The organism is Thalassospira sp. B30-1 (assembly GCF_015767575.1).
GTDB classification, from domain to species: domain Bacteria; phylum Pseudomonadota; class Alphaproteobacteria; order Rhodospirillales; family Thalassospiraceae; genus Thalassospira; species Thalassospira xiamenensis.
Map to the genome: position 1 here is coordinate 3,325,172 of NZ_CP065232.1, position 57,671 is coordinate 3,382,842.

51 protein-coding genes (2 of these 51 running past the window's edge) are annotated in these 57,671 nt (G+C 54.8%); 26 read left to right on the forward strand and 25 right to left on the reverse strand.

Annotated features, from left to right (window positions below; translation table 11 throughout):
• From hemA to IT971_RS15730, 7 genes are all read right to left on the reverse strand, one after another.
• A protein-coding gene (hemA, locus tag IT971_RS15700) for a glutamyl-tRNA reductase (RefSeq protein WP_063092374.1) crosses the window boundary here: on the reverse strand, positions 1 to 832 show its 5' portion. It extends 518 nt beyond the left edge of the window; only the first 832 of its 1,350 coding nucleotides appear in the window; its start codon is at positions 830 to 832; its stop codon lies off the left edge, out of view.
• 7 nt (positions 833 to 839) lie between these two features.
• Positions 840 to 2,081 (reverse strand): histidine--tRNA ligase, encoded by a 1,242-nt coding sequence (hisS, locus tag IT971_RS15705; RefSeq protein WP_063092373.1) that lies wholly within the window; start codon positions 2,079 to 2,081, stop codon positions 840 to 842.
• Positions 2,082 to 2,208: 127 nt separating this feature from the next.
• Positions 2,209 to 3,333 (reverse strand): flavodoxin-dependent (E)-4-hydroxy-3-methylbut-2-enyl-diphosphate synthase, encoded by a 1,125-nt coding sequence (ispG, locus tag IT971_RS15710; RefSeq protein ID WP_063092372.1) that lies wholly within the window; start codon positions 3,331 to 3,333, stop codon positions 2,209 to 2,211.
• Positions 3,334 to 3,515: 182 nt separating this feature from the next.
• Positions 3,516 to 4,643: a RodZ domain-containing protein gene (locus IT971_RS15715; protein WP_063092371.1), complete on the reverse strand. Its 1,128-nt coding sequence runs from the start codon at positions 4,641 to 4,643 to the stop codon at positions 3,516 to 3,518.
• 167 nt (positions 4,644 to 4,810) lie between these two features.
• Positions 4,811 to 7,093, reverse strand: a complete 2,283-nt coding sequence (gene ptsP / locus IT971_RS15720; protein ID WP_007091121.1) for a phosphoenolpyruvate--protein phosphotransferase — start codon at positions 7,091 to 7,093, stop codon at positions 4,811 to 4,813.
• A 5-nt stretch (positions 7,094 to 7,098) separates the two neighbouring features.
• Complete coding sequence (locus tag IT971_RS15725) at positions 7,099 to 8,127, reverse strand: nitronate monooxygenase family protein (protein ID WP_037991039.1); 1,029 nt, start codon at positions 8,125 to 8,127, stop codon at positions 7,099 to 7,101.
• Between the two features lie 154 nt (positions 8,128 to 8,281).
• On the reverse strand, positions 8,282 to 9,502 hold the full coding sequence (locus IT971_RS15730) for an aspartate kinase (RefSeq protein WP_063092370.1): 1,221 nt from the start codon (positions 9,500 to 9,502) through the stop codon (positions 8,282 to 8,284).
• A 430-nt stretch (positions 9,503 to 9,932) separates the two neighbouring features.
• Here IT971_RS15730 and ubiG point away from each other — a divergent pair, with 430 nt between their 5' ends.
• Positions 9,933 to 10,697 (forward strand): bifunctional 2-polyprenyl-6-hydroxyphenol methylase/3-demethylubiquinol 3-O-methyltransferase UbiG, encoded by a 765-nt coding sequence (ubiG, locus tag IT971_RS15735; RefSeq protein ID WP_063092369.1) that lies wholly within the window; start codon positions 9,933 to 9,935, stop codon positions 10,695 to 10,697.
• A gap of 68 nt (positions 10,698 to 10,765) precedes the next feature.
• Here ubiG and IT971_RS15740 read toward each other — a convergent pair whose 3' ends face one another.
• Positions 10,766 to 11,200, reverse strand: coding sequence for a DUF1178 family protein (locus IT971_RS15740; protein WP_037991038.1), 435 nt, complete (start codon positions 11,198 to 11,200; stop codon positions 10,766 to 10,768).
• 121 nt (positions 11,201 to 11,321) lie between these two features.
• On the opposite strand from IT971_RS15740, the gene IT971_RS15745 reads away from it, so the two are divergent.
• The 6 genes from IT971_RS15745 to IT971_RS15770 all read left to right on the forward strand — a co-directional run bounded on the left by IT971_RS15745 (position 11,322) and on the right by IT971_RS15770 (position 18,262).
• Positions 11,322 to 11,843, forward strand: a complete 522-nt coding sequence (locus IT971_RS15745) for a bifunctional 2-polyprenyl-6-hydroxyphenol methylase/3-demethylubiquinol 3-O-methyltransferase UbiG (RefSeq protein ID WP_223305194.1) — start codon at positions 11,322 to 11,324, stop codon at positions 11,841 to 11,843.
• Positions 11,844 to 11,976: 133 nt separating this feature from the next.
• Positions 11,977 to 13,890, forward strand: coding sequence for a PhoX family phosphatase (locus tag IT971_RS15750; RefSeq protein WP_063094876.1), 1,914 nt, complete (start codon positions 11,977 to 11,979; stop codon positions 13,888 to 13,890).
• Positions 13,891 to 14,216: 326 nt separating this feature from the next.
• A complete protein-coding gene (locus IT971_RS15755; protein WP_063094874.1) occupies positions 14,217 to 15,707 on the forward strand; it encodes an alkaline phosphatase in 1,491 nt (496 codons plus the stop codon).
• Positions 15,708 to 15,772: 65 nt separating this feature from the next.
• Positions 15,773 to 16,213 (forward strand): hypothetical protein, encoded by a 441-nt coding sequence (locus IT971_RS15760; RefSeq protein WP_063094872.1) that lies wholly within the window; start codon positions 15,773 to 15,775, stop codon positions 16,211 to 16,213.
• The gene (locus IT971_RS15765; RefSeq protein WP_063094870.1) at positions 16,191 to 16,928 is read left to right on the forward strand and encodes an ABC transporter ATP-binding protein; all 738 of its coding nucleotides are present in this window, start codon (positions 16,191 to 16,193) and stop codon (positions 16,926 to 16,928) included. Before IT971_RS15760 ends, IT971_RS15765 begins: the two co-directional genes overlap by 23 nt.
• Positions 16,925 to 18,262, forward strand: a complete 1,338-nt coding sequence (locus IT971_RS15770; RefSeq protein WP_063094868.1) for an FtsX-like permease family protein — start codon at positions 16,925 to 16,927, stop codon at positions 18,260 to 18,262. Before IT971_RS15765 ends, IT971_RS15770 begins: the two co-directional genes overlap by 4 nt.
• 53 nt (positions 18,263 to 18,315) lie before the next feature.
• On the opposite strand, the gene IT971_RS15775 is transcribed toward IT971_RS15770, so the two are convergent.
• Entirely contained in the window at positions 18,316 to 18,855 is a 540-nt protein-coding gene (locus IT971_RS15775; protein ID WP_223305196.1) for a YHS domain-containing (seleno)protein, read from the reverse strand.
• 206 nt (positions 18,856 to 19,061) lie between these two features.
• Between IT971_RS15775 and IT971_RS15780 the strand changes: the two genes are divergently transcribed.
• On the forward strand, positions 19,062 to 19,445 hold the full coding sequence (locus tag IT971_RS15780) for a VOC family protein (RefSeq protein WP_063094864.1): 384 nt from the start codon (positions 19,062 to 19,064) through the stop codon (positions 19,443 to 19,445).
• A gap of 22 nt (positions 19,446 to 19,467) precedes the next feature.
• Here the strand turns inward: IT971_RS15780 and IT971_RS15785 are convergent, their stop codons facing one another.
• Complete coding sequence (locus tag IT971_RS15785) at positions 19,468 to 20,292, reverse strand: carbon-nitrogen hydrolase family protein (protein ID WP_063094862.1); 825 nt, start codon at positions 20,290 to 20,292, stop codon at positions 19,468 to 19,470.
• Between the two features lie 198 nt (positions 20,293 to 20,490).
• On the opposite strand from IT971_RS15785, the gene IT971_RS15790 reads away from it, so the two are divergent.
• The 3 genes from IT971_RS15790 to IT971_RS15800 all read left to right on the forward strand — a co-directional run bounded on the left by IT971_RS15790 (position 20,491) and on the right by IT971_RS15800 (position 23,414).
• Positions 20,491 to 21,162: a GntR family transcriptional regulator gene (locus tag IT971_RS15790; protein ID WP_063094860.1), complete on the forward strand. Its 672-nt coding sequence runs from the start codon at positions 20,491 to 20,493 to the stop codon at positions 21,160 to 21,162.
• Between the two features lie 80 nt (positions 21,163 to 21,242).
• The gene (locus IT971_RS15795) at positions 21,243 to 22,052 is read left to right on the forward strand and encodes a phytanoyl-CoA dioxygenase family protein (protein ID WP_063094858.1); all 810 of its coding nucleotides are present in this window, start codon (positions 21,243 to 21,245) and stop codon (positions 22,050 to 22,052) included.
• A 24-nt stretch (positions 22,053 to 22,076) separates the two neighbouring features.
• A complete protein-coding gene (locus IT971_RS15800; protein ID WP_063094856.1) occupies positions 22,077 to 23,414 on the forward strand; it encodes an NAD(P)H-dependent oxidoreductase in 1,338 nt (445 codons plus the stop codon).
• Between the two features lie 81 nt (positions 23,415 to 23,495).
• Here IT971_RS15800 and grxC read toward each other — a convergent pair whose 3' ends face one another.
• The 3 genes from grxC to IT971_RS15815 form a co-directional block, all read right to left on the reverse strand.
• Positions 23,496 to 23,801, reverse strand: coding sequence for a glutaredoxin 3 (gene grxC, locus IT971_RS15805; RefSeq protein WP_369813952.1), 306 nt, complete (start codon positions 23,799 to 23,801; stop codon positions 23,496 to 23,498).
• Between the two features lie 78 nt (positions 23,802 to 23,879).
• A complete protein-coding gene (locus IT971_RS15810; protein ID WP_065702107.1) occupies positions 23,880 to 24,671 on the reverse strand; it encodes a ComF family protein in 792 nt (263 codons plus the stop codon).
• A 55-nt stretch (positions 24,672 to 24,726) separates the two neighbouring features.
• Complete coding sequence (locus IT971_RS15815) at positions 24,727 to 25,623, reverse strand: LysR family transcriptional regulator (RefSeq protein WP_063094854.1); 897 nt, start codon at positions 25,621 to 25,623, stop codon at positions 24,727 to 24,729.
• A gap of 141 nt (positions 25,624 to 25,764) precedes the next feature.
• Here IT971_RS15815 and IT971_RS15820 point away from each other — a divergent pair, with 141 nt between their 5' ends.
• From IT971_RS15820 to IT971_RS15850, 7 genes are all read left to right on the forward strand, one after another.
• Positions 25,765 to 26,382 (forward strand): glutathione S-transferase family protein, encoded by a 618-nt coding sequence (locus tag IT971_RS15820; RefSeq protein WP_063094852.1) that lies wholly within the window; start codon positions 25,765 to 25,767, stop codon positions 26,380 to 26,382.
• 110 nt (positions 26,383 to 26,492) lie between these two features.
• Positions 26,493 to 28,619, forward strand: coding sequence for a pyridoxamine 5'-phosphate oxidase family protein (locus IT971_RS15825; RefSeq protein ID WP_063094850.1), 2,127 nt, complete (start codon positions 26,493 to 26,495; stop codon positions 28,617 to 28,619).
• Positions 28,620 to 28,703: 84 nt separating this feature from the next.
• A complete protein-coding gene (locus IT971_RS15830; RefSeq protein WP_063094848.1) occupies positions 28,704 to 29,621 on the forward strand; it encodes a methyltransferase domain-containing protein in 918 nt (305 codons plus the stop codon).
• A 51-nt stretch (positions 29,622 to 29,672) separates the two neighbouring features.
• Positions 29,673 to 30,401, forward strand: coding sequence for a DNA/RNA nuclease SfsA (gene sfsA / locus IT971_RS15835; RefSeq protein WP_063094846.1), 729 nt, complete (start codon positions 29,673 to 29,675; stop codon positions 30,399 to 30,401).
• Between the two features lie 97 nt (positions 30,402 to 30,498).
• Entirely contained in the window at positions 30,499 to 31,305 is an 807-nt protein-coding gene (gene map, locus IT971_RS15840) for a type I methionyl aminopeptidase (RefSeq protein ID WP_007091145.1), read from the forward strand.
• A 28-nt stretch (positions 31,306 to 31,333) separates the two neighbouring features.
• Positions 31,334 to 32,167 (forward strand): DNA repair protein RadC, encoded by an 834-nt coding sequence (radC, locus tag IT971_RS15845; RefSeq protein ID WP_063094878.1) that lies wholly within the window; start codon positions 31,334 to 31,336, stop codon positions 32,165 to 32,167.
• A gap of 23 nt (positions 32,168 to 32,190) precedes the next feature.
• Positions 32,191 to 32,583: a VOC family protein gene (locus IT971_RS15850; protein ID WP_063094844.1), complete on the forward strand. Its 393-nt coding sequence runs from the start codon at positions 32,191 to 32,193 to the stop codon at positions 32,581 to 32,583.
• Between the two features lie 261 nt (positions 32,584 to 32,844).
• Here IT971_RS15850 and IT971_RS15855 read toward each other — a convergent pair whose 3' ends face one another.
• The 5 genes from IT971_RS15855 to IT971_RS15875 all read right to left on the reverse strand — a co-directional run bounded on the left by IT971_RS15855 (position 32,845) and on the right by IT971_RS15875 (position 37,839).
• Positions 32,845 to 33,699 carry a MipA/OmpV family protein gene (locus tag IT971_RS15855; RefSeq protein ID WP_063094842.1) on the reverse strand — a complete coding sequence of 285 codons (855 nt, stop codon included), beginning with the start codon at positions 33,697 to 33,699 and terminating at the stop codon, positions 32,845 to 32,847.
• 129 nt (positions 33,700 to 33,828) lie between these two features.
• Complete coding sequence (locus IT971_RS15860; protein WP_065702108.1) at positions 33,829 to 35,022, reverse strand: helix-turn-helix domain-containing protein; 1,194 nt, start codon at positions 35,020 to 35,022, stop codon at positions 33,829 to 33,831.
• A gap of 72 nt (positions 35,023 to 35,094) precedes the next feature.
• A complete protein-coding gene (locus tag IT971_RS15865) occupies positions 35,095 to 36,315 on the reverse strand; it encodes a helix-turn-helix domain-containing protein (RefSeq protein WP_065702109.1) in 1,221 nt (406 codons plus the stop codon).
• Between the two features lie 83 nt (positions 36,316 to 36,398).
• The gene (locus tag IT971_RS15870; protein WP_063094915.1) at positions 36,399 to 37,622 is read right to left on the reverse strand and encodes a helix-turn-helix domain-containing protein; all 1,224 of its coding nucleotides are present in this window, start codon (positions 37,620 to 37,622) and stop codon (positions 36,399 to 36,401) included.
• 28 nt (positions 37,623 to 37,650) lie between these two features.
• Positions 37,651 to 37,839 carry a helix-turn-helix domain-containing protein gene (locus tag IT971_RS15875; RefSeq protein ID WP_338061528.1) on the reverse strand — a complete coding sequence of 63 codons (189 nt, stop codon included), beginning with the start codon at positions 37,837 to 37,839 and terminating at the stop codon, positions 37,651 to 37,653.
• Between the two features lie 631 nt (positions 37,840 to 38,470).
• Here IT971_RS15875 and IT971_RS15880 point away from each other — a divergent pair.
• The 5 genes from IT971_RS15880 to IT971_RS15900 all read left to right on the forward strand — a co-directional run bounded on the left by IT971_RS15880 (position 38,471) and on the right by IT971_RS15900 (position 43,992).
• Complete coding sequence (locus IT971_RS15880) at positions 38,471 to 40,105, forward strand: peptide ABC transporter substrate-binding protein (RefSeq protein WP_063094911.1); 1,635 nt, start codon at positions 38,471 to 38,473, stop codon at positions 40,103 to 40,105.
• 78 nt (positions 40,106 to 40,183) lie between these two features.
• Positions 40,184 to 41,110, forward strand: a complete 927-nt coding sequence (gene oppB / locus IT971_RS15885) for an oligopeptide ABC transporter permease OppB (protein ID WP_037989890.1) — start codon at positions 40,184 to 40,186, stop codon at positions 41,108 to 41,110.
• Positions 41,107 to 42,015: an ABC transporter permease subunit gene (locus IT971_RS15890; RefSeq protein ID WP_110252834.1), complete on the forward strand. Its 909-nt coding sequence runs from the start codon at positions 41,107 to 41,109 to the stop codon at positions 42,013 to 42,015. Before oppB ends, IT971_RS15890 begins: the two co-directional genes overlap by 4 nt.
• Positions 42,016 to 42,019: 4 nt before the next feature.
• Positions 42,020 to 42,991: an ABC transporter ATP-binding protein gene (locus IT971_RS15895; protein WP_037989888.1), complete on the forward strand. Its 972-nt coding sequence runs from the start codon at positions 42,020 to 42,022 to the stop codon at positions 42,989 to 42,991.
• Positions 42,988 to 43,992 (forward strand): ABC transporter ATP-binding protein, encoded by a 1,005-nt coding sequence (locus IT971_RS15900; RefSeq protein WP_063094908.1) that lies wholly within the window; start codon positions 42,988 to 42,990, stop codon positions 43,990 to 43,992. The genes IT971_RS15895 and IT971_RS15900 overlap by 4 nt, the downstream gene beginning before the upstream one ends.
• A 74-nt stretch (positions 43,993 to 44,066) precedes the next feature.
• On the opposite strand, the gene IT971_RS15905 is transcribed toward IT971_RS15900, so the two are convergent.
• The 6 genes from IT971_RS15905 to ada form a co-directional block, all read right to left on the reverse strand.
• Positions 44,067 to 45,620, reverse strand: a complete 1,554-nt coding sequence (locus IT971_RS15905) for a trypsin-like peptidase domain-containing protein (RefSeq protein ID WP_063094906.1) — start codon at positions 45,618 to 45,620, stop codon at positions 44,067 to 44,069.
• Between the two features lie 62 nt (positions 45,621 to 45,682).
• Positions 45,683 to 48,568 (reverse strand): TonB-dependent receptor, encoded by a 2,886-nt coding sequence (locus IT971_RS15910; protein ID WP_139190040.1) that lies wholly within the window; start codon positions 48,566 to 48,568, stop codon positions 45,683 to 45,685.
• Between the two features lie 168 nt (positions 48,569 to 48,736).
• A complete protein-coding gene (locus IT971_RS15915; RefSeq protein WP_063094902.1) occupies positions 48,737 to 49,804 on the reverse strand; it encodes a FecR domain-containing protein in 1,068 nt (355 codons plus the stop codon).
• Between the two features lie 10 nt (positions 49,805 to 49,814).
• On the reverse strand, positions 49,815 to 50,348 hold the full coding sequence (locus IT971_RS15920) for an RNA polymerase sigma factor (RefSeq protein WP_082822641.1): 534 nt from the start codon (positions 50,346 to 50,348) through the stop codon (positions 49,815 to 49,817).
• A 127-nt stretch (positions 50,349 to 50,475) separates the two neighbouring features.
• Positions 50,476 to 51,189, reverse strand: a complete 714-nt coding sequence (locus IT971_RS15925) for a 2OG-Fe(II) oxygenase (RefSeq protein WP_063094900.1) — start codon at positions 51,187 to 51,189, stop codon at positions 50,476 to 50,478.
• Entirely contained in the window at positions 51,186 to 52,274 is a 1,089-nt protein-coding gene (gene ada / locus IT971_RS15930; RefSeq protein WP_063094898.1) for a bifunctional DNA-binding transcriptional regulator/O6-methylguanine-DNA methyltransferase Ada, read from the reverse strand. The genes IT971_RS15925 and ada overlap by 4 nt, the downstream gene beginning before the upstream one ends.
• Before the next feature lie 235 nt (positions 52,275 to 52,509).
• Between ada and IT971_RS15935 the strand changes: the two genes are divergently transcribed.
• Positions 52,510 to 53,280 carry an SDR family oxidoreductase gene (locus IT971_RS15935; protein WP_063094896.1) on the forward strand — a complete coding sequence of 257 codons (771 nt, stop codon included), beginning with the start codon at positions 52,510 to 52,512 and terminating at the stop codon, positions 53,278 to 53,280.
• A gap of 37 nt (positions 53,281 to 53,317) precedes the next feature.
• Here IT971_RS15935 and IT971_RS15940 read toward each other — a convergent pair whose 3' ends face one another.
• Positions 53,318 to 55,048 (reverse strand): HD domain-containing phosphohydrolase, encoded by a 1,731-nt coding sequence (locus IT971_RS15940; protein WP_306460234.1) that lies wholly within the window; start codon positions 55,046 to 55,048, stop codon positions 53,318 to 53,320.
• 330 nt (positions 55,049 to 55,378) lie between these two features.
• On the opposite strand from IT971_RS15940, the gene purB reads away from it, so the two are divergent.
• Positions 55,379 to 56,689, forward strand: a complete 1,311-nt coding sequence (gene purB, locus IT971_RS15945; protein WP_063094892.1) for an adenylosuccinate lyase — start codon at positions 55,379 to 55,381, stop codon at positions 56,687 to 56,689.
• 104 nt (positions 56,690 to 56,793) lie between these two features.
• On the forward strand, positions 56,794 to 57,671 hold the 5' portion of the coding sequence (locus IT971_RS15950; protein WP_065701882.1) for an IS1182 family transposase. 490 nt of this gene lie beyond the right edge of the window; the window shows 878 of its 1,368 coding nt (coding positions 1-878); it begins with the start codon at positions 56,794 to 56,796; its stop codon lies beyond the right edge, outside the window.

Genomic DNA, 57,671 nt, shown 5'->3' on the forward strand with positions numbered 1-57,671 from the left:
CAAGGGCGCGCGTTTTGTCAATAATATAGCGGCGTGATCCACCCGCGGTCAGAACCATGTCCGCCTCGGCCAACAAGCGATCCAGATCATCAAGTTCCGACCAGTGGCAATCAAGACGGCGCGCCACAAGACGTGCCCGTGCCGCCAGTCTATCGGTCACAAGAACCCGACCCATACCTCGTTCGGCAAGGGATGCGGCAATCAGTTCGCCCATGTCCCCCGCACCCGCCAAAAGCAATGTGCAGTTGGCAATATCACCATGCAGGTCACGCGCAACAGACTGTGCCGCCGCGGCAATCGAAACCGCCCCCTGCCCGATCCCCGTCCGGCTGCGCACCTTTTTGGAAATGGCATAGGCCGTCTGATAAACCAGTTCCAGTTCGCGTCCGACAAGCTGATGCTGCCGTGCGATCCGGTGGGCATCCTTGACCTGTCCGAAGACTTCCGGTTCGCCAATCACCAGACTGTCTAGCGACGCGGCAACCGCAAACACATGGCGCAACGCATCGCGCCCGGAACGGATATAAAGCTCGCTTGCCAGCTTGTCGCGATCAATATCCGCCCAAAGCGCCAAAAGATCGATCAATCGTTCCCGGCCGCGTTCGGCTTCGGACGCAAGCAAATGGATTTCAGTGCGGTTGCAGGTCGAAACTACGATAGCCTGACCCAAACGGGCCTGCAAAATCGCCGACAGGAACTGCGGCAGGCGGGCTTCGTCGATGAACAGACGGTCACGCGTATCCTCGCTGGAGCGCCGATGATTGGTCCCGATCACCATCAGGCGATCCAGTGGCCAGTCTCCGGCTTCTTCACGCGCGAATGCGTCTGTCACCCTGCACTTACCTTTTGCCGATTACGCCTGCAAGCTGATCAAGTGCGATTTCCTGCTGCTCGCCACTGTCAAGGTCGCGCAACTGTGCAATCCCCTTGGCCAACTCGTCATCGCCAAGAATAACCGCAAGATGCGCATTGGCCTTGTCCGCACGCTTCATGCGCTTTTTCATGTTACCGGCATAGCCAAGCTCGACCGCGATCCCCGCCTCACGCAAAGTCTGCGCCAGCGTGCGGCATCGTGCCTCGGCAGCATCCCCCATCGGGATCAGCGCAACCGGGCGTGGTGCTGCCGGGGCTTCACCGACCATCAATGCCAGACGTTCAACACCTGCAGCCCAGCCAACGCCAGCCGTCTGCGGGCCACCCATGGTCGAAATCAGGCCATCGTAACGGCCACCGGCCATCACGGTTCCCTGTGCACCAAGGGTGTTGGTCGTGAACTCGAAACAGGTATGACAATAGTAATCCAGACCACGCACCAGACGCGGGTTCAACTCATACCCGATCCCGATATCACCAAGTCCACCAGTCAGCGACTTGAAGAATTCCTGACTGTGTTCATTCAGATATTCGGCAAATAGCGGTGCATTGGCCACAAGTTCCCTGTCGCCTTTATCCTTGGAATCAAGGATACGCAGCGGGTTCTTTTCAAGACGCGCCCGGCTATCTTCCGACAGCCTGTCGAAATGTCCCTTGAAATAATCGACCAGAACGTCGCGATATGCCGCCCTACTTTCCGGATCACCAAGGGTGTTAAGCTCAAGCGTTATGCTTTCCCAAAGACCAAGGCTTTTAAGGATATGCGCGCCGTATGCGATCATTTCGATATCGCCCGCGACCTGCTCGACGCCCAGAAGCTCCGCACCGATCTGGTGGAACTGACGCTGGCGGCCTTTCTGCGGGCGTTCATAACGGAACATCGGCCCATAGTAGGAAACCTTGACCGGCGACATCTGCTGCATCCCGTTCGAGATGTAGGCGCGCGCGATGCCGGCCGTCCCTTCGGGGCGTAGCGTGATCTGTTCACCTCCGCGATCCTCGAACGTATACATTTCCTTTGTCACGACATCGGACGTATCGCCAAGGGTCCGTGCAAAGACATCGGTAAATTCGAAGATCGGCGTGGTCATGCGGTGGTAACCATACAACTCGCCAATGTCGCGCGCGACCTGCGCGATATGATCCTGCAGACGGTTCTGTTCAGGCAGAAGGTCATGCGTGCCACGGACGGGTTGAAGCGATGCCACTTTGGGGTCTCCGATCTAACTTGAATTCCAGATATTTGCGCCAAAATGATCGGCTCAAATTCATGTGAACATGAAAATAGCTTTCCACCCGGACGGCGGAAAGCCAAAATTCGTCAATTCTGCTACGCTATTCTGCCGCGGCCAGCTTTGCCGCTTCTTCGGCTTCGATCTTGGCGGCGCGTTCCTCGACCAGTTCGACGATATGGTCGACCATTTTTTCGGTGCTGATATTGTGATCCGGGCGACCGGAAATATACATCTTGTGGTTTCCACCACCGCCACCGGTAAGCCCGATATCGGTTTCACGTGCCTCGCCCGGGCCATTGACGATACAGCCAATGATCGACAGCGAAATCGGCGTCGAAATGTGCGCCAGACGTTTTTCAAGCTCCGCCACGGTATCGACAACGTTAAAGCCCTGACGTGCACAGGACGGGCAGGAAATGATCTGCACACCGCGGGTCCGAAGGCCCAGAGATTTCAGAATGTCATAACCAACGTGGATTTCCTCGACCGGGTCTGCCGAAAGCGACACACGCAACGTATCGCCGATACCGGCCCACAGCAGGTTGCCCATGCCAATCGCCGATTTAACGGTACCACCGCGAAGGCCACCAGCCTCGGTAATCCCCAGATGCAAAGGATAATCGCATGCCTCGGCCAAACCGTAATAGGCGGCAACCGCAAGGAATACATCCGATGCCTTGACCGAAATCTTGAACTCGTAGAAATCCTGATCTTCAAGGATTTTGGCGTGGTTCAACGCACTTTCGACCATCGCCTCCGGGCAGGGCTCGCCATAACGTTCCAGCAATTCCTTTTCAAGCGATCCGGCATTGACCCCGATACGCATCGAACAGCCGTGATCCTTTGCCGCCTTCACGACTTCACGTACACGATCGGTCGATCCGATATTGCCCGGGTTGATCCGCAGGCACGCTGCACCGGCTTCGGCGGCTTCGATGGCACGTTTGTAATGGAAATGTATATCGGCGACGATCGGGACATGCACCTGCTTGATGATGTCCTTAAGCACCGCGGTCGACTCCCGATCCGGGCAGGAAACGCGAACAATATCGGCACCTGCTTCTTCAAGGCGCAGGATCTGATCCACGGTCGCAGCAACATCGGTGGTCAGGGTATTGGTCATCGACTGCACCGAAATCGGCGCGTCTCCACCAACTTCCACATTACCAACGCGGATCTTGCGGCTTTTGCGGCGTTCAATATCTCGATAAGGGCGGACGCTCATTTCCGGTTCCAAGCAAATCTGTGTCTCTAGGCCGACTATATAGCTTATCAAGTGCCAATTAGAAACCGTTGCCTTACGGTTTTTCCGTCAGATTTTGCAAAGCTGTCATAAAAAAAGCGGCCTGATATGGCCGCTTTCTTCAAAATCTTTGGGGCCCTCATGATAACGAGAGGGCATCGGCACTACTGTGCCGGTGCCACACCGGCCCCTTCAAGGGCCTCAACATCAAGAGAGAAGTCCGAAATCACCGCACCATATTCACCGACCGGCAAGGCTTCCTTGCCATCAATGCTGTAGGTAAGTGCCCCGGCATTACCGACTTCAAGCATCAGCCCGTTTTTATTGGGCACGCGATAGGTATCCCCCGCACTCAGCATCCGGGTCAGCAGGATGTTGCCATCACCTTCGCGAATGCGAACCCAGCTGGTTTCGACCGCCTCAATGGTAACACGGCTGTCAAGATTGACCGCACCAAACACACGCCCGCCACCAACTTCGTCAACAGCCGGTGCTGCCGGAACAGAAGCTGTTTCCGCCGCTGGTGCAACTGGTGCCGATGACGGCGACTGTGCGGTTGATTGTTCCGGTGCTTGCGCTGCCGGGGCAGGCGCTTCAGCAACTTCGTTCTGTGCCGCAGGTGTTTCTGCCGGTACCGTATCAGCCACTTGCGGGGCTTCTGCGGTTTCCGCCACCGGTTCCTGTTCTGTCACGACAGATGCAGGTGCATTTGAATCATCCGCTGGCGCTTCCGCCGTTTCGGCAGGTTGCTCTGCCGATGCGGATGGCTCGACTTCTGCCGCACGGGCATCCGCCGCATTTTCAAGATTGCGTTCCGGAACGGCCTGCTCACCACCCGACGTATAACTTGCAAGACGTTCAGGCAGCGGATCAACGAGATCAGCAATCGTTTTGCCCTGGCTCGACAAGTAATACCAGCCACCATAGGCACCGATACCAAGCAATGCCGCAATCAGAAGAACCGCTCCACCGGGAACGCGACTTTCCTGAACAGGTTTTGGGAAACTAAGCTCGCTTCGGGCTGCGGGCGCATTGCTTTCCACGCGGAAACGCCGCACGATTTCTGCCCCGTCAAGTCCGAGATGTTCGGCATAGGCTTTAACAAAGCCCAAACCATACGGGCCACCGGGCAACACCGAATAATCGCTGTTCTCGATCGCCTCGATATAAATCTTGCGGATACGCAATAACTGACAAACGTCTTCCACGCTCTGACCAAGGCCGTTCCTGGTATGGCGCAAAAGGCGTCCTACCTCGGTCTGGTCAGCGGAATTACCGGTATCTGCTTCCATCTTAATGTCATTTGACGGCCCATTTCCAGGCAAAGGCCTGAAACGCAAGCGCCCCCCGGATTGCTCGTCCAAATGATCTTCCTTTCGCTTTCCGATCGCCAACTCCGCACCCCCACGTTACGATCTAGCAATAAAAATAGCAGAATCCCCACCAAAAGCGATTGTTTTTAAAGTTTTACACCGTGATCTATTGCGAAAGCCTTAAGACGTGATCGCAATGACTTGGTCGAACTTCCCATCACCGACAGGACATATCCTTCAACGCTTCTCACATTCAGGCTCCGGACCATTTCCTTTACAGGACCGATAGAAGCCGGTGCCATGGACAAGCGGCGAATACCCAATCCGATCAGGGCCATCGCTTCAAGTGGTCGCCCGGCCATCTCGCCGCAGATGGTCAGACGCACATTCCGTTCGTCACACAATGTGACAAGCTGCCGCATAAATGCAAACACACTTGGCGAAAGTGTATCATATCGCCCTTCCAACCGCGGGTTTCCGCGATCAGCAGCGAACATGAACTGCAGCAGGTCGTTGGTTCCAACCGACAAAAAGTCGACACGCTCCAGAAGCGCCGGTGCTTGCCATATCAGCGCCGGAACCTCCAGCATCGCCCCAACCTCGACCCGGTTCGGTACATAGCCGCGTTCTGCTTCGCGTTTCAACTGCTGATCCAGAAGCGCCCTTGCCTGGTCGAACTCTGCGACTTCGGCAATCATCGGGAACATGACATACAGATCCCGCTCATGGGCGGCCCGGATCAACGCGCGCAATTGATGAACAAGCACTGCAGGCCGATCCAGCGTAATGCGGATCGAGCGCCAGCCCATCGCCGGGTTCTCTTCTGTCATATCCTCCCAATAGGGCAACAATTTGTCACCCCCGACATCAAGCGTCCGAAACACGACCGGACGACCTTCCGCCTGTTCAAATATCCGGGTGTACAGCCGGGTCTGATCGCCAATATCTGGCATGGCCGATCTGACCATAAATGGAATTTCCGTCCGATAAAGCCCGATCCCGTCCGCGCCGCTTTCAATCACATGGGGTACATCGATCAAAAGCCCCGCATTGACGTTCAGCGAAATATCAATCTCGTCGCATGTCCGGGACGGCATATCGCGCATCTGCGCATAAAGCGCCTTGCGCTCGGCCCGCGCACGAAGCGCACCGTCAATAACCGAACGGACATCTTCACTTGGCCGGACGAACAATTGTGCATTGTCGGCATCGACAATCAGCGGATCACCGGTTTCGACCTTGTCGAGAACCCCTTTAACCCCGCCCAGCACCGGAATATCCAGCGCACGCGCAACAATTGCCACATGTGACGTATGCGACCCTTCTTCAAGGGCAAGGCCGCGCAGGCGGGTATGATCATAATCCAGAAGTTCCGCCGGGCCGATATTTCGCGCCACCAGAATGATATCGTCGGGCAACTCGCCAAAGGCCGGGGACTGATACTGCCCCGAAAGATGCTGCAGCAGACGGTTCGCCAGATCTTCAAGATCATGCAAACGTTCGCGCAGATACGGATCGCTGACCTGGGCCATGCGCGCACGGGTATCATCATGAACCTTCTGAACCGCTGCTTCCGCCGTAAGGCCGGTATGGACCGCCTCGGTAATGCGGTTAAGCCACCCGGTATCCTGCGCAATCATTTTATAGGCTTCAAGAATATCGCCCGGATCATCATCGCCGCCACTGCTATCCATTCCCGCAACAGCTTCAAGCATTTTGTCGAGATGGTCCTGAAGCCCGCGCATGGCGTCTCGAAGCCGGGTCAGTTCCTCGTCCGGATCATCGGACACCATCCGGTCGATGACAATGCGCGGCTCATGAAGAACCGCAACGCCCTTGCCAATCCCCGGTGCCAGACGCGCCCCGCCAAGCCGCAAAGGCAAAAGCGCAATCCCGTCGGTCGGAATCAGTTCATCGCGGCTGACCAGCTCGCCACCGGCGACCATTTCGGCCAGCACCATGGCAACGTTTTCAAGCGCTTCCTGCTCGTCCTCTGAATAAAGACGTTCGGTCCGGTTCTGCACGGCAAGGACGCCAATGATACGGCCCCCACGCAGGATCGGCACACCGATCATGGAATGATAGATTTCCTCGCCGGTTTCCGGACGATAGGCAAAGTTCGGATGGCCTTGCGCATCTTTAAGGTTAAGGGGCCGCGCATGGGCCGCCACATAACCGACAATCCCCTCGCCCACCCGAAGGCGGGTCATATGAACCGCCGCCGGTGCCAGACCGCAGGTCGCGAAAAGTTCCAGCACCTCGCCCGCGCGCATCACATAGACCGAACATACCTCCGCCACCATATCGGCGGCGATGATGGTCACGATCTGCCCAAGGCGCTCTTCTGCCGTCCCCGGACCAGCCATGACGTCGCGAACGCGCTTTAACAGGCGTCGCGGACCAGTGACTGCGGCGGACGGCATGCTCATCGGGTTTAACTGTCTCTTCTAACGAGGGACTGAACGGCCTGTTCGACCAGTTCTTCCAGAATTTCGGATACCGGTTGTTCTTTCTTTACCATACCAACCGACTGTCCTGCCATAACCGATCCGCCATCGACATCACCATCGATAACAGCCCGGCGAAGCGCACCGGCCCAGAAATGTTCGATCTCAAGCTGGGCTTCACCCTGATCAACCTCACCGGCGCGGAATTTGGCAATTACCTTGCGCTGGGTTTCAAGGAATTCATCTGTTCCCTTATTGGCGAGGGCACGTACCGGAATAACCGGGAAACGTTCATCAAGCTGAACCGTGGTGACCGCATCGCGTGCGCTGGCACGAATGAAGGCCTTTTTGAAATCGGGATGCGCAATACATTCGGTTGCGCATACCAGTCGCGTACCGATCTGAACACCGGCCGCCCCCTGTTCAAGCAATCCGGTAATGGCTTCGCCGCGCGCGATGCCTCCGGCACAGAACACCGGAACATCGCGCATTTCCGGCAGGATTTCCTGCGCCAGAACCGTCAGGGAAACCGGGCCGATATGACCACCAGCTTCGCTGCCTTCGATCACCAGCGCATCCGCACCCGAGCGCACCAGTTTTTTGGCCAAAACCAGTGCCGGAGCAAAACAGATGACCTTGGCAAATTCCTTGGCTTTCTTGATCGCTGCCGATGACGGTAGACCACCGGCCAGAACGACATGACCGACTTCATGCTCACGGCAAACCTCGATCAGGTCATCAAGCATCGGGTGCATGGTGATCAGATTGACGCCAAACGGCTTTTTGGTCAGGGCCTTGGTCCCGGCGATTTCAGCCGACAGCAATTCCGGGGTCATCGACCCGCACGCAATCACACCAAAGCCACCGGCATTTGAAACCGCCGCCACAAGATGACGTTCTGAAACCCAGGACATTGCACCCGCCATGATGGCGTAATCCGTTCCCAGAAATTCCTTGCCCGCCGCCCACAATTTTTCAAGGCGGGCGCGTGCGACATCGAATTTCGGATCTCTCATATCATTCTGTACCCCAAAGCAGAAATGCAGGAAACCAAGGGTTCCCTGCCATTTCATCATAAAGGCCGAAACCGATAGTTCCAGCTAGTATGTAATAATTGACGCAATTTAACAGTGACTTAATCACAGGCCATGCAAGTCACATTATATTAAATTACTCGGCATCAAGACCATAAGCGGTATGAAGCGCGCGAACTGCCAGTTCGGTATATTCTTCGGCAATCAGAACGCTTACCTTGATTTCCGAGGTCGAAATGACCTGGATATTGATGCCTTTTTCCGCAAGCGTTTCGAACATCTTGCGCGCAACGCCAACGTGCGAACGCATGCCCACACCAATGATCGAAACCTTGGTCACATCTGATGTGCTCAGCAATTCCTTATAGCCGATCTTGGCCGAATTGCCCTCAATCACCGACAGCGCACGTTTGAATTCGCCGCGCGGCACGGTAAAGGTCATGTCGGTGCTTTTACCGTCTTCTGAAACGTTCTGCACGATCATGTCGACATTGATATTGGCCTCGGCCAGCGGGCCGAAGATAGAAGCAGCGATTCCCGGTTTGTCGGCGACTTTCACCAAGGTGATCTTGGCTTCGTCACGGCTATAGGCAATCCCGCTGACGACTTCCTGTTCCACGATTTCGTCCTCGTCTACAACAAGTGTTCCTTCCGCATCACTAAAGGAGGAGCGGACCTGTACCCGGACGCGATGGTTCATGGCCATCTCGACAGAACGGGTCTGAAGGACCTTCGCACCAAGCGATGCCAGTTCCAGCATTTCTTCGTAGGTAATCTTTTCGATCTTGCGCGCCTTGGGCACGATGCGCGGATCGGTCGTGTAAACCCCGTCAACATCGGTATAGATATCGCAACGATCCGCCTTCAGAGCCGCGGCAAGCGCCACCGCAGAAGTATCCGAACCGCCACGGCCCAGCGTGGTAATGCGGTTGTCAGGTGCGATCCCCTGGAAACCGGCAACACAGACAACCTCGCCGCTATTCATGCGCTTGTCGAGTTCGGTTGTATCGATTTCCTTGATACGTGCCTTGGCATGCGCGCCATCGGTCTTGATCGGAATCTGCCAGCCAAGCCATGAACGTGCAGGCACGTCCATGCTTTGCAGCGCCATGGCGATCAGGCCAACTGTCACCTGCTCGCCCGATGATACGATCACGTCATATTCGCGCGCGTCATACATCGGCGAAATTTCATCAGCCCAGCCAACCAGTTCGTTAGTCTTGCCCGACATTGCCGAAACAACAACCGCCACCTGATTGCCGGCATCGACCTCGGATTTGACCCGACGGGCGACGTTCTTGATCTTTTCGACATCGGCGACCGATGTGCCGCCGAATTTCATGACAATACGGGCCATGAAGTATCCCCGCTAAGCTTGCCATCCATCGGTGTTCCGAAGAAGACGGCATGTGATCCGGCCCTCGATCGATTGGCGCAGGCCATCAATGCGGCGCGCCACCTGACCCGGGCGGCGTTATCAATACTGCCATACTCTTTTGGAAACAAGCATCAACGCAGGAGAAAATTGCATCGATTCATTTTTTATTCGGGTTTGATGCGCCAGATGCCTCCCCAAGGGCGCAAACCGCGAAATATCCTGCGAATTCTTACCTGAAAACCCTGACAACACATGCGATTGGCGCAAGGCACGTTTCGATTTCCCTCATGCTGGTAACGCCCTCATTCGCCCGGCGTCAGGACCTTGATGCCCGGCAAACTATTGCCTTGCCGGACGCGCCCGCGTAAACAGGGCAAAGAAAATCAACGTCACGCCATCGGAGCCGTCCATGTCGCACGCATCCGCCAATAACAGCCGCACCGCCAATGCCGAGGAAATCGCACGCTTTTCCGCAATGGCCGAAAAATGGTGGGACCCGAACGGCGCGATGAAGCCCCTGCACAAGTTCAATCCGATCCGCTTGCAGCTTCTGCGCGACAATATCGCTGCCCATCTCGGACGCGATGCCAACCAGCTTGACGTCCTGAAAGATGTCGAAATCATCGATATCGGTTGCGGTGCCGGTCTTCTGTCCGAACCGCTGGCACGCATGGGCGCAAAAATGACGTCAATCGACGCAGCCGAAAACAATATCGAAGTCGCAAAGGTCCACGCTGCGCAGTCGGGCCCTGCCATTGATTATCGCAATTGCACCCCGGAAATGCTGGTCGACGAGGGCAAGCAGTTCGATATCGTTCTGAATATGGAAGTCATCGAACATGTCGATGACCCGCAATTCTTCATGCAGGCCTGTGCGGCGTTACTCAAACCCGGCGGGTTGATGTTTGTTGCCACCCTGAATCGGACGATCAAATCGCTGGCTCTGGCAAAATTCGGCGCTGAATACATCCTGCGCTGGTTGCCTGCTGGCACTCATGACTGGCGCAAATTCGTCAAACCATCCGAAATGTCGGGCTTGCTGCGCGGTGCCGGTCTTGATCTCGTGGATATCACCGGTGTGACCTACAACCCGATCACCGATAAATGGTCAGCCGCCCCGCGCGATCTTGACATCAATTACATGGTGATCGCGCAAAAACCCGCCAAAGCCTGATCCTATAGCTGACAACGTATTTTAGGACGGCACATCAGGCATGAAGGGAGCAAAGCGGGATCGAGCCCCTAATTCTTCTTGCTCTCATCAAGCCATGGCAACGCCTGAACATCAATGCCTTCATCGATCAGTTCGGCTGTTTCTTTAAGCGATGCCTCGCCATAAATGCCGCGCTTTTCGGTTTCGCCGTAATGGATTTTGCGGGCTTCCTCGGCAAACTTAGTGCCAACATGCTCGCAGTTTTCCTCGACCTGCTTGCGGATTTCGGCCATCGCCGTGCGGGTTGCTTCTGCCATGGCAACCTGGCGGGTCTTTTCGGCTGCCTCCTCTTTCTGGCGCGACGTCCGAAGACGCGGTGCCATCAACGCCTTTCCCACATTCGCCGTCCCACAAAACGGGCATGACAATTCACCGCTGGCAGCCTGGGTGTCATATGTTGCACCGTCTTTGAACCAGCCTTCAAATTCGTGATCATGTTCGCATTTAAGCTGAAAGAGGATCATGGTGTTGTTTTGTTCAAGCAAACCGTAACAATTGCAAGGTGTTTTGATATCAATGATATAGCGACACCCTGCCCGAAACGCCAGTTTCAGGCGGCTCCTTCAATAACCAAGATTTTTGAAAATGTCATCATTAATGCCATCGGACTGGGTTACCCGTCATTGCCCACCCTGCCACGCGACCGGCGGAACCGCACTTGATCTTGCCTGCGGCAAGGGGCGTCACAGTTTCTGGCTGGCGGATCAGGGATGGCAGGTCACAGCCCTTGATCGCGATCTGTCAGATACGGGAACCGGTGAAAATACCGGAATTGAGTGGATCGAAGCAAATCTTGAATCAGGTCCCTGGCCGCTTGGGGACCGGCAGTTTGACCTGGTGGTGGTCGTCAATTACCTGCACCGACCACTGTTTGAAAATCTTCGCGATGCGGTCAAATCCGGTGGCACTTTGCTTTATGAAACCTTCATGATCGGCAACGAAGCGTTCGGCCGCCCCCGATCACCAGAATTCCTTCTGCACCCTGGCGAACTGCCAAACGCCTTTTCCGGCTGGAAAATCAACGCATTCGAACAGGGCCCTCAATACAAACCAGCCGCAGCTGTTCCCTTCGCTGTGAAACAATTCCAGTCGGCCTGCAAACCATAGGCAAAGCAGACCGCAACAATTCCGTAACACACTAGAATAACAATAAAAATAAACACAAGTGTCATAATTCAAACGGCGTGTTTCTGGCATCTTCCTCGGCGCTAGTTTTAGCATTTGGCAGAGAGAGAAAACCATGACCGAACAATTTGAAATCGTCGAGGATCGCGATGACATTCCGTCGAACCCGACAAACAACCCACGTGTAGCCGACCTGATCAATGCCCGCCTTTCCCGCCGCGGCTTTTTCAAGGGGCTGATGGCAACGTCGGCCGTCGCCGGTGCCGGTATCGCCACCTCGGGCATGGCCCGTGCGCAAAACGCATCGACCCTGACCTTCAAATCGATCCCGCAGAAAATCACCGAAACCCATGCGGTAGCCGACGGTTACGATGCCGACGTCCTGATTCGCTGGGGCGACAAGGTTGCTGCCGATGCCCCGGCATTTGTGCCAGGTGCCGTCGATGCCACCGCCCAGAACAAGCAGTTCGGCTATAACTGCGACTATATCGGCTATATGCCGCTGCCGGTCGGCTCGGATAATTCCGAACACGGCCTTCTGTGTGTCAGCCATGAATACACCAACGCGGAAATGATGTGGCCGGGACTCAAGGATGCCATGGGCGCTTCACAGGAACAGGCCCTGCACGAAATTGCCGCCCACGGCCATTCCATCGTCGAAGTCAAAAAGACCAATGGCAAATGGCAGGTCATCGACGGGTCAAATTATGCGCGCCGCATTTCGGCCCTTGATACCGACATGGTCATCACCGGCCCGGCAGCAGGCCATGACCGCCTGAAAACCAGTTCTGACCCGACCGGCACGCGCGTCATCGGCACGCTGAACAACTGTGCAGGCGGCAAAACCCCGTGGGGCACCATCCTGATCGCCGAAGAAAACTTCAACGGCTATTTCGGGGGCGACATCGCCAAAACCAGCGAAGAACGCAACTACAAGCGCCTCGGCATCGAGCCGGACAGCTGGTATTCATGGGTCAAATATTTCGACCGTTTCAATGTCGAAAAAGAACCGAACGAACCGAACAAGTTCGGCTGGATGGTCGAAATCGATCCCTACGATCCGACATCAATGCCCAAAAAACGCACCGCCCTTGGCCGCTTCAAACACGAAGGCGCAACCGTTATCGTCAACAAGGATAACTCGGTTGTTGCCTATTCCGGCGACGATCAGCGTTTCGACTATCTTTATAAATTCGTCGCGTCGAAAAAATACAATCCGAACGACCGCGCAGCTAACATGGACATCCTCGAAGACGGCACGCTTTATGTCGCCAAATTCAATGAGGACGGCACAGTAAACTGGATGCCGTTGGTCCATGGTGATGGCCCGCTGACCGCCGAAAACGATTTCCATAGCAAGGCCGACGTTCTGATTGAAACCCGTCGCGCCGCCGACCTTTTGGGTGCGACCCAGATGGACCGCCCCGAAGACGTCGAACCGAACCCGGTCAACGGCAAGGTTTACGTCATGCTGACCAACAACTCGAAGCGCAAGGAACCGAACATCGTCAACCCGCGCGCCTCGAACATCCATGGCCATGTTCTTGAGCTCACCCCTCCGGGCGGCATGGGTAAGGATGCCGATCACACCGCAGATACCTTCAAGTGGGACATCTTCCTGCTTGGTGGTAACCCGGCGAATGCCGATGACCGTGCAGTTTACCATCCAGGGGCTGAAAGCTGGGTATCCTGCCCGGATAACCTTGCGATTGACCATAAAGGCCGCCTGTGGATTTCGACCGATGGTGCGCCGAACTCGGATATTCCAGATGGCATGCATGCCGCAGACGTTGAAGGCGCCGGTCGTGCACTGACCAAATTCTTCTTTGCCTGCCCGGAAGGTGCCGAAATGTGCGGCCCGGAATTCACCCCGGATGGAACAACCCTGTTTGTCGCGGTTCAGCACCCGGCAGATGGTTCGACCTATGACGCACCCAGCACCCGCTGGCCGGACTTCAAGGACGGCGTTCCGGCGCGTCCGTCGGTGGTTGCGATCACCAAGCAGGGCGGCGGCGAAATCGCAAGCTAAGGCCACGAAACACACCTGATGGACCACACGCTGGTCCTGAAGAAAATGGCGGCGGGCAAGGATGTATTTCCGGTCCGCCGTCCTTGTTTTACCTGCTATGTCGGTTCATTCGCACATCGGAATATTGGTCAAATTGTTCAAGGCTTTAGTTTGGAATAAATCCAGTTCTTGAAGATTCGAGCTCCAAAAGTACATTCACCCGAACATTGTAACCTATCAATCACATTAGCTTCACCAAACCGCCCCTTATCGATCTTAAAATGAGAACCATTCGCTGCATAGCAGAGTGCAGCCGAATATTCCGTTCGATAAGGGAGAACATCGAAATGAAACGCCTTCTTGTCGCTTCCGCACTGGCTGGTGCCATGTGTGCGAACGTTGCTGTTGCCGCTGACATGCTGCCGCAGGCCAATGATCCGTATTTCGTCGCCGCCCAGCAGACCCTGCAGCAGAAACTGCAACAGCAGGCCAACACCAACCGCGCCAAGAACATCATCCTGTTCGTTGGCGACGGCATGAGCATCCCGACCGTTACCGCAGCCCGCATCTATGAAGGCCAGAAGCGCGGTGTCGACGGCGAAAGCAACAGCCTCGTTTTCGGCCAGTTCCCGAACGTTGCCCTGTCCAAAACCTACACCCATGACGCCCAGATCGCTGACTCGGCCCCGACCGCATCGGCCATGATGGCTGGCGTCAAAATGAATAACGGCACCATCGGCGTCAGCTCGGACGTTGCGCGCGGCGACTGCAAGGCGCAGCTTGCCCATCCGGTCAAAAGCCTTGCCGCACAGGCCGAAGAACAGGGCATGTCGACCGGTGTGATTTCCACCGCACGCCTGACCCATGCAACCCCGGCGGCAACTTATGTTCACACATCCGACCGTGACTGGGAAAGTGACAGCGACCTCTCTGACGCTGCCAAAGCGGATGGCTGCAAAGACATCGCAGCCCAGCTGATTGAATGGTCGGCGGGCAACGGGTTGGAAGTTGCCTTTGGTGGCGGTCGCCGCATGTTCATGGACAAAACCATGGAAGACCCGGAAGACAAGGGCAAGATGGGCCAGCGTTCCGACGGTCGCGATCTGACCAAGGAATGGGTTGATGCCAAGGGTAAAGGCGCGTCCTACATCTGGAACAAAGAACAGTTTGATGCGATCGACGTTGCATCGGCAAAGCATGTTCTGGGTCTGTTTGACCGCTCGCACATGGAATATGAAGCCGACCGCGCCAAAGATGCGGCTGGCGAACCGAGCCTGGCCGAAATGACCGGCAAGGCAATTGATATTCTGTCGAAAAATGACAAGGGTTACTTCCTGATGGTTGAAGCTGGTCGTATCGACCATGCCCATCACGAAGGCAATGCGGCCCGCGCGCTTGAAGACACCGTCGCACTGAACGACGCGGTCAAGGAAGCCATGGGCAAGGTCAATCTTGACGATACCCTGATCATCGTCACGGCCGATCACTCGCACACCATGACCATTTCCGGCTATTCCAGCCGTGGCAACCCGATCCTTGGCGTTTCCGAGGAAAAGGGCGACGACGGCAAACCTTACACTACCCTTGGCTATATGAACGGCCCGGGTGCGCTTAAGGACGAAGTCCGTGCCGACCTGACCAATGTCGACACCACCGACATTGACTTCCTTCAGCAGGCACTGGTCCCGATGAGCAGCGAAACCCATGCTGGCGATGATGTTGCCATCTTTGCCAACGGCCCGTGGTCGCACCTGTTCAGCGGTGTCGTTGAACAGAACTTCATCTATCACGTCATGTCCTATGCCTCGAAAATCGAAGACCGCATGGCTTCGAAATAAGGCTTGCGTCTGATACCGCCGACCGCAGCGAACTGCGGTCGGCATTTTCTTTGATGGAGATTTCCATGATCGTCGGACGCCGCACATTCATTGCAGGTGCAGCCGCCACCGCCGGGATGCTGATCGCCCCGCCGGCTTTTGCACGCGACCGGATCAAAATTCCCGATATTTACAAAACCCAGAACGAATTTTCCGTTCAGGCCAAGACATTCGCCAAAGATAAAAGTCGCATCGAAATTACCGGCTTCATGGCTCCGCCACTTAAGGCGGAGGCATCCTTTTTCGTACTGACCCGTCGCCCGATGTCAGTTTGCCCGTTCTGCGAAACATCCGCCGACTGGCCGGTCGATATTGTCTTTGTCAGAACCCGCGAAAGGGTCGACGCCGTCGCCTTTAACCGCATGATCGTCACGAGCGGCATTCTCGAGCTCGGCGAAGCCAAAGATGAGGAAACCGGATTTGTCAGCCTTGTCCGACTTGTCGATGCAGAGTTCGAAGTCCTCTAAGCCCGGCGCAGATCAAAGCGCGTCGGACCTGTTGCGGATTTCGGATCTTCAACTGCGCTATCATCGCAATACAGCCCCGGTCATCAGCCTGCCATCCCTTGCCATCCATCAGGGCGAGGTCGTTGGCATTTCCGGCCCGTCGGGATCGGGGAAGTCCAGCCTGCTTTATCTGATCAGCGGCCTTTTGCGTCCGACAGGCGGCAATATCATCTGGAACGGAACCGATATCACCAGCCTGTCCGAAGGCGCATCTGATCGCTGGCGCCGCCAATCGATCGGTTTTGTCTTTCAGGATTTCCACCTGATCGATGAAGTCAGCCCGCTTGAAAATGTTCTGATCCCGGCAAGCTTTGCCGGATGGCGCATTTCACCAGAAACCCGTAAACGCGCCTATGATCTTCTTGATCAGGTCGGCGTTCCGATGGCGCGTAAAAGCACATCGGACCTGTCGCGCGGCGAACAGCAACGCGTGGCGATTGCACGTGCCCTTCTGTTCGATCCGCCGATCATCCTTGCTGATGAACCAACCGCAAGCTTGGATGACGCAGCAAGCCAGATCGCAACTGACATTCTGTTTTCGCTTGCCGGATCAAACCGCACCCTGATCACCGTCAGCCACGACCGCGACGTGATTGATCGCTGCGCGCGCATCCTGAAATTCGACAAGGGCCATCTTGTGGATGATGCGACCACCAACCGGGCGGAGGGCGCATGAACCCGTTTCCCATCGTCATTGCAAGCCTGCGCCGCCACTGGATCATGAATATTCTGTTCGTGCTGCTGATCGCGGTTGCGGTTGCCATTGGTGTCGGCATTACCGCACAGGAACGTGCACTGCGCCAAGGTAGCGCCAAGGCCGCCGACAAATTCGACATCCTTATCGCCGCCCCCGGCAGCCAGACCGAAATCGTCATGAACACGATTTTCCTGCGCCATAGCGCGATCAATCTACTCGATGGTCAACACTGGGCCAGCTTGATGACCGACCCGCGGGTTGAAATCGCCGCCCCGCTTGCCTTTGGCGATAGCTGGCAGGATTACAGCATTGTCGGATCGACCCCGCAATTCGTTGCCTATCTGTCGGACGGACTGGCAAGCGGCCATATATTTGAAAACATCGAACAGGCCGTTATCGGTGCTGCCGTCCCACTTGAAATAGGCGATGAATTCGAGCCCAGCCACGGTCATGGTGCCGAAGCCGAGCTTGAACATCATCACGGCGTTCATCTACAAGTCGTCGGCAAGATGAAGCCCACCGGAACCCCGTGGGATAGTGCGATCATCGTTGCCGTCGAGCAGGTCTGGGATATCCATGCCCTGCCAACCGGCCATGATGAAGACGAAGATCACGACCATAGCGGTGCCGCAGAAGAACATCATGACGAACATGAAGATCATGATCATGACGAAGCAGCGGAACATCACGACGAGGATCACGAGCACGAACACGAACACGAACACGAACATCAGGTGATGGACCATATCGGCCCGCCCTTTGATGCCGATGCCCTGCCCGGTGTTCCGGCACTGGTTGTCCGCCCCAAAAGCGTTGCAGCCGCCTATACGCTGCGTGCCGATTACCGGACAGACCACAGCACCGCCTTCTTCCCGGCCGAGGTTCTGGTGGAAATGTATCGCCTGCTGGGCAATGCCGGTTCGGTGATGCGTGCCATGGCACTGGGATCACAGGGACTGGTCGTTGCCGCCATTCTGGCCGCGATCCTGGCCATGATGCAGCTTTATCGCAAACAATTCGCTGTCCTGCGCGCTCTTGGCGCACCGCGCAGCTATGTGTTTGGCGCGATCTGGTCCTATGTCTCGATCCTTGTCGTGATCGGTGCCATTGCCGGTCTTGGACTTGGCTGGTTTGTTGCCCAATCGGTTTCTACCGTCTTTACGGCCGAAACCGGTATGGCGTTACAGGCAACAATTTCAGGCTCAGAACTATCGCTTGCCGGTGGCTTTGTCCTGATTGGTCTGATCCTTGCCACGGTTCCGGCCTTCCTGCTTTATCGGCGACCAGTCGTCGAGGCCTTGCGCAACTCATAAAAAACGCCCCCGACAGACCAAATCTGCCGGGGGCGTTTCATCCTGAGGTCACCTTACTTCACCGGGGCTGTCCCGTCATAGGTGCCGTCATTATCGCTGATCGCCTTCCAGCTTTTATCCGACGCGTCCTTGGCTTCAAGCGACGTCCAATTACCTTCGGACTTGTTGATATTCCCACTGATATCGCTGGCCCAGAAACCAGCCACCGTCGGCGTGATGTTCAGATAAAGCGCCCCGTCGACAATCCGCCAAAGGTTCGGGTTTGCCGGAACCTTGCCCCCCTGTGCGATGCCATAGGCACAATGCCCGTCATATTTCGGCGCATATTTTGCTGGATTGGCAACGAACATTTCGCGATGCTCCTCGGATGCAAACGCCCATGTCGCACCATTGTAATTGGCGGTAATATCGGCACGACCCGGCACCGCACGTGGCTGTGCCCCGCCCGGCTCCGCCTGTTTCAGATCGAAATAGGCCACCGGATCATACCCGCTGATCGCAAAGCCGGTTTCATCAACATATTGCTCCCCGGCAAAAGCCGCCCCTGACGCCGCTACCATCACGCACGAGGCCAGTAAAATACGCTTAAGCATGACCATAAAACTCCGTTTGCTGTCTTGATGATCACAGACTGCAAAAAGCGCCCCCAAAGGTAAAATGACGTTGCGACACTGTTTCGTGAAGCCGCGTGACCAATGGCGTCCAAAATCGAGCTGATCACGAATTTTCCTATTGACCTCAACTTAAGTTAAGGAATTACACAGAAAACAGTTGAGAGAAAAACATAAAGGAGATCACCATGAGTGATGCATTTTTGGAACATGTGAATTTCACCGTCGCTGATCCGGCCAAAACGGCTGCACAATTATGCAACTGGTTTGGCTGGCATGTGCGCTGGAACGGTCCGGCAAAGGATAACGGCATCAGCTATCATGTCGGCAGTGATACAAGCTATGTCGCCGTCTATTCCGGCGGAACACCGGTAAGTTCGGACGAAAATTCCTATCGCACGCTGGGTGGGATGAACCATGTCGCCATCGTGGTTGACGACCTTGATGCCACCGAAAAGAAAATCCTCGCCAGCGGCCTTAAAACCCACAATCACGCAGATTACGAGCCCGGCCGCCGGTTCTATTTCCACGATGAAAACGGCATCGAGTTCGAGGTGGTCAGCTATAGCTGACCACCTACCAGACGCGCTTAAATCAGCAAGGTTTATACGCCCGGTCATTATGAAGCGACGGCACCATCCGCCGAATGTCTTCGACCCGGTCCAGATCGATCTCGGCGGTAACAAAGCCGGGATCGGTCCCCGCATCGGCAAGAACCTCGCCCCACGGATCGATAATAAGCGAATGGCCGAATGTCTGCCGGTTGCCCGGATGATCGCCGCACTGTGCGGCTGCAATCACATAACAACCATTTTCAATCGCGCGTGACCGCAACAGATTGTGCCAGTGCGCCTGCCCGGTCGTGCGCGTAAACGCCGCCGGGATCGACAGAATCTTTGCCCCCGCCTTGGCATAATCACGGAAAAGCTGCGGGAACCGGACGTCATAGCAAATTGCGATGCCGATATCGCCGATATTGGTTTTGGCAAGCCGTGCCAGATCGCCGGGGCGGAATGTTTTACTTTCGCGGTAACTTTCCCCATTCGCCAGATCGACATCAAACATATGGATCTTGTCATAGGATGTGATCACCGCCCCGTCCGGGCCGATCACAAAGCAGCGATTGGCAACCCGGTCTTCGCCCGGCACCTTCACATGCAATGACCCGACAATCAGGGTCGATTTCAGTTCTTCGGCCAGATCGCAGAAAAATGTAAGGGCCGGATGATCGGCCTCGTCAAAGGCGGCTGTCCGCACCTTTTCCCCGCCAAACGACATCATCGAAACATTTTCCGGAAACGCAATAAGCGTCGCCCCCGCCGCATGGGCATCGCGCGCATAGGTCGCGGCACGTGCAAGGTTGTCGCTCATATTGTCACGCGCATTCACCTGGACACAGGCAGCAATGAAACGGGCCATGACATCGTCTCCTTATCGTTGTTCTGCGATAATCATGGAACGCGATCGGAGCACGGACAATACACAATTGGGCTATCGCGCCACCAAAACAGTGTTTTAATCTGAGCACGCAACCACAGAGTCATTTTTTGCCGATTTGATCTTCCAATGGTTAAATTTAGTGTATACAGTATTCCACATGCGAAAGAAGGATTGAAGATGGAACCGCTTTCCGGTCGTAAAAGTCTGACTGACGAAGTGCATGATCGCTTGGTCGATGCCTTGTGTTCCGGTGCTCTCCCTCCCGGAACGCCTTTGCGTCAGGAAGCCTTGGCCGAGGAGCTCAATGTCTCGCGGCAGCCAGTGTTGCAAGCTCTGGGGTTGCTGCGTCGTGATGGACTGGTGGTACCGATGGGACGGCGCGGATACCGCGTTGCGCCGGTCGATGCCAAACTGGTCGAGCACGTTTATGACTTGCGCGAAGCGTTTGACGGGCTTGCCGCCCGTCTGGCGTCAAAATCCCCGGAAGACGAACGGAAATCGGCCCTGCGGGCTGCCATCCAACAGGGACACCACGCCCTGGACAGCAATACCACCGCAGACCTTGTTGCAGCCGACGTCGCGTTTCATCAAACGATCTATCGCTTGTCGGGCAACCCCCTGTTGCCCGAGGCATCAGCCGCAATCTGGCTGCAGGTCCGGCGCGTCATGCACGCCGACCTGCAAACCGGAACCGGTCGGGACCCTGTCTGGACCGAACATCAAGCCATCGCCGACGCGATCTGCGCCGGCGATGGCGCGGCGGCCCAACAATTGGCAATTGCACATACACGCAATGCCGCAAACCGCCTGATCACGCACATGAAAGAAACTGCAAAGAAAAACAATTGAATCGCCTGGCGCATAAACCGCCCGAACCGGGCACAAGGTCGCACAACAAAAACCAAAATCTTGCGACACGGAGGAACGTCATGAAACTCAATGAAGCGGCACTTGCCGAATTTCGCGAACAGGGCTTTGTCTTTCTACCGGAACTTTTCTCTCGCGAAGAAGCCGCCCTTCTTCTGTCCGAAGCCCGCCAGATTTATGCATCCGACCGCGAAGAAGTCTGGCGCGAAACATCGGGCGTCGCCCGCACGGCTTTTGCCGCCCACACCTATAACGAAGCCCATCGCCGCCTTGGTGCTCATCCCCGCCTGATCGAACCTGTGGAACAGTTCCTTGATGAACAGGTTTACATGCATCAATACAAAATCAACGCCAAGGCTGCCTTTGATGGCGCCGTCTGGCAATGGCATCAGGATTACGGCACCTGGCAGCGCGACGATGAAATGCCCGAACCGCGCGCGTTCAACATCGCCCTGTTCCTCGAAGACGTCACCCCGGCAAACGGCCCGTTGCTATTCATCCCCAAAAGCCACAAGGCCGGCGTACTCAAAGCCGGTCACGATCTTGAAACCACCTCCTATCCGCTTTGGACCCTGGATCGAGAAACCGTGACAAAACTTGCTGCCGAAGGCGGCTGTGAAGCCCCGATTGGGCCTGCCGGATCGGTTGTGATGTTCCACGGCAACCTTGTCCATGCAAGCCCGCCCAATATCAGCCCGTTTGACCGCACCATTGTTTACCTTAGCCTGTGCGCGGTTTCGAACCATATCCGGGCGTTTAATCGCAAACCTTGGATCGCCCATCGCGACTTCACCCCGATCACACCGCTTGCCGATGATTGCCTTGACGAACTGGTTGCCAAACAATCGTCCGCCAAAAGTTCCGCGGCCTGATCGCCCGGCGACGGAGTATTTCAAATGAACCTTGATGCAAAGCTGCGCAAACGTGCCGCAGACGGCAATCCCGTTCGCGTCGGCATTATCGGTGCAGGTAAATTCGGCTCGATGTTTTTAAGTCAGGCCGGACACCATCCGGGCTATCACGTTCTCGGGGTCGCAGACCTGAGCGCGACCCGCGCCAAAGAGGCTCTCGACCGTGTCGGCTGGCCAAAGGAACGCTATCAGGCCACCGATCCGGACAATGCGCTTGCAAACGGCACCACCTGGATCACCGAGGATGCCGATGCCCTGATCGAAGCCAACGGCATCGAAGTCATCATCGATGCCACCGGCAGCCCCGCAGCCGGTATCCGCTATGGCCTGAAGGCCATTGAATATGGCCGCCACCTTGTCATGGTCAATGTCGAGGCCGACGTTCTTGCTGGCCCCCTTCTGGCCCACAAAGCCGAACAGGCAGGCCTTGTCTATTCCATGGCCTATGGCGATCAGCCCGCCCTGATTTCGGAAATGGTTGATTGGGCGCGTGCCGTCGGCCTTGATGTCATCTGTGCGGGTAAAGGCACCAAATATCTGCCCGCCTATCACCATGTCACGCCTGATGATGTCTGGACCCATTATGGCCTGACACCGCAACAGGCAAAGGCGGGCGGCATGAACCCGCAGATTTTCAACAGCTTCCTTGACGGCACCAAATCCGCCATCGAAATGGCTGCTGTTGCCAATGCCTGTGATCTGGTGCCACAGGATATCGGCCTTCGCTTCCCGGCCTGCGGGGTCGATGATCTGCCACGTCTGCTCTCACCACGCGAAACCGGCGGATTGCTGGATCGCAAGGGCACGGTTGAAGTGGTTTCAAGCCTTGAACGCGACACCCGCCCGGTGTTTCGCGATCTGCGCTGGGGCGTTTATGTCACGTTTGAAGCCCCCAGTGACTATGTCAAACGCTGCTTCTCGGAATATGGTCTTCTGACCGATCCGACCGGGCAATATTCCGCGATGTATAAACCCTATCACTTGATCGGGCTGGAACTGGGCATTTCGGTCGCCTCTGCCGCCCTGCGCCACGAGGCCACCGGCGCACCGCGCGCATGGTCGGGCGATGCGGTTGCCTTTGCCAAACGCGACCTTCGCGTCGGTGAAAAGCTCGACGGGGAAGGCGGTTACACGGTCTATGGCAAACTGATGCCCGCCCGCATGTCAAAGGCCCAAAATGCCCTGCCCATAGGCCTTGCGCACCACCTGACACTCAACCGCAATGTCGCAATTGATCATGTCGTGACATGGAACGATGTCGATTTCGACCCTACCGATCCCGCCATCCGCTTCCGCAAGGAAATGGAAGATACCTTTGGCTAACGAACTCTCTCTGTCGCGTCACCAAAACGAAAACCCCGGCCACATGGACCGGGGTTTTCAATGTGCAGGGCGATGCCCCAATCAGGCCGACAGCTTGCTGTCCAGGCCGCCCTTGGCGTTCAGCGCCATCAACTCGTCGCAACCGCCAATATGTTCGTCATTGATGAAAATCTGCGGCACGGTGTGTTTGCCATTCGCACGATCCATCATTTCCTTTTTGCGACGCGGTTCCATCATCACATCGATCAATTCGTACTTCGCACCCTTTTCTTCAAGAAGCTTGCGGGCACGCTTGCAATAGGGGCACCATTCGGTGGCATAAACTTCGACTTTTGCCATCTGGCCATGTTCCTTTTTCATCGGGTCGTTATCGGCGCTATGGCGCATATTTTCACGGCCTTGTACCAGAATACGACCGGCAATCCGTCCTGTATGGGCGTTCTATAACAGATATTTTGCGACGCGTCATCGGACCACCCGTGCAACTGTGATCACGTCGACGTGCATGGCTCCGGCGCGCTTTAAAATCCGCGCGCATGCATTGGCCGTCGCCCCGGTGGTCAGCACATCATCAATCAAAACCACGCGCGCCCCCGAAAGCCCGATCCGCTGTGCGATCCTGTCATCCACGCCGAACGCACCGCCGACTTCGCGCTTGCGCGACGACGGCCCCAAACCGCCCAGACTGCGCGTTTTTCGCAACCGCCGCAGCACCGTGCCATGCCATCCAATGCCGGTCTGGCGCGACAAACTGGCGGCCAACAACCCAGACTGATTATATCGCCGCATCAAAAGCCGGGTACGATGCAACGGTACCGGAAGAATGATATCCGCATCTACCCAGAAATCCCGCCCGGCCTGCACCAGCCAGCGACTTAAAAGCGGCGTCAGATCCGTGCGATCCCCGTGCTTGAACCGTAAAAGGTAATCACGACTGGCGTCGTCATAAATCAGTGCCGCACGGGCCCGATCAAACGCAGGCTTTTTACGTAAACATTCTCCGCACAGGATGCCATCGCCCTCATTGTCGTCAGCGGCAAGCTCGAACGGATAGCCGCAACACGCGCACAGTGGATCGGAAATAAACCGAAGCCCGATCCAGCAATCAGCACAGACCGCATGTACCGTATCGGTAACCGCACCGCATCCACCACAACGCGGCGGCAAAACGGTGCGCAAACCGATCTGCATCACATTGCCGACAATACGACCAATCTGTGCCGATAAAATCCCCACCCGATCATCCTGCTTATGCATCGTCACCGATTACAAAACATCCGATCCTATCACGCGTGATGATTGAAACGATGCGCTAATTGATACGCTTATCCGCACGCAGACGATCCACCGCCAGATCGATAAAAGCCCGGACCTTGGCAGGAGCATGGCGACCTTCGGGATGGACGATATGGATGGGGATCGGTTCGGGCTCATAATCACGCAGAACCACTTCAAGCGATCCATTCTCGATAAAAGGTGCTGCCTGATATGACATCATCCGAACCAATCCCCATCCGTCAATCGCCGCCTTGCGGGCCGCTTCAATCGAATTGGTTTGCAGTCGTGCATTGACCGAAAGACTGATCTTCTGATCCCCTCCGAACTGCCAATCCAATGGTGCGGATGATCCGGTTGATGCGACAACCCTGTGCATCCCGATATCTGCCGGCACCGCCGGCCTACTATGGCGGTCCAAATAGCCAGGGGCCCCGCAAATGATACGCCGCACGGTCCCGACCTTGATCGCACTCATCGATGTATCGGCCATATGTCCGATACGGATGGCAAGATCGATGCCTTCCTCGACAATATTGACGATGCGATCAAACAACAGCACCCGGCCGCGCATGTCGGGATACAGGTCAAGAAACTCGGTCATCACCGCAAAGACATACATCTGACCGAACAGAACCGGGGCCGTGATGGTCAATGTGCCGCTGGGTCGGGCATAGGCACCGCCTGCGGCGGCTTCGGCTTCTTCCAGATCACCAAGCAATCGTTTGCAGTCATCATAATAATTTGCCCCTGGCTCTGTCAGGGTGACGGACCGGGTTGTCCGTGTCAAAAGCCGGGCACCGGTGATTTCTTCCAGGAACGCGACTGCACGTGTGACGGCGGGCGGGCTTGATCCCAACTCCCGGGCCGCCGCGGCAAAGCTTTGCGCCTCGACAACGCGCACAAAAATCTTCATCGCCTGAAACCGGTCCATGGTGCTTGCCCTGCACTGCCAACTTATCATTCCATTTTACGGAATAATGAATTCCCCGGAAACAATATTCTGCGGAATTTCGGAAACAGTCATAGTCAGTGGCATCACCTCAATCTTTTGCTGGAAGAAGAATCTGGAACAATGAAGCTGTATTATTTCCCCCTCTCGGGCCATGCCCATCGCGCCCACGTGTTTCTCAGCCTTCTGGGCGTTGACCATCATGTCGTCACGGTCGATCTGCCAAATGGCGCCCACAAATCCCCTGAATTCCTGAAACTGAACCCGCTGGGTCAGGTTCCCGTACTTGAAGACGGCGACGTGGTGATTGCCGATTCCATCGCCATCATGACCTATGTCGCGAAGAAATACGGTGCGACCGACTGGTTGCCCGAAGATGCAGAAAGTGCCGCCAAGGTCCAGAAATGGCTTTCGATCGCGGCAGGCCAGATTGCCTATGGCGTCTGTGCTGCCCGTCTGGTCACGGTTTTTAATGCCCCGTTCAATGCTGACGAGGTCATTGCACGCGCGCATGCCATTCTGGCCCATATTGAGGCCGCGCTTTCCGGCAAAGACTGGCTCGAACTGGACCACCCGACCATCGCCGATGTCGCGCTTTACAGCTATATCGCCAATGCGCCCGAAGGCAATGTTGATCTTGCCCCCTATGGCAATGTGCGCGCCTGGCTGAAACGGGTCGAAGCCCTGCCCGGTTTCGTGCCGTTCGAACAGACTGTCGCTGGCCTGCGCAAGTCGGCCTGACAGGTCGGGCCGGTCTTTCGCCTTGTCCAGGCTCCCCCTGCACGGACACAGCGATCACCCCGCCCGACCGGCCCTTCCCCGACTTCCCTTGTGTCGCAAAGGAAATTGCCATGAACACGCCCGTTACGTCATCTGCCCCCGTAAAATTCACCCCGTCTGGCACCGACACCAACGGTCCGTGGCACGAAGGTGAAATTCACATGCAGAAGCTGGTCGGGGTCGATGAACGTATGGCCGAAGTTGGCAAACGTGTTCTGCGCGACCATCTGATCGACCAGCATCGCCAGTTTTACCCGCAACTGCCCTTTGCCGTATTTGGTGCAGTTGATAACAACGGCGATGTTTGGGCAACCCTTCGCGCCAATCACCCCGGCTTTCTGCATGCCCCCAATCCCTATCAGCTTGCCGTCGATATCCCACGCGATCCAGCCGATCCGGCTGATGCCGGGATGGATGACGGCAAGGCCATCGGCATGATCGGGATCGAGTTGCACACAAGACGCCGCAACCGCCTGAATGGCACCATCGCACGTTCTTCTGATGATGGTTTCGCGATCCGGGTCGGGCACAGCTATGGCAACTGCCCACAATATATCCAGTTACGTGATTTCGAGTTCACCCGCGATCCACTGGCCCCAACTTCGTCAGAAATCAAATTGCATGAGGATTTCGAAAGTACATTGAATGATCAGGCCCGCGCGATGATTGCTGCGGCTGACACCTTCTTTGTCGCAACCTATGTTGATCGCCCCGATGAGAACCGCGAGGTCGATGTTTCACACCGTGGCGGCAAACCCGGATTTGTCCGCATTGATGCCGATGGCAGCCTGACCATCCCCGATTTTGCCGGAAACCTGTTTTTCAATACGCTGGGAAATATCCTCGCCAATCCCAAGGCCGGCCTTGTTTTTACCGATTTTGCCACAGGCGATGTCCTGCAAATCACAGGTGATGCCGACGTCATCATCGAGGGGCCGGAAATTGCCGCCTTTCAGGGGGCGGAACGTTTGTGGCGGGTTTTCCCGCGTAAGGTCATCTTGCGCAAAGCCACCCTTCCGATCCGCTGGCGCGATCAAATCGATGGGGCCTCCCCCAACAGCCTTCTAACCGGCGACTGGGAAACGGCGGAACGTAAAATTGCGGCGATGAAAAATGCGATTATTTGGAAAAATTTCAAAATCGCGCGGATTGTGAAGGAAAACAGAATAATCAAATCCTTCCACCTTGAACCACTCGACGGGACTGGAACCCTGCCGCACAAAGCCGGACAGCATCTGCCGATCCGGGTAATGGTGCCCGGCCATGACAAACCGCTGATCCGCACCTATACGCTTTCAAGCAGCCCATCAGATAACCGTTATCGGATCAGTGTGAAGCGCGAAGGCGCGGTTTCAAGCCATTTGCACGATAACCTTGCCGAGGGCGATGTGATCGAGGCCCGCGCGCCTGCAGGCGATTTTTCAATCGATGCCCATGTCAAACGCCCGGCAGTTCTGATCGCGGGTGGCATCGGTATCACACCGATGATCTCGATGCTGCGCCATATCGTCTATGAGGGACTTCGCACTCGCGGTTTCCGGCCGACATGGCTGTTTTATGCCGCGCGAACCCTTGAAGACCGGGCGTTTGATGACGAGCTGGTCGAACTGGTCAAAGCAGCCCAAGGCAGCATTCGCCTTGTCCGCGTGCTTGCTGATCCGACCGACGCCGAACCGCGCAAGGATTACGAAGCATCCGGGCATATCGATATGGATTTGCTGCGCTCCCTGCTGCCGTTTGACGATTTCGATTTTTATCTGTGCGGTCCGCCACCTTTTATGCAGGCGATATATGACGGTTTGCGCGGCCTTAACATTACCGATACCCGCATCCATGCCGAGGCCTTCGGCCCCGCATCGCTGCAACGCAGCCACGACAGCCAGCCCGATCTGCCTGAACTGGCACCGGCAAGCAGCACGGATACAAAAGTTGATTTTTCAGGTTCGGACAAAAGTGCGATCTGGAAGCCAGATGATGGCAAAACCTTGCTGGAACTGGCCGAAGATGCCGGATTGGCACCAGAGGCAAGCTGCCGCGGCGGGAATTGCGGCACCTGCCGGACTAAAATCCTGCAAGGGAACGTCACCTATAAAACCCGGCCCTCGGCTAAAACCGCCCAGGACGAGGCATTGATCTGCTGTGCGGTACCTGCGGCTGCGGAAGATGGTAGCGATGAATCGCTTGTTCTGGCGCTTTGATCCGGTCTTGGATTGCAAGGGAGGGCGCGACGTTCTATCTAGGTCGTAACTTTTAAAACGACTTTTGACGGAGCTTCCCGCCCCATGGCCGATCCGATCACCGTTTTTGATCGCCACATCCTGAAACTGCGCCGCGACCGCGCGGCAAAACGTGCCAGCGAGTTCAATTTCCTGTTTGCCGAAACTGCCGAACGGCTTGCCGACCGGCTTGACGACACCACGCGCAAATTCCCGATAGCGGTTGATCTTGGCTGTCACAATGGCGAGCTTGGCCAGATCATCGGTGCACGTGGCGGGATCGAAACCCTGCATCAATGCGACATTTCATATGGTTATGCGCAGTCAGCCAAAATGCGCAACGACCGCACGACATTCGTTGCCGATGAAGAATTCCTGCCGTTTGGCGACGGGTCGCTTGATCTGATCCTTTCGAACCTGTCGCTGCATTGGGTCAATGACCTGCCCGGTATGCTGCTTCAGGCACGGCGCGCGCTTAAACCCGACGGCCTGTTTCTGGCATGCCTTCTGGGCGGTGATACGCTGCGCGACCTGCGCGAGGCATTGATGACCGCCGAGGCCGAAGAAGAAGGCGGCGTATCCCCTCGCGTATCCCCCTTTGTCGATGTTCGCGATGCAGGGTCGCTGTTACAGCGCAGCGGCTTTGCCCTGCCGGTGGTTGATAGCGACGATATCACCATCGATTATCCAGACGCCCTGAAACTGATGCGCGATCTTTCGGGGATGGGCGAAAGCAACCTTGTCGCCATCCGGTCCAAGAAATTCACCAAACGCAGCACATTGGCCCGTGCGGCGGCAATTTATCACGAACGTCACGGTCGCCCGGATGGCCGCGTTCATGCCAAATTTCAGGTGATCTACCTTACCGCCTGGGCGCCCGATGAAAGCCAGCCCAAGCCGCTTAGACGTGGTACCGGTCAGGTCAGCCTTGTCGATTTTCTGGGTGACGCCCCGGACAAGCCCGATCCGGCGAAAAGCAATTAGTCATACTTTTTGATTTAACCGATCAAAAGCAAACAGTTACCGGAATTTGACATGCTCCTTCCCTCTCCCCTGATCCGGGGCAAGCTGATCAAACGTTACAAACGTTTTCTGGCCGATATCGAGCTGGAAAACGGCGATATGATCACCGCCCATTGCGCCAATCCGGGCGGGATGATCGGGTTGAAGGAGGCCGGGATCGATGTCTGGCTGTCGCAATCGGACAATCCGAAACGCAAACTGAAATACAGTTGGGAACTGTGCCGGGTTGGCGGTGCGATGGTTGGCATCAATACTGCCCATCCCAACGCAATCGTCGAAGAAGCCATCTTGTCGGGCAAGGTGCCGGAGCTGGCCGGATATGAAACGCTGAAGCGTGAAGTCAAATATGGCAAGAATTCAAGGATCGATATCCTGCTTTCTGATCCGGAACGTGGGCTTTGCTATGTCGAAGTCAAGAATGTGCATCTTAAACGCGATGATGCTGTTCCGGGGCTGGCGGAGTTTCCCGATGCGGTTACCGCGCGCGGGGCAAAGCATCTTGACGAAATGGCCGACATGGTCGCAGAAGGTCACCGTGCCGTGATGTTCTATCTGATCCAGCGCGATGATTGCGACCGTTTTGCCCTGGCATCCGATATCGATCCGCACTATGCCGCGCGCTTTTCCGCGGCGACCAGCGCCGGGGTCGAGGCATTGGCCTATGACTGCATCATTGATGTCAAGACACCATCGGTAACCGTAAACAAGGCCGTTCCGATCCGGAACATCAGCGCAAAGTGACGGCATCCTTGCCAATTTCGCCCTGTCCGATTATGTCATTGAACTATGTTGCGACACAGCGACCATCGAATTTACTGCCGAACCAAGGAGATTTCGGGTGGCGAACGGAAAAGTAAAACTGCACGGACCCGAAGCATTCGAAGGGATGCGCGCCGCCGGACGGCTGGCTGCGGAAGTCCTTGATTACATTACGCCCTTCGTTGTTCCGGGCGAAACGACCGGCAGGCTGGATCAATTGTGCGATGAATATATTCGAGATCATAATGCGGTTTCGGCCTGCCTTGGATATCGCGGTTTTCCGAAATCGATTTGCACCTCGATCAACCATGTTGTCTGTCACGGGATTCCCGGCGACAAGAAACTGATGAATGGCGACATCATGAATATCGATGTCACGGTCATTCTCGATGGTTGGTATGGCGATACGTCGCGCATGTATATCGCGGGCACGCCCAAGGTAATGGCGCAGCGCCTTGTCGATGTGACGTACGAAGCATTGTGGCGCGGGATCAATGCGGTCAAGCCGGGGGCGACCCTTGGCGATATTGGCCATGCGATCCAGAGCTATGCCGAAAGCGAACGTTTTTCGGTTGTACGCGATTTCTGCGGTCACGGCCTTGGTCAGGTGTTCCATGATGCGCCCAATATCCTGCATTATGGCCGCCCGGGCGAAGGGCTGGTTCTGGAACCCGGCATGATTTTCACCATCGAACCGATGATCAACCAGGGCACTTATACCTGCAAAATCCTGCCTGATGGCTGGACAGCGGTGACGCGGGACCGCAAACTGTCGGCACAGTTCGAACATTCACTTGGCGTCACCGATGACGGGTTTGAAATCTTTACCCGTTCACCGGCCGGGCTTGAAAAACCACCATACGACATTAGTGCTGCCGCCGAATAAGGCCGCAAACAAAAAGGGGGAAGCGGATTTGAGCGAAACAGAAGATCGCAAGGCTGCTTCCCGTCCTGACGCATCAATAGATGTACAGATTGATGACGGCACGCGCGTCTTTTTCGATCAGACGCGCGCTGCGGTTCCGGTCGGACAAAGTACCAGTTTCCAGCCATCGCCGAGCGACGCAAAACCGCCCAAACCCCATTATCACGGCCACCGTCAACGCCTGCGCGAACGGTTCCTTAAAGGCGGGGCCAATGCTCTTGCCGATTATGAATTGCTTGAACTTCTGCTGTGCATGGCCATGCCGCGTGGCGATGTCAAACCGCTGGCAAAATCGCTGATTACGCAGTTTGGCAGCTTTGCCAATGTTCTTGCCGCACGGCCCGAAGATTTGCAAAAGGCCAAGGGGCTTGGCGATGCCGGAATTGCCGCGATCAAGGTGGCCGAGGCAAGCGCGCAATATCTGGCCCGTGAACGCGCGATGGAATTGCCCGTGATCGCCAGTTGGGAACAGCTGATTGATTACTGCCGGGTGCGTCTGGGCCATCGCAAGACCGAAGAACTACATCTGCTGTTTCTGGACCGCAAGAACCGGTTGATTGCCGATGAATGCCATCAGACCGGCACGGTCGATCACACCCCGGTTTACCCGCGCGAAGTGATCAAGCGCGCCCTTGAATTGCACGCCAGCGCGATCATTCTGGTCCATAACCATCCCAGCGGCGATGCCACCCCATCGCGCGGCGATATAGACATGACGCGCAAGATTGTCGAGGCCGCAAAGGCGATGGAAATCACCATCCACGACCACATCATTATCAGTCAGGCCGGGTATAATTCGTTTAAAACCCTTGGCCTGATCTAATCATCTGCTCCCGGATTATCACCATGCCCCATATCGGACTGGTATCACTTGTCGTGGCAGATTACGACGATGCCATTGATTTCTATGTCAACAAGGTCGGGTTCGAACTGATCGAGGATACCGACATGGGCAACGGCAAACGCTGGGTAATTGTCGGCCCGAGGGGTGCGCGTGAAAGCCGTCTTTTGCTGGCACAGGCATCGGGGGAAACACAAACCGCTGCCATCGGCAATCAGACCGGCGGGCGGGTCGGATTTTTCCTGAATACTGATGATTTTGCCCGCGACCATGCCCTGATGAAAAAGGCGGGGGTTCAGTTTCTTGAAGAACCGCGATACGAGCCATATGGCACCGTTGCCGTCTTTGCCGACCTTTATGGCAACAAGTGGGATTTGCTGGAACTCAACGCCCCCTGACGACCACGATCAAAGGGCAGCGTAGTCATAAAAGCACCGCATACCGGCTGAAACAATCAGAAATCCGCTACAAATGCCGATGACCAGCAAAGCCACAAGCGTCATGCCCATACAAAAACGCTTAAACCAGACCATTATCCTCCGCGGGGTTTCATTTCGGCTGAAAACAAAGGGCGGGTCGGTCCACTGGAAATGACCAACCCGCCAGAAACCGGCCGCCTGGATTGGGGCGGGCAGGAGACCGGTATATGATGATCAGGATCAGAAGTTGTAAACCAGCCCCAGACCGATGCTGTAGACATAATCCTCGTCAATCAGGGGACTATCGGTATAGCTGTCAGGCAGGAACTGGATACCGCTGGTGCCCAGCAAAATAAGGCTTTCGGTAATCGGGTAGGTTACTGAAAGATCAAGATGCGGGATGAATGCCGCGTCCGCGTCATAGGCACTGCGGTCGCTACGGACTTCATTGCCACTAACCCCGACATGGTAGTTTGCCAGTTTCTCGCTTTGCCAGAGCACCCCGCCACTCCAGTCGAACGTCACATCCTGCCAGTCCATCGGAATGGTATATGTCAGGTCAACTTCATGACCGTCATGGGCATCATTGACGTCCGTCAGATAGGAAGCCGTCAGTTCCCCGCGCCACAGACGGCTGCTGAATTCGCCACCAACTTCATAAGCCATATCACGTTCATGCATACCGCGTAGATAGGCACTATCGTCATCATCAAATGGCTTCATGCGCAAGTCGCCAATCACGGAAAAACTGGCATAGTCGTTTTCCCAGGCCGTTACCGAAATACCGTCGGTCCCGATATGCAACCTGTCCGCATCATAAGCCAGAAGCGGCAGCCCCCCTATATCAATGGTGTCGGCACCACGATAGGGATTGCTCTCAATCTGGCCAAACGCCCCGAACTGCCAAACGCCACCAAGCCAAGGATCAGCGACTTCGTCCTGTTTGTAATTGGCCTCTTTGCGCGGGATATCCGTTGCGCTTTGCTGCGCATTGGCCGACGTACTGATGACGAGCATAAGCGCACTTGCACACAATCCGGCCCCCAACAGGATCAAACCGTTCCCGACCAGATTTGAAACTTTATAAAAATTCATTTTGTCAGATCACCCTTGTATCAGTTTTGGTGACCCGACAATGCAATGTCGTTCTGTGTCTGGCGTCCGGCTCTGTATCTTCGAACCTGATCTATGCGATCAAAAGGTACGAATGCGCATTCGGACGCGTTAAGTATTTGTATTTAATGAATTCTCATCTCGGTACGCACTGGGCGTTTTGCCGATGATTTTCTTGAAGGCCAGATTGAAAGTCGATTTGGAATTAAACCCGACACTGATGGCGATATCGAGGATCGTGCGATCCGCCTCCTCGATCAGAAGGCGGGATGCCTCGTATGTACGGACCTCGTTGACGAAATCAAAGAAGCTTTTGCCTAGATGCTGGTTCAGGACATAGGAAAGCTGGTTGGGTGTCACGCCGACCGCATTGGCAAGTTTCGGCATAGTCAAAAGCGGATCGAACATCAATTCGCGTGCGGCGACAATACGATCCAATTTTGCCCGTATCCGGCTTACATCGTTAGGATCAACCACACTGCGCACCAGACCTGATCTGGGCTTTTTTTCGTCGCTTTCACGGGTGTTTTCAACCTCGTCACGTTCGGGCTGAACGAACAATGCCGGGTTCACTGCGATCACGTGACACATCCGGAAGAACACTAGAACGAAGGTCGCCTTCACGCCGAGCTGTAACCATTCGCTGCGTGAAACGATGGTATCAAAAAGATTGATCAGCGTGAAAAGGGTAAAAATCACACTTAACCCGACCAGCAGTTCCTGCACCCAACGCCGGAGTCCTTTCCGGTCCACTTCAAGCTGCCGACTGACATCCTGTAGATACCGAACCACAACACGCCAAATACGGAACATGTAACTTGCAAACTGAAGACAGAATGTCATTATTAGCAAAATCAGCAGCATATTGAAGATCTTACCTAGCCGGAAATCCAGATCGACATTGATCTCCTCAATGGTCACCCCAGACAAAGAAGTATCAGGACCGAGCAGGTACACCACCCCCATCATCACCACCGACACAGGAAGCATAACCGCAAAATGCCATGTCGGCCTGGCAGAAGGTTTCCCCGATATTTCCAGAAAATACAGATAGATGGCCGGGATGAAGGCAAAATAGAAAGGGGTAAAGACGGGGGCCAGATACAGATTTACAAGCGGACTGACCATTGTATCGATAATGTCATCCGCAAAGCTCATTCCCACAGCCACCGCGAATATCATCAGCCAGCGATTGGCCCTAAATGCGCGCCGGCCCTCGCCCCGCAGAAGAACAACCAGAAAAATGGTCTGGGCCGCACCGAGTGCCGAAATCAGCAACAGCAACAAGTCAATCGGTTCCAACATTCATGCGTCCGTGATTTGCGGTGATACGGGAGGGATATCTGAATTCCGGCCAAGACTAGTCAGGATATCAGGCTACTGACCAGTGCTACACTGCGAAAGGGTCTCCGATCGATAAACACTTGGCGTTTTGCCGGTAATTTTCTTGAAAGCCAGATTGAAGGTGGATTTGGAATTGAACCCCACACTGATTGCGATATCGAGGATCGTGCGATCCGGCTCCTCGATCAGAAGGCGGGATGCCTCGTTTGTTCGAACCTCGTTGACGAAATCAAAGAAGCTTTTGCCTAGATGCTGGTTCAGGACATAGGAAAGCTGGTTGGGTGTCACGCCGACCGCATTGGCAAGTTTCGGCATGGTCAAAAGCGGATCAAGCATCATATTCCGATCTGTGACAATCCTTTCAAGCCGGGTTCGAATGCGTTCTATATTGGAAACGTCTACAATTGCACGTGACATTGGGGCGTCTTGGTCATCAAGCTCTTGCGCGGAACCATGAGGCACAGATAGATCGTCAAAAACGCCGCCTTCGGTTTCCCGCTGCACAAAAAGCGCAGGATTCTGCGCAATCACCTGGCACATCCGGAAAAAGACAAGCACAAACCCCACCTTGACACCAAGCGACAGCCACTCCGCCCGCGACACAAACAGATCGAACAGATTGGTCAGGGTAAAAACAGTAAACAACACGGTCATGCCGACAAGAAGTTCCGTCACCCACCGGCGCAGCCGTTCACTATCGGCCTGAAGCTGCCAGTCGGCCTGTTGCAGATAACGCCGCGCACACCGCCAAATGCCCGTCATGTAAACGGCAAACAGGACACAAAACAGAATCACGATGGCCAGCAACACCATATCGGCAAGCCCCGTTGCCGAGAACTCGATCTGCAAACCGGCATCACGAATATGACCATCGTCGGCGATCATACGCGCACGTTTCAGGTAGACCATAAGCCCGATGGCCGCAGTAACCGGCAACAGCACCAGAAAATGCCGATATGGTCGTGGAGCCGGATCGCCGGAAATCTCCCGGAAATACAGATAGATCGACGGGATCAAGGCAAAAAAGAATGGCGCAAAAACCGGGACAAGATACAGGTTCGTCAGCGGGCTGATCATCGGATCGAACGTATCATCGATAAAACTCATGCCGACAGAAAATCCGAATACCATCAGCCATCGATTGGCCGTAAATGCCCGTTTCCCTTCATCCATCAGCAGGACAATAAGGAAAATCGCCTGTGCAGTTCCAAGAACCGAAACGATCAGAAAAAGAAGATCAAGTGTTTCAAACATTCATGTGTCCGTCGCTTGCGACGATAAAGGTTACAACAGCGATATCATACCCACGCTCCCCCGCTGAAAAGCAGAAAATAGCCCTATGGTGCCGTGTTACGCTGCGACATGGTTTCTGATCGGTAAACACTGGGTGTTCTGCCGGTGATTTTCTTGAAGGCAAGATTGAAGGTCGATTTCGAATTGAAACCAACACTGGTCGCGATATCAAGGATCGTGCGATCCGGTTCATTGACCAGCAACCGGGATGCCTCGCCGGTTCGGACTTCGTTGATGAAGTCAAAGAAGCTTTTGCCAAGATGCTGGTTCAGCACATAGGAAAGCTGGTTGGAGGTTGCACCGACTGCATTTGCAAGCTTTGGCAGGCTGATAAGAGGATCAAAAAGCAGGTCGCTTCTGGTCCTGATGGCGTCAAGCCGTTTACAAATTCTGCTGATTTCATCGGCATCCACCAAGTTGCGAGGCGCAAACCGGGTTTGCCTGGACCCGGTTGCCGTGAAATCACGGGCATCTTCATCCATTGCCATCTCTTGCGCCCCGTCCCATTCCGCCTGAACGAACAAAGCCGGGTTGTGCGCAATCACGTGGCACATACGAAAGAATACGAGCGCGAACGCCCCCTGTACAAGGGTCGTTAGCCATTCGCTATCGGTAATGAAAATATCAACAATCGTCGTCGCGGTAAAAATCAGGAAAATCAGGCTAATGCCAGTCAGCAGTTCCGTGACCCAGCGGCGCAGAACGCGCTGATCCGCACCGAGCTGTTCACTCGCCTGCCGCAGATAGCCAATCGCAACCCGCCAGATTTTGACCATATAGCCAAATAACTGCACATAAAGCGCAATAATGATTGTCAGCAGGATCACAGCCACAGGCAAATGACTTTCAATATCGGTATCCAGTTCGAAATCGATTTCTCCGCCAATGTCGCCCGGAAGTATACGGGTGCGCATTATGTGTACCGCGACCGCCGTCAGGATGGCGACCGGCACCAGAATGACGAAATGCCCCCACGGATAGCGCACGGGACGGTCAGCAATTTCGCAAAAATACAAGTAGATAGATGGTAAAAAGGCAAATGTGACCGGTACAAAAATAATCGCCAGATATAGAATATAAAGCGGCGAGAGGAAGACATCGCTGATGTCTTCGACAAAGCTTGCGCAGGCGGTCAGCGAGAACACCAGCAACCAGCGATTCGCACGAAATGCGCGTTTGCCCTCGTGCCGCAACAGCAGCATCAGGAATGCGGCCTGTGCAAGGCCGACTGCAGCAATAAGCAAAAGAACGATTTCGGACGTATCCATTCTTTATCCTGATGGTCGCTGTCTGTTGTTAACCGGGGCCGACGAGAGCATCCCCAACAATTCCGGGGGCGGTCGCGTGCGTATCTGCAGCAACTCGGTATTTGCTTGGTGTTGTACCGGTTACACGCCTAAACGCAAGATTGAAGGTGGATTTTGAATTGAACCCGACGGCCATGGCAATATCAAGAACCGGCCTGAGAAATGCCAAGTATGGCAACCATCAGGGCCGCCAGATCAAACGGGCTTAAAGGCATCTTTCGGTCGCATTTGTTGATAAAGGAAATCTGCAAAACAGCGTACGCAAAAACCCGTAGCCTGAATGACGATGTTTCTCAACGGCAATTTTTTGAATTCACGCTTGTTTCATCAAGCTGCCATGACGCGATACCGGGTTTGTATTCCGAAATCTTTTCACGCGCGAAAATGTAATCAGAGAACGCCCATTTTCGCGCCAAGATATTGAAATCGCCTGAATTGCCGAAAAATAATGCAGAAAATCACAAAGCCCGATTCGTGATCACCGAATTTGGCGGCCAACCCTTTGAATGTGAACTGTTTCACTTTTTGCGCATATAGCCGCAAGGCGCGACGCGACAATCACCGTTACATGCAAAACGTTTTACAGGCGAAAGTTGCAGGCTTCCTCAGCCGTAGAACAATCTGTTATTTCCGAATAATACGCAAAATAATACCAAAAAATGACCATAATCACGCAAAAAAACACCATTTGTTTCAAATTTGTGGAATCGTGACTTGCAGATCACGCATGTCAGTCTCAGTATTTTTGCGTACGTACTTTCAGGGAGTACGTCGGCAACAAAGCAAAATAGATGAGGGAGACATTACAGATGTCACAAAACGCGAAGACCGCAAATGGTCTCGTGAAGGGATTGCTTAATTCCTCGCGGGCCTTTGTGCTGGGTACGGCATTGCTTGCCGGTTCCATGACCATGCTGTCCACCACACATGCACAGGCTGAAAAAATCCTGCGCGTCGGCAATGACGGCGAACCGCAATCAATGGACCCGCATTTCATTTCGACGGTTCAGACCAGCCGCCTGTCGGATGATATGTTTCTGGGTCTTCTGACATATGGCCCGGATGGTGAACCGGTGCCAGGTGCAGCTGAAAGCTGGACCGTTTCTGACGACGGCATGACCTATACCTTTAAAATTCGCGATCACAACTGGTCGGACGGCGTGCCGGTAACTGCCGGTGATTTTGTCGCGGGCTGGAACCGCCTGCTTGACCCGGCGACCGGTGCGGAATACGCATCCCTGCTTTATATCATCGAGGGTGCCGAGGCTGTTAACAGTGGCAAGGAAGGCGCGAAACTCGCGGCCACCGCCCTGGATGATAAAACCTTGCAGGTCAAACTGACTGCGCCAGCCCCTTATTTCCTGGCACAACTTACCCACCAGACCGCCTTCCCGATCCCGCAGCATGCGATTGCCAAATTTGGCAAAGACTGGGTGAAACCGGAAAATATCGTGGTGAACGGTCCGTACAAACTGACCGAATGGCTGCCGAACGTTCATTCCAAACTTGAAAAGAACGCGGAATTCTATGACGCCGCCAATGTGCCGATCGACGAGGTGATCTATTACACCTATGAAGATCGCACCGCGATGCAGAACCGTTTCCGTGCAGGCGAACTTGACGTCGCACGCGACATCGCGTCCGAACAGATTTCCTGGCTGCGCGATAACCTTGCCGATAGCCTGCGCATCGCACCGTATGCCGGTATCTATTACTATGCGATCCGTACCGACAAGGACATGTTCAAGGATGTCCGTGTCCGCAAAGCCCTGTCGATGGCGATCAACCGCGAAGCCATTACGGACTCGGTTCTGAAAACCGGTGAACTTCCGGCCTATTCCTTTGTCCCGCCCGGAACCGGTAATTACGGCGAGCCAGCATACATTTCGTGGAAAGACCTTTCCTATAATGAAAAGCTCGAAGAAGCCAAAAAGCTTCTGGCCGAGGCCGGTTATGGCCCTGACAATCCGCTTAAATTCACCCTGCGCTACAACACGTCTGAAAACCACAAGCGCATCGCGATTGCGGCCCAGAACATGTGGAAGCAGATCGGCGTTCAGGCCGAACTGTTCAACACCGAAGGCAAAATCCACTATGCCGATCTGAAGGTCGGTAACTTTGAAGTGGCACGTGCGGGCTGGATTGCCGATTACAACGACGCGCAGAACTTCCTGTTCCTCGGCGAAGAACGGACCGGGCCGCTGAACTACGCGGCTTTTGATAACCCGCGTTACAACGAACTGATGCTGGAAGCCGAAAAGGAAGGCGACCTTAAAAAGCGTGCCAGCCTGATGAAGCAGGCCGAAGCCATCATGATGGAAGCACAGCCTTACATCCCGATTTACTACTATGTCTCGAAACAGCTCGTCTCACCGAAGATCGAAGGCTGGATCGATAACGCCCCGGATCGCCACCTGACCCGCTGGCTCGACATCAAAGAGTAAACGCCGGAGACTTTGCCGCAGGTCTGGATCACGGACCTGCGGCAACCTATCGGCCCCCAATGGGGATGAGAGAGAATTATGTTATCTTACGCCATCCGGCGCCTGATGATCGCGATCCCGACGCTGTTCATCGTGATCACGGTTGCCTTTTTCATGATGCGCATTGCACCAGGCGGACCGTTCGATCAGGAACGTGCCCTGCCCCCGGAAATCGAAAAAAACATCAAGGCCGCCTATGACCTTGATAAGCCGCTGCTTGAACAATACACGATCTATATCGGCAAAATCCTGCGTGGTGACTTTGGCCCGTCGATCAAAATTCGCGATTTTTCCGTCGCCGAACTAATCATGGCTGGCGCCCCGGCATCGATGCAGCTTGGCCTGTCGGCGATCTTTCTGGCGCTGATATTCGGGGTTGGCTTTGGCACCTATGCCGCCCTTCGACAGAACAGTGCGGTTGATTTTGCGGTAATGGGCGTTGCCATGGTCGGCATTGCCATCCCGAACTTTGTCATGGCACCGCTTCTGTCGCTGGTGTTTGGCCTGTATCTTTCGATCCTGCCAACGGCAGGTTGGGGAGACGGCGAAATTCAATACAAGATATTGCCGATCATCGCCCTTGCCCTGCCACAAGTCGCCTATATCGCGCGCCTGACGCGCGGATCGATGGTCGAAGTCCTCCATTCCAATTACATCCGCACCGCACGCGCCAAAGGTTTGCGTGAAAAGCTTGTCGTCAACCGGCATGCGATCCGCGGCGCGCTTTTGCCTGTCGTATCCTATCTCGGCCCGGCGACGGCGGCGGTGATGACCGGTTCTGTGGTCATCGAAACCATCTTTGGCGTGCCTGGTATCGGGACCTATTTCGTCAAGGCAGCATTGAACCGCGACTACCCGCTGGTGATGGGTGTGGTCATTGTCTATGCGGTGATGATCATCCTTCTGAATTTCCTGGTCGACATGGTCTATGGCCTGCTCGATCCCAAGCTGAAGTCACGCTCATGATGAACAAGGATCAAAAAACAGCGATGCTTCAGGCGGCAGACGCCGCCGGAGAGATCGAGGGTCGCAGCCTGTGGCGCGATGCCCGTATTCGCCTGTTTCGTAACAAGGCCGCCGTCGGGTCGATGATCATTCTGGCCATCATTACCCTGATGGCAATTTTCGCCCCGCTGCTCAGCCCGTTTGAATACGACCAGATCGACTGGGGCTATATCCAGGAAGGTCCGAACTGGGAAAACGGCCATATCCTTGGCACGGATGGCAATGGCCGCGATATTTTCATCCGCATCCTTTATGGCGCGCGTGTATCCCTTGCGGTTGGTTTACTGGCAACGGCTGTGTCGCTTGTGATCGGCGTTACCTATGGCGCGGTCGCCGGCTATTTCGGCGGACGGATCGACAACATCATGATGCGGTTCGTCGATGTGCTTTATTCCCTGCCCTTCATGTTCTTTGTGATCATGCTGATGGTGGTGTTTGGCCGAAACATTTTCCTGATTTTCGTCGCCCTTGGCGCGGTTGAATGGCTGACCATGGCGCGGATTGTACGCGGTCAGACGCTTTCGATCCGGCGGCGCGAATTTATCGAAGCCGCCCATGCCACGGGTGTTTCGAACTTCAAGATCATTTTCCGCCATGTGATCCCCAACGTTCTTGGGCCGGTTATTGTTTACATGACGCTGACCATTCCGCAGGTGATCCTGACCGAGAGTTTCCTGTCGTTCCTGGGCCTTGGCGTTCAGGAGCCGCTGACAAGCTGGGGCGTTCTGATTTCCGAAGGGGCGAAAGTGATCGAAGCAGCGACCTGGATGCTGATTTATCCGGCGATCTTCCTGGCACTGACGCTGTTCTGTTTCAACTTCATCGGCGACGGATTGCGCGACGCCCTTGATCCGAAGGACAGATAGACACATGACAAACCATATTCTGACTGTTGAAAACCTGCGTGCCCGCTTCCAGACCCCCGACGGCGAGGTCGAGGCTGTCAACGATGTCAACTTCCATATCGATCCGGGCGAAACACTTGGCGTTGTTGGGGAGTCCGGATCGGGCAAAACCCAGATTTTCCTTGCCGTGATGGGTCTTCTTGCCAAGAACGGTAAGGCCACGGGTACGGTGCGCTACAAGGATAAGGATATCCTCAATATCCCGTCACGCCAGCTTAACAAAATCCGCGGTGTGACGATGTCGATGATCTTTCAGGATCCGATGACGTCGCTTAACCCGTTCCTCAAAATATCCAGACAGATGACCGAGGTACTGGTGGAACATCGCGGCATGTCCGAGGGTGATGCGCTTAAACGCGCGATCAACATGCTTGACCGTGTCGGTATTCCCGGTGCGGCACAACGCGTGCATATGTATCCGCATGAATTTTCCGGCGGCATGCGCCAGCGCGTGATGATTGCCATGGCGTTGCTGTGCGACCCCGAAGTCCTGATTGCGGATGAACCAACCACCGCCCTTGATGTGACGGTGCAGGCACAGATCCTTGATCTGCTGCGCGATCTTAAAAAGGATTTCAATACGGCCATTGTCATGATCACCCATGATCTTGGCGTGGTGGCAGGCCTGTGTGACCGGGTGATGGTAATGTATGGCGGGCGGATTGTCGAAACCGGTTCGGTGCGTGACATTTTCTATGACAGCCATCATCCCTATACCGAGGGGCTTTTGAAATCGATGCCGCGCATCGACACGGCAAGCGAAGAACACATGTTTGCCATCCCCGGACAACCGCCTAACCTGCAGAACCTGCCAAAGGGATGTGCCTATCAGGAACGCTGCGCCTATGTGATGGATCGATGCTGTGTTTCCCGCCCAAGCCTGTTTGGCTTTGACGATGGCCGCGCCAGTGCCTGCTTCCGGGAGGACGGTCAATGAATGCGATCCGTAAAAAGAAAAACGTCCCGATCCTGTCGGTTCGTGACCTTAAGGTTCACTTTTCCCTGCCGGGCAAGGGATTTTTTGGGGCAGAACGCCAGCTTAAGGCCGTCGACGGGATCGATTTCGATCTGTATCCCGGCGAAACGCTTGGCATTGTGGGCGAATCCGGTTGTGGAAAATCGACCCTTGGCCGTGCGATCCTGCAACTGATCCCGCCGACCAACGGGCAGGTCGTGTGGCTGGGGCGGGATATTGTCGGCGCCCCCCATCGCGAAATGCAGCCGCTACGCCGGGACCTGCAGATCATTTTTCAGGACCCGCTGGCCAGCCTGAACCCGCGCATGACGATTGGCGAGATCATCGCCGAGCCGCTTGTGACCCACAAATCCGAACTGGGTAAGGACGAAATCAAGGCGCGCGTTAAACGCATGATGGCGCGTGTCGGGCTTTTGCCACAGATGATCAACCGCTATCCGCATGAATTTTCGGGCGGCCAGTGCCAGCGTATCGGCATTGCACGCGCGATGATCCTCGAACCGAAACTGATCATTTGTGACGAGCCGGTTTCAGCACTTGATGTATCGATACAGGCGCAGATCGTAAACCTGTTGCAGGAATTGCAGCGCGAATTTGATCTGTCGATGATTTTCATCAGCCACGATCTTTCTATCGTGCGCCATATCTGCCACCGCATATTGGTGCTGTATCTCGGCAATCTTATGGAGCTGGCCGACCGCGACAGCATCTATGCCAACCCAAAACATCCCTACACCAAGGCGCTGATTTCCGCAGTTCCGATCCCGGATCCTGAGATAGAACGCACTAAGGAACGCATCGTGCTGACCGGTGATTTGCCCAGCCCGATCAACCCGCCATCGGGTTGCGTGTTCCGCACCAGATGTCCGTTTGCCAAGGATGTCTGCGCGACCGATGTCCCGACCGTTGACACCGTCAACGATCACCATCAGGTGGCCTGCCATTTCCACGAACGGATGTAGGAGGGCAACCTCCCTTTGCACCACCCAAACTTAGTCGGGCCGTCTTGCGACGGCCCGTTTTTTTTGTGGATCGCTCAGTAGTCTTCAAGATCAACCATGCTCAGCGTATCGATGATCTTTGTGCGATCCTGACCATCACGTTTGAAATAGACAAGCGCATAGGGTGCGTTGCTTTCAAGCGCCTGCCCAATCACGGCTTCGAAATCCTCGGGTGTGGAAATCTCGGTATCATTGATCCGGGTAATGAAATCACCCTTTGTAAATCCAGCCTGATCGCCTTGCCCCATCTTTTCCATCCGATCAACGACAAGCCCCTTCGTGCCAACGGGTAAATCCAGTTTTTCCCATGCCTTTTCATTAGCCGGAACCAGTTCGAGGCCCATGACTTTCTTCCGACCATCATCCTTCGGCGTTTTACCAAGAATCTTGTCGCGTTCGGCCTGACGACGGCGGCTTTTGGCTTCGTCCATATCGCCGGGGATCATCGTAAAGCTTTTAAATCCACCATCGCGCCAGACGGTAACGGTCGTTTCACCTTTTGCCTCCGCCGCCTGCATGCGGAAATGCAGGCGCGATGTGACCGTTTCGCCATTCACCGCAACAATCACATCTCCTGCACGAATACCTGCTTGATAGGCCGGTTCGTCATCGGGGGCCCGGTGGATCAACATTCCCTCGTCATGGTCCATCCCCAGAAGCTTGCCGATGCCCGGCTTGACTTCAGAATAGGCAATCCCGAACCATCCGCGTTTGATTTCACCATCTTTGACAAGCAGATCAATGATCCCCTGCGCATGTTCAGCCGGGATGGAGAAGGCCAGCCCCTCATTCCCGCCAGAGCGGGTATAAAGCGCGGAGTTAACGCCAACGACCTTGCCATCCATCGACAGAAGCGGCCCGCCGGAATTGCCCTTGTTTACCGCGGTATCGGTTTGCAAATACGGGTTATATTCCCCTTTGGATAGCTGGCGCTGCTTGCCCGAAATCACCCCGGTGGTCAGACTTTGATCAAAGCCATAGGGATAACCAAGCGCAAAAACCGGATCGCCGATGCGGATCGCATGCGAGTTGCCCCATGAAAGCGGCTTAACATTTTCAGGCATTTCAACACGAAGGACGGCGAGGTCGGTCAGAAAATCCTTCCCCACCAGATCAGCACGAACACGACGACCATCTTTTAAAACAACGACAAAACGCGCACCATCGCGGACCACATGCTCGTTGGTAACAATCAGGCCGTCATCGGTAATGAAAAAACCAGTCCCGGTCGACGCATTGCGCTTCTTTTTCTGCCAGTCGTATTTCGGTTCTTCACCCTTTTCACTTTCCTTGTTCTTTTCATCGCGATCATTGCGATCTTCATCCTCGTCCTGATCGCCACGTTCGTTTGGCGGCAGATAGAAATCCTCGCCGTTTTCCTTTTTCTCCCGTTCTTCGGCGACGATCTCGGCATAGCTTTTCTTGATGACATTGATGCGAACAACGCCAAGTGAAACAGCGTCATAAACTTCGGCAAGGTTTTTGTCGGACAATGCCATGCTTGCCTGTTCTGCCATTGCATGAACGGGGACAAGGCTTGATGTGGCAAGCATCGCGGCAAACAGGGTCGCGGTCAGGGTTCTTTTCATATTATCGATCTCACAAGCAGGTTTGGCCGGGGCTAAGCCCCGGCAGGATTAACGCGGAATTTTCAGTAGGTGTAAGTCAGTCCAAGCCAAACTGTCCGGCCCTTGCGGTAGGGGGTAGATGACGCAAGCGTATGGGCGCCGCCGCGGTTCAGAACATTCTCGATGGAAGCATTAAGGGTCAGAACACCCTTTTCCCGGCTGATAATGTCGTAATCAAGCGTCATATCCAGATCGAAACGCGCCTTGGCGTCGCCGTCCTCATAGACATCATAGGTCGAGCCATTGATGGTGGTATTCGATCCGCTGTCATCTATCGTGGAATAGGACAAGGTGTAGCGCCCGGTTAGTCCGGTACGCAGGCGATTGTCATCAAAACTCGAAAACAGGCTGGCGTTAAAGAAGATCGGCTCGTCCAGATTACCGGTCAGGATCGACAGATCCGTGGTCGATATGATCTTGCCGTTATAGACCACACTTTCGCTGTCATCACTGGTCAGGAAGTAACTGTTGTTGGAAGTTCTGCGTTCGGAATATTGGCCATTGATATTGAACACATGACGCCCGCCGAACGGCCCGGAACCAATTCCCCTGCTCCATTCTGCGGAATAGGAGGTGTAGAGGCTGGAGCCCTCATTCGACAGATTATATTCGGTTGTTCCGGTGTCATCGATGGCACGCGAAAACTGGTCACGGCCTTTTCTTTCCAGCCATTTCAACCGTGTCACCCCGCCAAGAAACGGCAGAGGGAATGAAACGGACGCTGTCTGTTCGTCGGAAAAGGGGGTGCTCAAACCTGAACCGGAAAATGACCGCTTTATCCCCGATGAAGACGCCGCCCAGTCATCATAGAAAATAGATGAACCCGGTGTCGTGGTAGTATCGGCAGTTCGCGTTTCACTGATGGTTGCCGGCGTTGCATCCTGAAAGGCGTAACTCAGCATGTTTGCTGCGTAATAGCGGTTCCACCCCGCATTGAAGCTGATATCCCAATCCGTGTAATAGGTCGCGTTGAAACGCGGGGCGAAGTTGGTATTACCAAGATAGGTATCGTGTTCAAGCCGTGCACCCGGCCTGATTTCCAGTTCGCCAAAAGGAACATGATCAAAGACAAGCGTATATTCATTATAAAGGGCTGTGCTTACGAAACTGACACTTCCTTCAAACGCTTGGTATTTTGTCCGCCGCCGGTTTGCCTGATCACCGTCATCGCAGAAGATGTCATCGGCACTGGCGCAAACGACGTTGGTTCCTGTGGTACGCGTTGTTGCATAATATGCATCTGCGCTACGTTCACGGGTTCCACTGAGACGATGGATATCCGCCCCCAGAAGGAAGTTCGTTCCAAAGATATCGCCGGTAAGGTCGGCTGTATAACCGATATCCTGCTGTGTCTGGGACAAATCCCCGTACCAGCCGGTCACACATGTGCTGGAATCACACAAATCGGCATATTTTGATCCGGCCACCGTCGTGCTGATCTGACGACGCACATTGCTTTCAGAATCACGTGCATTTTCAGATGTATTAAAGGAAAGCTTGGTATCCAGAAACAGATTGGAAACCCCATAGCCATCATATTCAAACGGCTTTTCGAGACCAACATAGGTGGTCAATCCATTGCCGATGATATCCATCTTGCTGTTATAGTTTTCTGATGCTTCCCATTCCTGGGCATAGGGCGCATAAACGATCTGGGCCGTGATCGCAGCACCCGTATCGCTTTCGTAGCGCAGTTTTCCCAAAACGTTGTCGGCTTCGGTACTGGTCGTTACCTGACGACCGTAATAATCGTCGCCCGCCGTCTTGGTCGTTTCGGCAGTACGCCGACCTGCCGAAACCAGCATTCCCCAATTATCACTGATCGGTGTGCTCGCAGACGCGGAATAAAACCATTTTTCATAAACCGGTTCTTTGGCGTCAGTGTCGGGGGTTTCCTCGGATTTCAGATGATAGTCGTTCCAGTTCGATCCACCCCGTTTAATGCTTGCGCCAAATGTTGGTTCGCTTGACGGGTTTTTGACCTTGTAGTTGACAACGCCGCCTTGAAATCCGCCGTATTTAGCCGACACGTTGCTGTCGATGATCTCGGCCTGCTCGAGAATATTTGCATCGACATAGACGGTTTGAGGATGCAAACCATGAAGTGTGTCTGCATTGATCGTATTGTCGTCATCTTCTGGCATGTTTGAGTCGTTATAATTCGACTCAGTTCCGCCAAAGGAATTGATCCCGACACCGTCGAGCATAAAGTTGTTCTGATCAACCGCTGCGCCGGATATGCTGATATTTTGCGGACGCAAATCCTGCTCGGCTGTTGCAGTTGCACCTTCTTCGCCGCGTTGCCCCGCAATCACATACTGAACATTCGGATTGGCGCGAAAAATCTTGTTCGGGTCACTGTCACCCTGAACCACCGCACCGATCATCTCTTCGCCATACACAGTTGACCCGCTGGCCGCACCGGTTCCGAGTTGGAAGATCGTTGTGCGATTTGCACTGACAGAAACGGGGGCGGTAACGATTTCTTCGTCAGATGACTGGTTGGATAGCTTGGGGGAAATAACCAAAACACCGTCGGTAACGGCAAAGGTAACTTCCGTCCCCTCAAGCATTTGAAACAAGGCGTTTTCAATGCTGAGCTGACCAACCACGGCCTGACCATTCATCGCAAGGTTGGTGCCATCCTGGACCGAAAACGGAATACCGGCCTGCTGCGACAATAGCTCCAAAGCGCGCATCAGCGGCACGGAGGGAATGTCAAAGCTGTAAAGTCGTGATGCGACCGGCTTATCGACAACCGCACGTTCCTGTGCATGCAGAAAATTCGACGACATCCCCCCCAGCAAGGCAGAAGACGCAACAGCGCAGAACAGCAAATCCTTCCATGCCCGCCCCTTTGAGGTTTCGAAGAGGTTGCGGACTGTGTCCTGTTGTCTGGTAGGCTTCATTCGGCACGACCCAATGCAAGTTATTGCGTATCACTCGCACTTAAGGACGGAAGGCCCGACAGTAACCGGACATCTTTTTTTAATATTTTTGTTCAAATAGGGAATTCATCGAGGAGTTCAGGCTAAATCCGCACCATTTTCAGGCCGAACCAATCTGGAACCGTGATTTCAGCGCACCAGAAGATACTGATCAAACGGCAGTTCAATCATTCTTGTTCCGGTTGTCCGCGCAATCAGATCAAGTGACACCATTGCATCGGCAACATTGAACCGCCCACGGATTTCGAGATCGGCAATGCCGGGATCAAGCCAGATTTCCATGCCACTCTGCCGACTTACGGCATGTATCACATCAGACAGCTTTGCTGGCGAAAACACCCGCCAACCTTCAAGGATTTGCGTAATATTGTCGCCATTGAAGTCATGCCGCCGGACATCGCCCCCGCTGGATACAGTCACCCCTTCACCTGCATGAAGGGTGACTTCACGGGCAGGCGGCGATTGTTGTTGTTGTACCCGGACGGTTCCTTCGGCGACGCCGACTTCGCTGGTTTGATCATCACCGATCACAACAAAACGTGTCCCGACAACAACAACCCGACTTTGTGGCGTGGTTACCACAAGCGGGCGGTCCTTATTCGGTGCAGCCGAAATCACTACCGCCCCATCCTCAAGAACGATATGGCGTTCGCGTTCGGTAAATTCCCAATAAAGCCGGGTACCAGGTGCCAATTGCAATTCGCTGCCGTCCGGCAAAAACTGACGAACCGGTGCCATGTTCGCCGCGATATACCCCGGATGACCAGAATGGTCTGCCGGGGACAACGTCAGGACGGCAACAAGAATCGCCACGCACATTGCAACACCGCCCCAGATTGCTTTTCGCACATTTGTTAGCCTTGGCGGGGTCGAACGTCGCGGCTTACCGAAAGGAATCGATATTTGCCGCGTGCTTGATGGCGCATGGTTTCGCGCACCGGTGCCTTTCTCAGTATCGAATTTCCGCAAGATATCATCGAAATCACGGTCACTGAGAAAGGCCCGAACCGCGCGCGCCGCCTGTTCATGATCCGCACTTTGGCCGCACCACTTCTGAAATGCGACATGCGTATCTGTGCCCTCAATATCCGCACCATCGCGAGCAAGCCATTGCATTGCCTGATCAACAAGGCGGCTTTGCAGATCTTTCTGTTCTGTGGTCTCCGGTTTATGGCCGGTATGGCGGTTGCCGCTCATAAGCAATGGCCTAGTCATAGTGTTTCATCAGATCACGACACGTTGTCATGGCACGATAAAGATGCTTCTCGATCGCGGCCTTTGACAATCCGGTCGCTGCGGCAATTTCATCATGGGTCTTACCATGCAACTTACGCAAGATGAAGACTTCTCTGGATCGCGTCGGCAAGGATGAAAGTGCCTGCTCAAACGCCTGAAGACGCTGACGATGGTATATAACATTGTCTGCAAGCGGGCGGTCCTCCGCTGTCCATTCCAGCGGATCAAGCCCGGATTTAAGTTCGACAATATGACCGGCATTGCGACGTCTTTGATGATCCCGGATCAGATTAAGAACCACGGTCCGAAGGAATGCAGGTGGATCGCTGATCGGTTCTTGCCTGTCTTTTGCCCCGGCAATCCTTACAAAGGCATCTTGGACAATGTCCTTTGCCTCATCAGGATTTCCCAACTTCCGCATAGCCAAACGCAACAGGGACGCACGTTCCTTTTCAAAGGCGCGGACAAGATTTGCCGTTATGTGATGGGGCGCAAAAAAGTTCATGAAAACAGACAGGAACGTGAATTTGTTCCTGCTGACATACACCAGCAGCACCCAATTGCAAATAGTTATTAATAACTTTTTCTGAACATCACAGCAGCTAGAATAACATCAGCCAGACCGGGATCAGCTATTTGGCGTCATGGAAAATGATGCCAAGCGTATGCCGTGTCCCGGCGCGCAGGCGCGAAACGCCGTGGCGCATATTCACCAGATACGTGCCGCGCGTTCCCGCGACCGGACGATGATGAACCGGGAAAATCACGGCGTCACCTTGCGTTAGCGGTACGACCTCGGCGCGGGACTGCATGCGTGGACGCTGCTCGGTCAGGACAAATTCGCCGCCTCCGAAATCGGTTTCCGGATCGCTTAGAAGGATCGCGACCTGTAATGGAAACACGCAATCACCGTAAACATCCTGATGCAGGCAATTGTAATCCCCCATCCCATAACGCAGCAAAAGCGGCGTCGGTCGGGTTTGGCCTGCGCCATGGCATTCGACAACAAACCGGGCATGATCGCCGGGGAAATGCCGATCCAGCCCCATCGCCCGGTTCCACCGGTTGGCAATTTCGGCCAATGGCGGATAAAGCGATTGCCGCAGATCCGCAATAATATCGGGCAGGGGATAGGCAAAATATTTGTATTCGCCGCGCCCGAAACCGTGCCGGGCCATATGGATGTGACTGCGAAATGCATCCGGGTCGTCATAGTGTGCGATCAATGCCCGGCAGGTGTCTGGATCGATCAGTTTTTCAAGGATTGTGCAGCCATATGCGTCAAGCTCCCGGGAATGTTTTTCCCAATCAAGCGATCCGATCCTGTCACGGGTCATCTCGTTCATTGCCCGGCCTCCCCGCTTTCAAGGTCCAGCAGGGTTTGCTTGCGCTCCACGCCCCAGCGATATCCGGAAAGATCACCATCCTTGCGCACCACCCGGTGGCAGGGAATGGCAACCGCGATGCTGTTAGCCCCGCAGGCCTGTGCGACAGCACGGGTAGCGCGCGGCGATCCGATTTTTGCAGCAATTTCGGCATAGCTTGCCTTTGTCCCGACCGGAATTTCCGAAAGTGCCTGCCAGACGCGTTGCTGAAAGGCAGTACCGCGGATATCGAGCGGCAGGTTATGGCCAAGTTGCGGGGCTTCAACCAGACCGATGACCTGCGCCATCCAGTCTTCGAACGCCGGATCACCACCAATCAGTTCCGCCTTGGGAAAGGCGTCCTCTAACTGACGCACCAGCGCATCGGGGTCATCGCCCAGAAGGATCGTGCAAACCCCCTTGGCACTTGCCGCGCCAAGGATCGCGCCAAGTGTGCATTGCGCCACGGCAAACCGGATTTTTTCGCCCTTGCCTCCCGCGCGATAGCTGCTTGGCGTCATGCCTAGCATCTTGTGAGAGCGTTCATAAAACCGGCTGTTGGAATTGTAACCCGCGTCATAGATCGCCTCGGTCACGGTATTACTGTTGCGCAATTCCTCACGCACGCGCCCGGCCCGATATGCACTGGCATAGGCCTTTGGCGTCACCCCGGTTACCGATTTAAACACCCGGTGGAAGTGAAAGCGGCTCATCCCGGCCTGTGCGGCCAGATCATCAAGGCTTGGCATTTCTTCAGCATTGCGGATGGTTTCGCATGCCTTTGCCACCGCATCGGCATTGCGTTCAGCAATCGATGCGCTGTTCGGAAGGCACCGTTTGCACGGGCGAAAACCCGCCTGCTCGGCATCGTCGCAACTGGCATGGAACGCGACATTTTCCCGGCGCGCCAACCGTGCGCCGCAAGACGGGCGGCAATAAACCCCGGTGGTTGCCACCGAATAATAAAACTTCCCATCGGCTTTGCCATCGCGTTTTGCCACGGCCTGCCATTTGTCTTCGTCACTGATCCAGCGGATCGTTTTGTTCAATCTCGTCTCCGTCAGCATGGGATGACTCCTTTATCAGAATACAGGGATGCCAAATGCATCCGTTTGACCGGCATTCTGATCGTCCATTCCGTTGACCGCACTCCGTTCCTTGCTTTCGAATTCGCACCCCACGAAAACCCGTCACATTTACGAATTCAATGCCAATAACCGGAGTGATCCGTTTCCGTTCGCAATCTAGCGTCATGACATTCGGCCTTGCTGGCCATCCTATCATGACACAGGAGACGGAAATATGTTCACACTGGACGGTAAAACTGCAATCATCACCGGGGCTAGTTCCGGCATCGGTCACGCCGTGGCCGAACTTTTTGCAAAGCAGGGCGCACAACTTGTCCTTAATGCGCGGCGCGCCGATCTGCTTGACGATATGGTCGCCGATATTCGCGATGCCGGTGGCATGGCGGTTTCGGTTCCCGGCAACATCACGGACGAAGCAATTTCAAAACAGCTGGTCGAGGCCACCCTTGATCATTTCGGCAAGCTTGATATCGCGGTCAATAATGCCGGGATGGTCGGGGAATCGGTTTCAATCCCCGATATGGCAACCGAAAACTGGCATGAAATGATCGAAACCAACCTCACATCAGCGTTTTTCGGGGCGAAATATCAATTGCCCGCGATGCTTGCCAATGGTTCGGGATCAATGATTCTGACATCCAGTTTTGTCGGTCATACAGTCGGGATGCCCGGCATGGGGGCCTATGCCGCCAGCAAGGCAGGCATGATCGGATTGATGAAGTCGCTGGCAGCCGAATACGGACCACAGGGCATTCGGGTCAATGCGCTTCTGCCCGGCGGGACCGATACCCCGGCCAGCATCACCAACAAACCTGGTGCCGGGCCGGAGGTCGAACAGTTCGTCAACAGCCTGCATGCATTAAAACGTATGGCACAACCGTCCGAAATGGCGCAGGCCGCCCTGTTTCTGGCATCCGACGCGGCAAGCTTTGTGACCGGGGTGCCATTCCTTGCCGATGGCGGGGTTTCGATCAACCGAACCTGATCCAAGGCGGGCCGGGTGCAATGCGTCCGGCCCGTTTTTACCTGCGCAAGAACTGCGTAATATCGACTGCGTCACATTGATCGGGTTGCAAATATTTGCGGCCATATTCGATATAAACGCCAGATGACAACAGCAGATCGAACAGGTCGCCATCAATCTGTCCTTTGTCTCGCATGTCGGCCAGGATCGCGATGCATTCCGATAACATTTTGGGCCGTTTATAGGGACGATCAACCGCAGTAAGTGCCTCGAAGATGTCGGCAATCACCATCACCTTTTCGAGAATGCCCATATCTTCGCCAAGCAATCCGTTGGGATAGCCCGAACCATCCATTTTTTCGTGATGGTTGCCCGCAATTGCCGGAATGCGTTGCAATTCCTTGGGATAGGGCAATTGTGCGAGCATTTCCTGTGTCACCACAACATGATCATTGATGATCTTGCGCTCTTCGGATGTCAGGGTGCCGCGCGGAACCGAAAGGTTATAAAGTTCGCCGCGGTTAATGCCCAGATAGGCCTGATCGCGGCGGTCATCCAGAAGCTTTTCAACGCCGGGCTGGCTGAATTTGGCACGGTCATCTTCGGTCAGGCGTTGATTTTCGGCCCATGAAAGCCCGATGGTACGGTCAAAATGTCGCACCCATTCCTGCGCCCCGATTTCATGCAGGGCAAAGACCGCGTCGGTATCGAGTTCCTCGTCACCAATATTGCTGTGCGCAACCATTGAAAACTGGCTTTCAAGTTCGGCAACCCGGGCGTTGAAATCGGCATCGCAACGTTGGGCATCCTCGCCCGCGAGCTTGCGTTTGAGCATCTCGATTTCGGCATCGCGGCGAAGCACTTCGAACCGGGTGCGGATTTCGTGAATACGGTTATGGATGGTTTCAAGTTTGGTGGCCTTTTCCACCACATGATCGGGTGTGGTGATCTTGCCGCAATCATGGAGCCACGCCGCCAGATCAAGCTCGTACCATTCCATATCCGTCAGATAGAAATTGGAAAATGTTCCCCGTTTTTCATCGACGGCGGCCTTGGCCAACATGCGGGCAATGATGGGTACTTTTTCACAATGATGGGCTGTATGGGGGGATTTGGCATCAATTGCCTGCCCCAGAACACGCACGAAACTCTCCATCAGGTCGCGCTGCGCCATCAAAAGGCGGCTATTTTCAAGTGCCACCGCCGCCTGACTTGCCAGCGCATTGATGATTGGTTCGATTGCCGGATCAAAGGCAATAATATCGCCCGCGTTGTTGCGCGCATTGATCAACTGCAACACGCCGATCACATTGCCGCGCGTATTTTTAAGCGGTACCGTCAGGAATGATTTCGACCGATAACCGGTTTTGGCATCAAAGGCGCGCGTGCCGGAAAAATCGAACCCGTCGGCGAAATAGGCATCCTCGATATTGATCGATTCACCACTTAACGCGACATAGGTGGCGATGTTTTTGTGATTGGGGTTGCCCGCTGCATCATAAAGCGGCAGGGGTGGAAAAGGTTTCTCGTTTTCGCGGCCAGATACGAAGAACGTATCAAGCGTATCGTTCATCAGAATACGAAATTGAAGTTCCGTCTCGTCCTTGTTGACCAGATACAGCGACCCGCCATCGGCATTGGTAAACTGTCGGGCTGCCATCAGGATTTTCTGATGAAGCTCTTCGCGGCCCTGTTCAGCCGACAGGGCAATGCCAAGATCGACCAACTGCGCAAGGTAATGCGCATCGGCGTCTACGCTCTCGGTTATGCCGTTCGGACGATTTTTCAAATCATCCCCGATACGCATCACAAGTACGAGTCATAGGTACGGGCCATTATCTGTGTCCACTCTCTATCAGAACGGTTTGCCGTCCTTGTTCTGAAATGTTCGTTCTGCAAACTATATCCATCGGGAGATTGAGATAATCTTAGCAGATGGCAAGTTCCATACGGATAAAAACGCGATAACAAACCTGTCATGACCCGATGCAGGGTTGCCAATCGCGGCAATTTGGACTATCCGACGCGTTGAAAGCGTGCCGGAACCAGCATCGCACTTCGCTGATCACGCAATCTGGTCATGACCCGGCACCCAACCATCCTGCCCGGAGGCGACTGCATGATCCCCCGTTATTCCCGTCCGCAGATGACATCAATCTGGGAACCGGCGAACAAATTCCGTATCTGGTTTGAAATCGAAGCACACGCTGCCGACAAACTGGCCGAGCTGGGCGTCATTCCGGCTGCCTCTGCCAAACTGGTCTGGGAAAAAGGCAACAAACCCTATACCCAGGACCGTATTGATCGCATTGATGCTGTCGAAGCCGAAGTCAAACACGACGTGATCGCCTTCCTGACCGAACTGGCAGAACAGGTCGGCGAAGAAGCCCGCTTCGTTCATCAGGGCATGACCAGCTCCGACGTTCTCGATACCTGCTTTAACGTGCAGCTCGTTCAGGCAACCGACATCCTGCTTGAAGATATGGACAAGCTTCTGGCCGCCCTTAAAAAGCGCGCCTATGAAACCAAGGACGTCGCCTGCATGGGCCGTTCGCACGGCATCCACGCGGAGCCCGTGACCTTTGGCCTGAAACTGGCAACCTTCTATGCCGAATTCAAACGTAACCGCGACCGTCTGGTCGTCGCGCGTGAAGAAATCGCGACCTGTGCGATTTCCGGTGCGGTCGGCACATTTGCCAATATCGACCCGCAGGTCGAAGAACATGTTGCAGCCAAGCTTGGCCTGAAACCCGAACCGGTTTCAACCCAGGTGATCCCGCGCGACCGTCATGCAGCTTATTTCGCAGCCCTTGGCGTTATCGCATCCTCGGTCGAGCATCTCGCCACCGAAATCCGCCACCTGCAGCGCACCGAAGTTCGTGAAGTTGAAGAATTCTTCTCAAAGGGGCAGAAGGGTTCGTCGGCAATGCCGCACAAACGCAACCCGGTTCTGACCGAAAACCTGACCGGCCTTGCACGTCTTGTCCGTTCGATGGCGATCCCGGCCATGGAAAACGTCGCCCTGTGGCATGAACGCGATATTTCGCATTCATCGGTCGAACGCAATATCGGCCCGGATGCGACCGTAACCCTCGACTTTGCTTTGATGCGCCTGACCAATGTGGTTGAAAACCTTGTCGTTTATCCGGAACGAATGGACGAAATCCTCAATCAGATGGGCGGTCTGGTCTTCTCGCAGCGCGTGCTCCTCATCCTGACCCAGCATGGCGTCTCGCGCGAGGATTCGTACCGTATCGTTCAGCGTAACGCGATGAAGGTCTGGAACCGCGAAGGCGATCTGTTGTCGCTTCTGAAGACCGACGCAGACGTTACCGCGAAAATCCCGATGGAAACGCTCGAAAGCCTGTTTGACCTTGGTTACCACACCAAGCATGTCGACACGATTTTCGCCCGCGTGTTTGCCGACTGACTTTAGCACCGCACACTAAAATCAAAGCCCCGGTCAATTTGCCGGGGCTTTCAGACTGCTGACAAAGTCCTCGCCATTGGCGGGGATTTTTGATTCAATGGGGAATGCTTAAGAAACCCAGCCCACATCAAACCGAACTTGAGATGGTGACACTCGACAGTTTGGTCCCCAGCGATCATTTGCTTCGTAAGATCGATGCCGTGATCGATTTCAGTTTTATCCATGCGCGCGTGGCCGATTTGTACTGCGCGAACAATGGCCGTCCCGCCCTTGATCCGGTGATGATGTTTAAGGCGCTGTTCATTGGCTATCTGTTTGGCGTGCGCTCGGAGCGCCAGCTTGTGCGGGAGATTGAGGTCAATGTCGCCTATCGCTGGTTTTTGCAACTCAAGCTGACCGACAAGGTCTTTGATGCCTCGACCCTGTCGCAGAACCGGCGGCGTCGATATCATGATGCCAGTGTTGCGCAGGATATTTTTGACGAGATCGTCGAGCAGGCGATCAGGCACGGGCTGGTGGATGGTAAGGTTCTCTATACCGACAGCACGCATTTGAAGGCCGATGCCAACAAGAACAAATGGGACCGCGAAGTGGTTGCCAAATCGCGCGCGGCCTATTGGGATGATCTGGATCTGGCGATTGAGGAAGACCGGACGGCTCATGCGAAAAAGCCGCTCAAAGCCAAAGAACGCCAGCCGGTTGAGAAAGAAACCAAGATCAGCCGAACCGATCCCGACAGCGGATATATGGTGCGCGACGGTAAGCCCAAGGGCTTTTTCTATCTCGATCACCGCACGGTCGATGGCAAGCTTGGGATCATTACCGACAGTTACGCCACCCCGGCCAATCTGCATGACAGCATTCCCTATCTCGACCGTCTTGACCGACAAAGGCAGCGTTTTGACCTTGATGTTATCGCCGTCGGACTGGATGCGGGCTATGCGACCGCCGCGATTGCCAAAGGCCTTGAAGATCGTGACAT

Bases quoted from the DNA above. Each gene is read 5' to 3' on its own strand.
- ispG (WP_063092372.1), bottom strand. From the start codon at position 3,333: ATGAGCGTCCGCCCTTATCGAGATATTGAACGCCGCAAAAGCCGCAAG.
- IT971_RS15715 (WP_063092371.1), bottom strand. From the start codon at position 4,643: ATGGAAGCAGATACCGGTAATTCCGCTGACCAGACCGAGGTAGGACGC.
- ptsP (WP_007091121.1), bottom strand. From the start codon at position 7,093: ATGAGCATGCCGTCCGCCGCAGTCACTGGTCCGCGACGCCTGTTAAAG.
- IT971_RS15725 (WP_037991039.1), bottom strand. From the start codon at position 8,127: ATGAGAGATCCGAAATTCGATGTCGCACGCGCCCGCCTTGAAAAATTG.
- IT971_RS15730 (WP_063092370.1), bottom strand. From the start codon at position 9,502: ATGGCCCGTATTGTCATGAAATTCGGCGGCACATCGGTCGCCGATGTC.
- ubiG (WP_063092369.1), top strand. From the start codon at position 9,933: ATGTCGCACGCATCCGCCAATAACAGCCGCACCGCCAATGCCGAGGAA.
- IT971_RS15740 (WP_037991038.1), bottom strand. From the start codon at position 11,200: ATGATCCTCTTTCAGCTTAAATGCGAACATGATCACGAATTTGAAGGC.
- IT971_RS15745 (WP_223305194.1), top strand. From the start codon at position 11,322: ATGTCATCATTAATGCCATCGGACTGGGTTACCCGTCATTGCCCACCC.
- IT971_RS15750 (WP_063094876.1), top strand. From the start codon at position 11,977: ATGACCGAACAATTTGAAATCGTCGAGGATCGCGATGACATTCCGTCG.
- IT971_RS15755 (WP_063094874.1), top strand. From the start codon at position 14,217: ATGAAACGCCTTCTTGTCGCTTCCGCACTGGCTGGTGCCATGTGTGCG.
- IT971_RS15760 (WP_063094872.1), top strand. From the start codon at position 15,773: ATGATCGTCGGACGCCGCACATTCATTGCAGGTGCAGCCGCCACCGCC.
- IT971_RS15765 (WP_063094870.1), top strand. From the start codon at position 16,191: ATGCAGAGTTCGAAGTCCTCTAAGCCCGGCGCAGATCAAAGCGCGTCG.
- IT971_RS15770 (WP_063094868.1), top strand. From the start codon at position 16,925: ATGAACCCGTTTCCCATCGTCATTGCAAGCCTGCGCCGCCACTGGATC.
- IT971_RS15775 (WP_223305196.1), bottom strand. From the start codon at position 18,855: ATGCTTAAGCGTATTTTACTGGCCTCGTGCGTGATGGTAGCGGCGTCA.
- IT971_RS15780 (WP_063094864.1), top strand. From the start codon at position 19,062: ATGAGTGATGCATTTTTGGAACATGTGAATTTCACCGTCGCTGATCCG.
- IT971_RS15785 (WP_063094862.1), bottom strand. From the start codon at position 20,292: ATGGCCCGTTTCATTGCTGCCTGTGTCCAGGTGAATGCGCGTGACAAT.
- IT971_RS15790 (WP_063094860.1), top strand. From the start codon at position 20,491: ATGGAACCGCTTTCCGGTCGTAAAAGTCTGACTGACGAAGTGCATGAT.
- IT971_RS15795 (WP_063094858.1), top strand. From the start codon at position 21,243: ATGAAACTCAATGAAGCGGCACTTGCCGAATTTCGCGAACAGGGCTTT.
- IT971_RS15800 (WP_063094856.1), top strand. From the start codon at position 22,077: ATGAACCTTGATGCAAAGCTGCGCAAACGTGCCGCAGACGGCAATCCC.
- grxC (WP_369813952.1), bottom strand. From the start codon at position 23,801: ATGCGCCATAGCGCCGATAACGACCCGATGAAAAAGGAACATGGCCAG.
- IT971_RS15810 (WP_065702107.1), bottom strand. From the start codon at position 24,671: ATGCATAAGCAGGATGATCGGGTGGGGATTTTATCGGCACAGATTGGT.
- IT971_RS15815 (WP_063094854.1), bottom strand. From the start codon at position 25,623: ATGGACCGGTTTCAGGCGATGAAGATTTTTGTGCGCGTTGTCGAGGCG.
- IT971_RS15820 (WP_063094852.1), top strand. From the start codon at position 25,765: ATGAAGCTGTATTATTTCCCCCTCTCGGGCCATGCCCATCGCGCCCAC.
- IT971_RS15825 (WP_063094850.1), top strand. From the start codon at position 26,493: ATGAACACGCCCGTTACGTCATCTGCCCCCGTAAAATTCACCCCGTCT.
- IT971_RS15830 (WP_063094848.1), top strand. From the start codon at position 28,704: ATGGCCGATCCGATCACCGTTTTTGATCGCCACATCCTGAAACTGCGC.
- sfsA (WP_063094846.1), top strand. From the start codon at position 29,673: ATGCTCCTTCCCTCTCCCCTGATCCGGGGCAAGCTGATCAAACGTTAC.
- IT971_RS15850 (WP_063094844.1), top strand. From the start codon at position 32,191: ATGCCCCATATCGGACTGGTATCACTTGTCGTGGCAGATTACGACGAT.
- IT971_RS15855 (WP_063094842.1), bottom strand. From the start codon at position 33,699: ATGAATTTTTATAAAGTTTCAAATCTGGTCGGGAACGGTTTGATCCTG.
- IT971_RS15860 (WP_065702108.1), bottom strand. From the start codon at position 35,022: ATGTTGGAACCGATTGACTTGTTGCTGTTGCTGATTTCGGCACTCGGT.
- IT971_RS15865 (WP_065702109.1), bottom strand. From the start codon at position 36,315: ATGTTTGAAACACTTGATCTTCTTTTTCTGATCGTTTCGGTTCTTGGA.
- IT971_RS15870 (WP_063094915.1), bottom strand. From the start codon at position 37,622: ATGGATACGTCCGAAATCGTTCTTTTGCTTATTGCTGCAGTCGGCCTT.
- IT971_RS15880 (WP_063094911.1), top strand. From the start codon at position 38,471: ATGTCACAAAACGCGAAGACCGCAAATGGTCTCGTGAAGGGATTGCTT.
- oppB (WP_037989890.1), top strand. From the start codon at position 40,184: ATGTTATCTTACGCCATCCGGCGCCTGATGATCGCGATCCCGACGCTG.
- IT971_RS15890 (WP_110252834.1), top strand. From the start codon at position 41,107: ATGATGAACAAGGATCAAAAAACAGCGATGCTTCAGGCGGCAGACGCC.
- IT971_RS15895 (WP_037989888.1), top strand. From the start codon at position 42,020: ATGACAAACCATATTCTGACTGTTGAAAACCTGCGTGCCCGCTTCCAG.
- IT971_RS15900 (WP_063094908.1), top strand. From the start codon at position 42,988: ATGAATGCGATCCGTAAAAAGAAAAACGTCCCGATCCTGTCGGTTCGT.
- IT971_RS15905 (WP_063094906.1), bottom strand. From the start codon at position 45,620: ATGAAAAGAACCCTGACCGCGACCCTGTTTGCCGCGATGCTTGCCACA.
- IT971_RS15910 (WP_139190040.1), bottom strand. From the start codon at position 48,568: ATGAAGCCTACCAGACAACAGGACACAGTCCGCAACCTCTTCGAAACC.
- IT971_RS15915 (WP_063094902.1), bottom strand. From the start codon at position 49,804: ATGAGCGGCAACCGCCATACCGGCCATAAACCGGAGACCACAGAACAG.
- IT971_RS15920 (WP_082822641.1), bottom strand. From the start codon at position 50,348: ATGAACTTTTTTGCGCCCCATCACATAACGGCAAATCTTGTCCGCGCC.
- IT971_RS15925 (WP_063094900.1), bottom strand. From the start codon at position 51,189: ATGAACGAGATGACCCGTGACAGGATCGGATCGCTTGATTGGGAAAAA.
- ada (WP_063094898.1), bottom strand. From the start codon at position 52,274: ATGCTGACGGAGACGAGATTGAACAAAACGATCCGCTGGATCAGTGAC.
- IT971_RS15935 (WP_063094896.1), top strand. From the start codon at position 52,510: ATGTTCACACTGGACGGTAAAACTGCAATCATCACCGGGGCTAGTTCC.
- purB (WP_063094892.1), top strand. From the start codon at position 55,379: ATGATCCCCCGTTATTCCCGTCCGCAGATGACATCAATCTGGGAACCG.